The organism is Streptomyces sp. SGAir0957, from assembly GCF_043523415.1.
The window spans coordinates 1-56635 of the sequence record NZ_CP027292.1 but is presented as its reverse complement, the minus strand read 5'-3'; the positions used below and the strand labels follow the sequence as shown (position 1 = coordinate 56635).

Sequence of the window (56635 nt, the reverse complement as noted above, 5' to 3'; positions counted from 1 at the left end):
GACCGTCAAGAGCACCAGATCCGCCTGGTACAACAGCGGAGCCGGGGTCAGGACGGGATGCAGACGGCCGGAGTCCAGGGCCAGACGGCCAGCGTCGATGTAGACGTCGTGCTCCTGCGTGCCCTCCAGCGGGTACCCGTGTTCGTCGCGCGGCGGCTCGGACATGGCGTGCAGGACTTCGGCCAGGGTCGGCCAGGTTCGGGTCATGGCCGCTGCCTGCCCTGGATCGGTCAGGCCCGGGAGCAGCTTGCGGTGCCCGGCCTCGTCCAGCCACCACAGATGGCTTGCAAACGCGTGAGCGAATTCCTCTGCTCCGGCTCGCTCCGCCTTGGCTAGGTGGTACAGCCCGACCCCTGCGCCCACCGTGGACTGGAGATACCCGGCGCGTACCGTGCCGCCGGCGGGGTCGCACTCGGCCAGCACGCTCGGCGCCGACGAGGCCAGTGTGAGGGCCAGCGCCGATGTGGTCACTCCGCAGGACTTGGCAGAAACCAGGGCAGTGATCGTCATGGTCAGCTCCGGGGCTCGCGCACGAGAGCGATCCGGCCCTGCGAGGCGCGGGTTGCCAGCAGCGGGCCGTCGGATTCCGCTACGGCCAGGTTCACCACCACGCTGCCGGAGGCGTCCGGGCGGGACACAGAGACGACCGTGCCGTCCACAGACGTCGGCGGGGCCTCGGCCTTGCTGCCAGAGGTGTCCTGCTCGCCCTGTGCGGGGGTGGTCACGGCCAGAACCTTGTCGCCCGGTGCCAGCGAACCCGCCGGTGCCTGGCCCCGCTTGACCTGCACGCCGACCTGCTGCTGGTCGTCTCCCAGACCGGTGCCTGCGGCGACCTGCGCGGCAGTCAGCAGCCCACCCTTTCTCAGATCGACCGCGGCCCGCTTCCCGACCATCGCTCCCTTTTGCCCGGCTGGAACTGGCGAGAGCGCAGCATCCGCAGACACCTCGGCAACGGTCAAGTCAGACGCTGTCAGCGCCTGCCCCGCCGGAACGTCGTGCGCCACAGCCAGGACCTTGCTGCGATCGCTGGTGGAACTGACTGCGAAAGCCGCCCCCAGCCCACACACGACAGCCAGCGCCGCGCACAACGCGACGGCGGACCAGCGCCGCTCCCGCTTCACCGGTGTGGACGTCGTGATCGGCACGTCAGGCCGAGGCGGCGCCGGGCGCGGCACCTGCGGGGCAACAGGGGATTCCATGAAAGTCGTACCTCGTATTTCAGGGGCGCTAGTTGAGGACCTGGACCTCGGCGACGTTGATGTCCACGGCGGCATCGCGAACCTCGTTGAGCTCACCGGTCTGCCCGTTGGTCGCCTCCCATCCGATCGACCACGTAGAGGTGGCCGACACATGGAAGCGCCCGGACTTCGTCGTCGACGAGGGGGAGTTGTACCGGTAGCCGCAGTCCGGTGACGGCTGTTTGCCGTACTCCGGCTTGTACGGCGTACCTGCAGTAGTGCAGGTCACGGAGTTACCGTCCCCCATGGTCCACACGATCTTCTGCACCTTCGCCGTTGCGGTGACGGTGATCCCGCCAGCCGAGGCCGACGCCACGTTCGGGCCGAAGGTCTCCGCGTTCTTCGCAGTCCACAGATAGACCGGCATGCCGACCACTCCCTTGCCACCAGGCTTGGGCGTGATGCCGATCTCAGGACCCAGGAGTGTCATCTTGTCTACGGCCTGCTGCGCCAGCTGCGCCGGGTCCACGTCTGCTTCAGGGGGATCCGCAGCCCATACGTTGCGGACGACCGTGTTCAAGGAGCCGTCGAACTTGCAGGTCTGCTTGTACACGGCGCCGTCGCCGGGCTTGTGGCCTTCCCAGTCCAGACTTTCCGCGTCCGGCTGGGGGTCAGCCTTCTCGTAGGTGCAAGACCAGCGGCTCTTCTTGCCGCTCTTGCCGCCCCCGCCGCTTTTGTTCTGGTCAGCCGTGTCAGTTCCGCTGCTGTCCGCTGAACCAGGCACTTCGACCTCGGCTCGGCACGTGAATCCGCCGCAGGCAGTGCCAGCCTGGCCAGGGTGATCGTCTGCGTAAGCCGCTCCAGCCGCGGAGAGTGTCAGCAGGAGCAAGGCCGCTGTCGCCCCGAGGCTGCGCCGAGGGGTCAGCACCGCGTGTCCTGGGGCTCATCCCTCGTAACACGCCACCCGTCGTGCAGCTGCTCAACCGTTCCCTTGATCACGTATTTCGTGAGCCTGTCGGACGGGAACGCGATGGGCTTGTTGGTTTTTGAGTTCTTCGCGTACCACTTCGAGATGTCGAGGCAGCTCGAAATGATGACGTTGGGAACCTTGCGGTCTACATCGACACTCGTGGCGGTGGGGTTTCCCACTTCAACGTGGCCGGTGTAGATGACGTTTCGGCCGTGCAGGTCCCTAACGTCGGTCTTCGCTTGTTCGAGTGCGGAGTAAGCCGTCGTCTTCTCCAAGTAGTTGGAGGAGCCGCTGCTGTCAGCGTAGAACTGCTCCATACCCTTCCAGTGCGCCTGGTAGGTCGCGATGGCTTCCCTCTTCGCCTTCTCCTTGGCAGACAGAGGGGTGGGCGAGGCGCTTTGCGATGCTGTCGCGGGGGCGGAGGATTCGGTGCTTTTCGGGTCATCCGAGCTACAGGCAGACACGGCGGCGAGGGCGCAGCCCGACACGAGCAGCGCAGTGGCCCGCCTGAAGTTGCGTGCGCCGAGGTGGGTTCGCTGTCGTGATGTCGACGCTGGCACTGCGCCTCCCCGTTTACTGGTCAACTGTGCGAAATCTCGGTCGTGTTGCGTTTGCAGAATTACCCTGTTGCGTCTTCAACCACAAACAGTGGTCACTCCTTTCACATACCGTACGCGGTCTCCCCCTGTTCTCCCAAGCCCGTTTCAGCAGCTCAGGACGTCAATCCAGGGCCCAATTAGGACATTTCAAACGTGTTGGACATGTGCCGTGTATATATCCCGTCCGGTGGGATAGGCCGCCCATTCGCGTACCGAGAATGTCGATTCGTGGCTAAGCGGATGGTCATTCTTTCCGCGTTCGTCAGGCGGGATCGGCTGAAGGCCGGGAGGTCGGGTAGGCGACGGGCGGGAGCGCTGCGTTGATGACGAGGTCGCCCATGGTTCCGTGTCCCTGGGTGAGTTCTTGCCAGCCCTCGAGGATGTGCTGGATGACGGAGCGCGCGACCATCCGGTACTCATCGGCGCAGGCCTCGTTGGTGGCAAGCGTTGGCAGGCCGCGGGTGTGGCAGAAGGCGGCCATGAGTTCTGCTACGGGGGCCGGGAACATGCGGGGCAGAGCGGCGGAGTCCTGGCAGGCAGGTAAGGCGCCGGCGGGCTCGGGGTAGGGCGTGAGCGGCGTGCGCTGGGTCGGAAACGGCATGAGGGAGTCTCCTTCAGGCGGTGGCGGTCTGGGGCTGGAGCCAGGCGTCGGTCGGTTCGGGAGTGCTTCCGAGTACTGGAGTGAAGATGGGGGCGAAGGGCCCCTCGTTTTTGAGGAGTTCGAGGGTGGTGACGCCGGCTCGCAGCGCGGTGGCCGCCAGAGCGGGGTCTGCAGCGGCGAGGCTGCGTAGGTCGGAGATGCGGCGCTGCAGGCGGCGCTCGGAGGCGCCGGTGAGGATGATCAGGAGTCGGGGGAAGACGGGGTATCGGGAGCGCCAGGCCGGCGCGGTGCGGTGTGCGGTGACGCTTCTGCTGCGGACTTGCGGCTGCGGGACGAAGGCTTGGTAGGCGGCGTAGGCGTGCAGCTTGGCGGCGAGGCGCGCGATGGTCATCTGGGTCCGGTCGACCTCCACGAAGAAGGTGAGGAGGGTGCGTTCTTGTGCCTTCTGATCGGTGTGGACGTAGTTGAGGACGGCGTCGGGGACCAGGGTCAGGTCCTCGCCGGGGCGGGCCTCGTCGCGGTAGGGGTGGGCGATTTCCGGGGTCCAGTCGAGGGGGCCGCATTCGTGGTCCAGGCGGCGGGCCCAGTCGACGAAGGCGAGCCCGGTTTCGACGGTGGCGAGGGTGTGACCCTGCAGGGGGCCGAGAGCGGCTTCGGTGCTCATGCGATAAGGACGCTGCGGCAGAAGGCCGTCGGACTCGACGGCGGTGGCGCCTCTGTCGGTGAGCCACCACAGCAGCTCGGTCTTTCCCGCCTGGCGGCGTCCGACAGCTTCGGTGAACCCTGCTTCCCGCAGGGCGTGCAGCTGGCGGCGCAGGTACTCGTTGCACGTGTGGTGGGGAGTGATCAGGTGGTGGAGCTGGCGGGTGGAGACGAGGCGGTGCTGGTAGAGGACCTGGGTGGCATCCTGGGCAATGCGGCCCAGGCCTGCGGGTCGTTCGGACACATGCGGCACGGGTGCCTCCTGCGTTGATGGGGTGGTTGTCAGGCGATGCGCGTGGTGGGATCGCCGTCCTTGCCGCGTCGGCCGGTGTGGTGCTCACGGATGGTCTGGTCGAGGTTCTCCAGGTCGGCGAGGATTTCGGCGACGGGACGGCGGCTGAGGTTGGTGTCGATGGCCTCATCAAGGTCGGGGATGCCGTCCGGGTTGTTGTAGTGGGCAAAGACTTCCTCGACAGGCAGGCCGCGTACGCGGAAAGGCTTGGTGGGGCGGCCGTTGAGCTTGATCGACATGATCTGGTGGAACTGAGGCAGGTCGGTGATGGTCTCGGGGGTGACGTGTCCGTTCCAGCGGCGGGCGACGAAGGCGGCTTCGTCGTAGTCGGCTGCGCAGGTCGACAGGAGGGACTGGTTTTGCAGCAGTGCCTGACGGGTGATGGCGGACAGGCGCAGTGCCATCTGGGTCATGCCGATGAAGCGGACCTCGTACTTGCGCAGCTGCTCGGCGATGGCGGCGAGGAAGCCCTTGGAGGAGGAGTCCAGGGCGGTGAGTTCGTCGCCCCAGGCCCAGAAGGTCTTCCGTTCGTCGCGGGCGGTGTCCTGGCGGGAGAGGCCGGCGCGGTGCAGGTCGTGGATGAGCAGGCAGGAGACCAGGGCGTCGCTTTCGCTGCCGGAGGGGCAGACGAAGACGACGCGGTTGCTGTCCATGGCGGTGCGGATGTTGTAGACGGAGCGGGCGCTGCCGAAGAACGCCTGCAGGGCTTCGCTGGTGTCGAGGCGGTCGATGGCGTAGGTGACGGTGGGGACCGAGTCGGAGGCGAGCTTGGGGAAGGTTTTAGTCCAGTAGGCACGCACTCGTTCCGGCAGCCGGGGCAGGAGGCTTTCGCGCCAGTCGTCATCTGTCAGCCATGTGCGGATCTGGAAGAGCGTGCACTGGGCTTCGGGGTGTCCGGCTGCGACGGCCTGTTGGTTGAGGAGGGCGAGGGTCTGGGTGGTGCGGGCCAGGATGGTTCGGGCGCGCGGTGCTTTGTCGCCCCAGTCCTGGGCGGAGGCGATGCCTTCGGTCACACTGCGGACGATGTCTTTGACCTCGCTGGACTTGCGTCCCTCCATCGAGAGCAGGTTGCAGGAGGCGACTAGTTGGTCCGGCTCGGCGTGGGCGAGGTTGATCTCCCAGAGTCGCTCGGTGATATGGGGGTGGGCGAGGTAGGGCTTGGCGCGGGCCCATCCCTCGCCGTGCGGATCCAGGAACCAGCAGCCGTAGCCACTGTGGGCCAGCGCGATGCACTGGACGAGGGCGGCCTCGGTCTTGCCGTGGCCGGACTTTCCGAGCTGCAGGCCGAAGAGCAGGTCCTTGACACGGGCGGCGCCGATCCGTTCGTGGCCGTCGGGGTAGGTGACGGCGCCCAGCGGCACCAGGTCGCGCTGGCCCGTGTAGACGGGAAGGTCGGCGGGGGCGGGCGGGACCACACCGCCGGACTGGACGATGGAGGCTGCTGTGCACCGCATGGTGGGGGGCTTGAGGAAGCCTGCCAGTTCTGTGGCAGTCAGCCACTGCCGTCGGTAGGGGCGGAACTGGCCGGTGCGGAAGCGGTGTTCGAAGCGGGCGACGGCCCGGCGTCCTCGCGGGCGGTAAGGCTTGAGAAAGTTCTGCTCGCTGGTGGGCGCGAAGGCCGCCAAGAGCTGGTGCATCCGTTCGCGGGCCCGCTGCGGGTGGCCGGCCTGGGTGCGCAGGAGCAGCTGTACCTGGAAGACGGGGCCAGCCGTCGGGGTGAACTTGCCGACTCCGTCCTTGAGGTCAGTCATGCGGGGCAACCGCTCGCTGTGTCCGGTCCGGCTCTTGCCTCCGCTCCAGGCGGACTGCAGTGCGGCCATGGTCCCCGAGCCGCCGCCCACGCTCTGGGTGAGGCGGAATCCGAATGCGGTGGGTCCGCGCCGGCGGGAGGCGCGGACCAGACGAAGTCGCCTGCGGGTGAGCTTCTTTTCGGAGACCGGGATCATGTCGATGACGGCCTCGGCGCGCTCTCCGGCTGCTGTCTGCACGCCGGACAGGGCAGTGGCCAGCTGCTGCAGCGGGTCGGGGTTGAGGCCTAGGGATGCCAGCGGTCGTTGGTCGGGCAGGGCGAGGGTGAGCTCCACTCGCTCTACATAGCGGCCCTCGGTAGCGAGGGGCTGAGGCAGAGGCGGCTTGGCCAGGTCGACAGTGGCGGTCATCAGCCCTCCCCGGTGAGACGGTGGGCGGGAAAGCGGACAGGTTCGATGCGGGAGTGGCTATTGTCCACGGGCCGCACCTCCACCTGGGCGAAGCCGGGCATGGCGACGACGGCGGCGCCTTCGCCGGGGCCTTCCAGGTAGCAGCGCATGCGGCCGCCGTCGGCTACGTAGCTCAGGCGTGCTGCGCGGGCCTGGGTGGGGATGGTGTGGGCGGCGTAGGTGATGCGTCCCAAGTGGTGTCCCCAGCGGCGGAGTTCGGCCTCGCTGGGGTTGAAGGTCGAGCTGGGGACGACTTCCACCCGCACCCGGCCTCGCAGTGCCTCCCGTGTTGCCCTGCCGCGGCGCAGGGAGACCAGAAGCCATGTGCCGAGGGCGAGAGCACTTGCTGCGGCGAGGTAGGGAGCGGCGGAGAGGACCGTGTGCGTCATGGCTAGCAGGAGGTCCTCGGACGCTGTCATCGGGCGCTCCGGAGGGCGGTGGCGTGGTGCTTGTTCATCTTCGGGTTCTCCTGGATATCCGGCGGTGAGTTCCTTCACCTGGTCCAAGTCATGGCGGAGCCCCGATTCAGACATCACCTCTCCAGGCTTTACCACTTCGTTACCGAAGGGCGGAGGTGCCCGGGGGGAGTACGCCAGAGCGTATGCTTGGGAGTATGACGACTCGTAAGCGCCTGACAGTGAGCTTGCCTGCTGAGGTCTTGGAGGCGGTGAGCGCCGAGGCTGATGGGAATCTGTCGGCATACACAGCGAAAGCCCTGATGGCGCAGGCCGTGCGGGACTCCGCCGAGCGACTCGCCGTCTGGCAGGAGTCTCGCCGGGAGACCTTCGAGGAGCTTGATGAGCTGCAGCTCGCCGCCCTGGACGAGTTCAACGGCGGCGCCGCCGCGTGAGTGAGAGCCTCCCCCCGTTGCGCCGGGGCCAGGTCTGGGAGATCCCCGGTCGGCGCGCCGGCCACACCCTGCTCGTCGTCGAGGCGGATCCCGCGCTGTCGGCGTTCCCGCGCACGGCGGTGACGGTGCTGGTGGACACGACCGGCACAGCTCCGGACACCTTGCTGTCCAGCCGCATCTCCGCGCCTGTTGCGGGGGATGTCATCGGTACGCAGATCATGACGCTCACCGCCTCCGCGATCCAGGCGGGGAAGTATCGCGGGATCGTCCCGTCCGAGGAGATGAGCTCTGTTTCCCGCACGCTGCGTATCGCCCTCGACCTGACCGACTGAGAAGCGCTGCACGCCGACGCCCACCTGCTGTACGCGACAGGGCAAATGGTGACCTCACGGGCATATCAGCAGAAGTACGACGCGCAGAATGGGGCCTGTGACCGCCGATCTCCGGCGTCCTGAGGTGATCCTTCCTTGCGTGGGGTGGGAGGCGGCCAGGGGGCCTTACACGCGTTTTTGGCTTCTCCCATGGGCCTCGTGGTAGCCAGAAGCGCTGATCCGGCCTCCTGCTCCGCGATGGGGTACGGGATCAGGCGATGCGGCTGACGGCGAGGATCCGGCCGTGGGTTTTGAGGGCGGCCACTTCGATGACGCGTCCTGGGCGTGGGGCGTGGACGACCAGGCCGTGCCCGAGCGCCATGGCGACGTGCTCGGGGCGGGCAGCGGTGCCTTCGGTGAAGACAAGGTCGCCGGGTTGCAAGGCATCTGCGCGGGGTGGAATCGGGGTGCCGTCGTGGATCTGGGTGTAGGTGGTGCGGGAGATGGTGCGTCCGGCGACGCCGTAGGCGCGTTGCATCAATGAGGAGCAGTCGCAGCGCTGTTGGGGCTGGTTGCCTCGGGGGCTGGTGCAGCTGCCGCCCCATTGGTAGGGGCCGCCGAGTTGCTGTAGGGCCCACTGGATGGCGGTCCGGGCGGCTGGCTTGGTGGTGGCGGGGATCGTGTAGTTCTTGGGCAGGGTGCCTGCCTTGATGGCTGCGTACTGCGTGCCGTCGGAAGGGTCGCCGCCCGCGCAGCCCAGGGAGACGGGGGTCGCACCCAGGGTGCTCTGGCCGGTGTCGGCTGCCGCGCCGAGCGAGGGTGCGATGGCCTTCTGCAGGGCTGTGGCGAGGGGTTCATGCGGGGCGTAAGCGCTGGGCCTGCCGCTCTTCTGGACTTTCTGTGCGGCGACGGTGAGCGGCATCTGCTGCCAGTTCTTCACGGACTTGAGGGCGCTGTAGAACTTCTTTGCCGCATAGATGGGGGTCATGAGCTGGCTGCGGGTGCCCCAGCCCTGTGAGGGCCGTTGCTGGAAGAGGCCGACGCTGTCGCGGTCCCCGTAGCTGATGTTGCGCAGTCCGGATTCCTGGAGAGCGGTGGCGAGCGCGATGATCTGGCCGCGTGCGGGGACGTGCAGCTGGACACCGACGGCCACGATCGCTTTGGCGTTGCCGAGCTGCTCCTTCGGTTCGCTCAGGCCGCTGACGTGGATGTCGTTGCTGCCCTCGAGGAGCCGGTTGACCTGGCTGGTCAGTTGTGTGGTGTCCACGTCGCTGGCGTCGGTGCACTGCTGAGCGTTCTGGGCTGCGGCACTTTGGGCTTGGAACTGGAAGTCGGCGACGCCTGCGACGTGCGCGGCGACGGCGCAGACCAGCAGCAGGGCCAGGACCAGGGCGACGCCGAGGGCGGCGATGCCGCCCTTCAGGCCGCGCCGCGGTATGGGTTCGTTGGTGCTCACCGGCTGCCTCCGCCGGGACGGCGCTGGGTGCGGTCGAGGCGCTGGCGCAGCTGCTGCTGTCGTGGTGATGCTGCGGGCTGGGTGGGCATGGGGTGGCGGGGCTGATGGCGCGGGCGCACCGGTGCGGTGGCCGGGCTCGGGACGCGGGGGGCGGGGCTACGCGTTCCCGGGACGTTGGCCGGGGCAGGCGAGGGCCGCGGTCCACCAGGGCGGGGGCGGGGCCGGGGGGCTGCACCGGGTCCGGGAGTGCCGCCGGGGTTGGGCGTGCTGCCGGGGCCGGGGGTGCCGCCGGGGCGCGGGCCGGGGGGTGTGCCGGGCCTCTGGTTGCCTCCACCGGCAGGCGGACGCAGGCCGGCGCGTGCGGCCGGAGGGGAAGGCCGGGCGGTGCCCGTGCGGGACTTGGGGCCGGAGAGCCGGTTGGCGAGGGAGACTACACCCATGCCCTGGGGCAGTGCGTAGGCGGCGGCGGTGGCGACGTTCCCGGAGGCCAGGGCGGTGCCGACCATCGCGGTGCGGACCAGGGCCCGCATGGTCTTGCGGGCGATCTGCGGGTCCTTGGCGGCGGGTGTGCTGGCGGGCGGGGTGAAGATCGAGCCGTGGGTGCCGCCGATTCTGGCGCCGTACATCTTGGAGCGGAAGCTGTCCCCGATCTGCCGGGTCCGGTTGTTGATCTTCTTGCGTTTCGTGACGGCGGCGATGCACAGCACGTCGATGGCGAGGAAACGGATGGTGAGTTCCTGGCCCCAGTCGGTAAAGGTCGGGTCCAGGACGACGTCGAGGATGACGATGAACACCGACAGCGCGGTGATGGACCACATCATCTGGGCGAGAGAGTGCAGAATGGATCCGCCCCAGTCCCACAGGTAGCCGCGGCCTGCGCCGGGCACGGTGCCAGCCAGCAGGGCTGGTTCACCGCGGATGGCGTCCCAGGCGATGCGGCACTGCGCGGTCAGGAAGGATCCGGCGAGGGCGGAAACCAGGACGGTCACGATGAGGGTGGCGATGAGGAGGAAGATCGCGCCCCCGACCTTGTCCAGGGACGCCTTCTTCGCGGAGGCGACGTCGCCGTGGACGCAGTCCTTCTCGAAAGCCTCCATGGGAGGGCCACCGAACCGGTTGGCACCGTATTTGACGGCTTGGTCGGTTCCCCAGTCAGCGACCCAGCGGGTCGGAGCGACGGAGAGCGGGAGCGCGATGTCGCGGAGCTTGTTGGCGCGGTCGGCGTAGTCCTGGACGCGGCGGTCGAAGGCGAGCTGGCGCAGACGGGTGTCCCCGTACTTCTCGGCGCACTCGCCTTTGAAGACTCGCCCGTACTGCAGCAGCATGGCGGGCTTGACGATGAACGCGTCGGTCAGGGCGTCGGTCATCGGGCGGGAGAGCTGCTGCTCGTCGGCGGCCCGGCCATCGCTTTGCCAGGTGGTGGCGGGATCGGCGTCGAGGATGGCGCCCGAGACCTGCAGGGCCAGGCCGCGCGCGATGGCGACGGCGCCCTCGTCGGTGCCGAGCAAGGTCTGCGGCGGTGAGGCCAGCACGGTGGCGGTCAGCCCGGCCAGGACGATGGTGACGGCGGCATCTCCGAAGCCGCGGGCGCGGTCGCCGAAGAAGATGCGGGTCACGCAGATCAGAGCGCAGGCGGAGAGGAACACGCCGGGCAGGCCCATCTCCATGATGACCTTGGCGTGGATGCTGTCGGCGATGGTCAGAGCGGGGGCGAGGAGGATCTTGGCCAGGCCGAAAGAGAGAGCCCAGCCGATCAGCCAGCAGCAGAACGCGATGAGCCATTTGACGATCATGAAGGTGAGTTCGGTGACCAGGTTCATGACGCCCAGGTCCCAGTCGGTCAGCCCACCGGTGTCGCTGTGAACGCTGTAGACGCTGATGGGCAGGTTGTTGGCATCGGTGACGTTGAAGACCGAGAGGATGCCGCCCTCGTTGGGCAGCAGTTTGCGGGTCTGCTCGGCGATCTCGTCCAGGGCTTCCTGCTGTGCGGCCGCGCCGAACTTCTGGGACTGCTCCCGCACGAGCTCTTGGACCTGCTCGATCTCCTCCTTGGTGGGCTGCTCCGCTCCGAACTGCGGCATCTCTCCCGGGCCGGGAGCGGCGCCGGTGTCGCTGTCTTCGCTCTGGCTGGTGCTGGGGGTGGGAGTGGGGTCAGCGGCCGCCGGCAAGGATCCCAGCGCGGTCAGCACAGTTGCGGCGATCGCGGCCAGGAGCAGCCCGGTACGCAACCGGGCGCGCCCGAGCAGCAGCATTCGGGGGCGGTTCATGCGGCGCCCCGGAAGGCGGCGTTGGGCGTGGAGTGGATGTTGGCGGCAGGCTTGGCGTCGGCAGGGATGAGGATCTTCATCAGGCCGATGCGGCCGGCCAAGTCCCGGTAGAGGCACTCCCCCAGGCGGGCCTGCTTCTCCGCCCCGGTGAGGTTGACCGGGGACAGGTGGCTGGTGACTCGGTCCAGCAGGTCGCTGTCGGCGGGGTCCAGGCCGATGAAGTCCAGGGCGCGGGCGGCGAGTTTGCGGTCGGTCTGGCGAAAGACGAGCTTGTGCGGGATCAGGCCGCGGATGATCAGGCCCTTCTCGCTGCTGGACGGGCCGATGTCGTCGGCGTCGTGGGAGCCCAGGTAGGCCGCTGCTTTGTGCTTGCGGCCGTCACGCAGCAGCTCCAGGACCAGGTCGAGGCCTTCGTCGCTGCTGGTCAGCCACCAGCACTCGTCGATGACGACGACACCGAACTCGTCCTTGTTCGCCATCACCATGTCGCGGGCCAGTGCGGCGATCAGGTACATCACGGCGCGCCCGAGGACCTTCTCGAACTCCAAGCGCTCGATGCGGTGCGCGCTGTCCAGCTCGGCCTTCTTGGGCAGGGCCAGGGAGTTGACGGCGAAGACCACCGCGTCGGCGTCGGCGTCGACGACGGGCAAGTTCTCGTCGAAGACGACGGCCGCGAGGTCCTTGCGGGAGACCGCGCGCAGTTTGCGTGCCAGGCCGTGAGCTGCAGGGTCGTTCTCGCCGCGCGCGGTGAGTTCGTGCATGAGGGCACGCATGCTGGGACGGGGATGCTGCAGGACGGTCTCGACTGCTTCGGACAGCGCCACGCCCTCGAGCTCCATCGGCTTGGTGCCCAGCAGCAGGGTGAGGAAGGACTCGGTGAAGCGTGCGGCGATCTTCGGGCCGCGCGGAGCGAACAGGCGCAGCGGGTCGAGGGAGACCTCGGAGCGCTGCCCGATGCGGATCACCTGGGTGGTGCCCGGGCATGCCTTGGCGAAGCGGACCCATTCCTCCTCGTTGGTGCGGTCGACGATGACGGCGCGCCCACGTGAGTGCGGCTCGCCCGGTCGGGCGCCGCGGGAGAGCACGTTGTAGACGGCGCTCTTCATAGCGACGGACTTGCCCGCGCCGAGTTCGCCCAGGAAGGCCATGCAGGCGCTGGTGTTGGCGTCCCGCGGGCCGCGGGCCGGGTCGAGGAGGACGGGGCGGGCGCCGCCGGAGGCCATCTGTAGTCCGTACAGGCCGCCGCGGTCATCTCCCAGGGCGCTGCCGCACCAGGGCATGGCCATCGCGAAGTCGCGGGCGAGCAGGTACTGGGCGTACTCCAGCGTCACCCGCGGTGTGCGGAAGCCGGGCTGCATGGCCTGCCATAGCTCGCTTTGGGCGCCCAGGGGCCGAGAGAAGGTGTACTCGCCGCTGCCGAAGTCGCTGACGAGGGCTGCTGCCCGGTCCTGTGCGACGTCAGGGGTGTCGCCCCAGACCGCGAGGGTGATCATGGCGCGGACCTCGACTTCGCGGGCGGAGGCGGTGAGCCGGTCGCGGTACTCCTCGGCGTCCTCGGTGTTCTTCGCGATCGACGCGGGCGGGCCGGCCAGGTCGCCGTCGTACTCGGCGACTTGGTTACGCAGGTGCACGATCCGCTTGCGGGTCTTGGCCTCGGCCTTGCGGCCGGGCTCGATGCGCAGCCGGGCGCACCAGTCGACCGGATAGGCGAGGTCGTCGAGCTGCTGCAGGTATGCGGCGCCGGGCAGGGCGAACGCCTCGGGCATCTCCGACAGGGCCAGCAGTGCCTGGTAGGAGTCGCCGCTTTCGCTGGCCACTTGCAGGTAGCGGCGCTTGAAGGGATTGTCGGCGGTGGTGCGGCGGGTGTAGTCGGTGCCGCCTTCGGCCACCACGAACTCCCCCAGTGAGGCGGCGGTGCGGCCGCGGCCGCGCAGCGCCGGCTCGCTGCCGTCGGGCAGCAGCGGTTCGGCAAGGCCGCGGCGGGCACTGTGGCCGTAGATCCACAGGATCTCGGCCTCCGTGGCGGGCCGCATGGCGATGCCGGCCGGCCATTGGGCCTGCATTCGCCTGGCCTGCTCCACTCGCGCGGCGATCTCCGTCTCGGTGATCGGGGCGGGCATCAGCCCGAGCTGCAATGAGAGTTCCGCGCGGGCCGCTCGCCACGCCTCGGCGAGGCCTGCGCTTCGGGAGGGTGCCGGCAGGGGGATGGCGAGCCAGTCGGTACGGCCGGTCAGTTCCATTTCGCCGAGCTGGTCCAGGACGGTGTGACCGAGCTGCTCGTAGCGTGGCGAGCGGGCCAGGTCGACGTCGGCGATCATCGCGGAGACCACCGTGACCGGGTCGACCTGGGGGCACAGCGACAGCAGCATCGGCTCGCCGGTGAGCGCCTTGAACAGTGATTCCAGGGCGGCCAGGCGGCGGCGCTTGGCGGCGGCCGGGGCGTGGGAGAAGTTGGCCGCTTCCACCCGCCACAGTGCCCAGGTCATGCCGTGGGTGGTGAAGAGGAGGTTCTTGGCGATGTGCCGGATGGGAAGGCGCATGGAACTGTCCTTGGTTCAGGGGCGGTGAGGGGTGCGGGCGAGGAGGGCCTGGACGCCGGAGGTGACAGGCGTGTGCGTGGGCGGCGTCGCTGGTGCGGACGTGTGACGGGTGACCGAAGGGCTGGCGGAGGGATGGTCCGTCCTCTCCGGTCCTGCGGGTCCGGGTGTTGGCGCCTCGTGGAGGGTGCATGCGGTGCGGGTGGTGAGAGCGCGGTGCGAGCGGGGCCGCCAGGTGCGGCCGCGCAGGCGCCCGTGGCGGGACGAGGCGAGCAGACGCAGGGTGCTGGCGATGGCGGCCGCCGGGTTACGACCGTCGATGTGCAGACTGCGCAGGCACAGCGCGGCGGCGAACGGAACGATCAGCATGACGACGAGGTCGACCGGCCCGTGCCCGCCCCACAGCGGCCGGGTCAGAGCGAGTGCGGCCGTGGCCGCGACCAGAACCCCGAGCTGGGTCATCGTGTAGGGGCCGAACGGCAGGCGCAGGCCACGCCCGTTGACGCCGCGGATGACACCGTGGACCAGCGGGCTGCGGCGGGCCTTGGTGTAGCAACGGCCGACCGGCTCGCCCTCGGCGACGTGGGGGACGGCGTCCATCAGTGGTCGCCACCGAAGATTTCGGTGGCTCCGCCGCCGTCGTACTGGTTGACGGTCTCGCCGGTGATGTCACTGAGACTGGACAGGTTGGCGGACAGGCCCCACACGATCCCGGCGAAGATCACGGCCAGGATCGTGGGGCCGGGTGCCTTGGTCCTGAAGCCGACGACCAGGACGAAGATGCCGCACAGCAGCGGGATGAACACCTTGAAGACGAGCTCTTTGAAGTCGCTGCCGACGCCGGCGAGGATGCTGACCCAACTGGCGGCAAGGGTGATTTCCTGCATGAGGAACTCCTGATTCGGTTCAGGGGGTGGGGACTGCGGGGGATGTGGGCGTGGGGCGGGCGGGGGCGCCGTCCAGAGCGGCGATCTCCCAGCGGCCCGCACGGGTCTTGAGGGTCAGTGCGTAGGTGAGTGGCGTACGGAGCTGGTCGGCTCCGGTGGCCCGCACGTCGACGAGCACACGCTGGCGGGTGCCGTCAGCGGGCACCTCGGTGGCCGCCTGGCCGGTCTCACCTTCCACTGCGAGGGAGTCAACGGACAGGGCCGTATAGGGCGCGGGGCGGATCGCGGTGATGTGTGTGCCGGGTGCCAGGTAGCGGTCCAGGTCGCCCCGGCCTGCCAGGTACGCGCCGAGGAACTCGGTGATCGCCTTGGTCCGCGGGTCGGTCGACAGGGCCGGCTCCTTCGGCCCGTACACCAAGGGCGGTGTCTTGATGTGCGGTGGGGCCGATACTTCGGCGGGCATCGCCAGCGCCGTGTAGCCGGTGGTCTGACCGCCTGCCGGGCCGACCGCCACCGGCACCTGGAAGTAGTGCAGGGTGTCCGCGTCGGGCTGCGTGCCCTCGTGCGTGGGCTCGGCGTCCGCGCGGTCCCTGGCCTTCTGGGCGGCCTGAGCTGACGTGTTGTCCTGGGGCGTCGTGACGCGGGCGGCGACGGTAACGGACCACACGTCGACGTCCGTCTGACGGAGCCGGACCACGGTCAGGCCCTCGCCCCGGCGGCGATCTGCCTTGCCTTCCAGGCGCGTCTGGGAGGCGGCCGGATAGAAGGCGGCCAGGTCCTGCTCGTCGCCCTCCCCGGCCCTCAGGTAGGCGCCGACGAACAAAGACGCGAACCCAGCTGCTCCCTGCCCGCCGGTGGCTGGCTGCTGAGCGGGGGCTTGGGGCGCCTGACCGTTGCCCGCCGCAGGCACGGAGACGAAGGCCAGCATGCCCAGCAGCGGGCCGAGCACGATCAACGCCCACAGCCCCCACCGGATCACCGCGGCCGTATTGGCCCGGCCTCCAGTCGACCACCCGGCCACCTCACCGGGACCGGCCGCGTCCTCGCGCACCGCGTCGATGACGTCCTCGTCGTGGCGTCGGCCACCGCGCACCGGGCCGCGGCCGTCACGAACCTCGCTTCGCTCTTGCTTGCGCAGGCGGATCATGCGGCTTCCCCCATGCGCAGCGAGTGGCCGCACAGCTCCGCCAACCGCTGACGCATGCGCGCTTCGGGCCGGCTACGCAGGGCCTCAAGGGAGTCGAGTACGGGGGCAAGGTCGTTGTCGTGCAGCAGGGCGCGCAGCCGCTCATGGACCTGCGGGTCGAAGGGGGTGCAGACGAGCGCCGCTCCCAACCGGATGAGTTCCGCGTGCGCGTGGCTGACGCGTTCTTCATCCACGTCGACGACTGCGGTGACGGCAACAGGGGTGGGCATGAACAGTCCTCTCTTGAAGGGGGGTCAGGCGGCCAGACGCATGCGGGAGCATGTGGACCGCAGCCGGGAGACCGCGCGAGCTCGGCGGCGCTGCCACGCGGCAGGGCTGGTCGACTCGAGGGCGGCGGCCGCGCTGTCGCTGAGCGGCTCGGTGCGGTAGTGCCAGGCGATCGCCCGAGCATCGGCGGGCAGCAGCGTGCCGGCCTCCAGCGCGTCCAGGACGAGGCCAAGCAGCTCCAGACGGGAGGCGTCGGGGGCTTCGGTGCGGGGCTGCAATCCGGCACGTGCCGCGGCACTTTCCACGCCCCGGGCACGCGCGTGCTCGGCCGGTTCGGGCGAGGAGGAAGCGAGCATGTCGGCGTCCTCGAGGTCGCAGCCCCACGCCTCCCGGTCCGCGGCGAGCTCCCGGCCAACGTGACGCAGCGTGTCCAACGTGAGGTTCGCGGCGGGGCGGCCAGGACGCGTGTGGATCCGACCCGAGCACGCCACCTCGTACACGGCGGCCACCGTGATCGCGCTGACTGAATCGAAGGACCGGCCACCCCAGTCACGGACTTGCCCCCGGGCGATCCGGGCCGCGGCAGGGATCATCGCCTGCACCACCACGCGGGCGGCCAAGCCGGCCGACTGGCCGCTGGTGGCCGCCCGCCGCAGCAGCATCCGCAGCATCGCATCGGCCACCGGGGCAACCTCGCGGACCCGGCTGCGCAGCACCGACAGCAGACCGGCCAACCCCACCTGCCGGACACCGGCCACACCGGCCACCTCGGTCACGACACCGGCCAGCCCCGCCTCGGACAGCCAGGCGGCCACCACGCTGTGCATCCCGTCCTCGGCACACAGCAGCGCCCATTCCTCGTCCAGGCGCTGGAACGCCCCACTCGCAGCGGGGGCAACAGTCGATGCGTTCACGGCACGTCTTCCTCTCGGATCTCGTGCCCTGAACTCTCCTCACACCGGCTTGCCCGGCGGCTTGCCCAATCCCCTATTGGCGCAGGTCACCGGCTTGCCCCTTCAGGGGGCAAGCCCTCTACACCTACTCGGGCAAGCCCTCCGCCTGCCGGGCAAGCCCTCAAGAAGTGCGCTGGGCAAGCCCGCCCAAAACCGTGCGGAAGCGTTCCTGTGGCCGGGCCGACCAACCCTCCAGCCCACCCCTTGTGCGCAGCTGCGCACAAGCACCTCCCCTGCCCAGCACAGCTGCGGTCGGCCACTGGCCGGTGGCCGGTCACATCGGATCGGCCACCGGCCACCCACATCCAGAACGGCCACCGGCCACACCCCGCGAAGCGGCCACCGGCCACCGGCCACCCATCCAGAGACGGGCAGCAATCACACCCACACAGCACAGTGGCCGGTGCCCCATCGGGACACCGGCCACCGGCCACTCACGAGCAGGATCTCAGTTGCCGACCGACCGCAGATGCGCACGCGCCTGCGTACGCCGCTGCTCCGTCACGTACTCCACGGCCTTGGCCAGTCGACGTCGGCCGGTGCGCTCAGGCACCCCCAGACGGCGCGCCACCTCGGCCCCCGACAGCTTCTCCCCCGCCTTCTCCGCCTCGACCAGCCACCCGGCGATCGTCACAATCTGTTGCTGTTGCGGATCCAGTACCGCCTCTCCAGGAGCCTCCTCCGGCACCCGGGCAGTCGCCTCTCCGGTATCGAGAACCGACGCGCTGAAGCCCGCGGACTGCTCTGCAGACGAGCTGCTCAACCCCGGCTCAGGATCCGGCACAGCATCCGCGCCCGCCTCCCCTGCACGCGGCTGCGGCACCGAGCCCCCATTCTCAACGTCCGGAGCGCCAGCCGAAGACACCTCCCCGGAGCCGTCGGCCATCCTCGCCGACGCCGAAGCCGCCGCCGTCGTCTGCTCGCCCGCTCCTTGTCCCACAGAGGTCCGGGCATCGCCTTGCGTGTGAACGTCAGACGTGTGGGCAAGCCCCCGTCCCACCTGGGCAAGCTCTTCTCCGAGCCGGGCAAGCCCAGGCTGGGGCGCACGACGATGCGAGACAGCCGACTCAGTCAGCACGGCATCCCGCGGCCACGGCTGCTCCTCACCGTTGCCCTCCCCTACCGCTTCTCCGGTGCCGGCTAGGACCGCGGTCTCTTCCTCCGCTGCGAGTGTTACCAGCTGCTGCCCACGCCGCCCCTGCTCCGGGACAGAAGAGGGAGCTTGAGCGTTCGGGTCGTAGTCCCCCTGGTACGCCACCTCGCGCGGCGCCGCGAACCACTGGCTCGGCACATCGGCGATGGCCTCCTCCACCACCGGCGCCTCCGCCGCGACCGGCGACGGTTCCAGCTCCGGCTGCGCCGCGACCGGCGCGGGCGGCAGCAGCTGCGGCTCGATCCCGGCGGCGGCGAGCCCGGCCGGGGCGGTCTCGGCCAGCGGCACCCCGTACCGCGCGAGGCGCAACGGCATCAGCGACTCCACCGGGGCCTTGCGCCGCCACGCCCGGCCGAAGCGGGAGCGCAGCCGCGCCTGGTAGACGAGGCGCTCCTGCTCCAGCTTGATCACGGCGTCGTAGGAGCGCAGCTCCCACAGCTTCATCCGGCGCCACAGCAGGAACGTGGGCAGCGGGGAGAGCAGCCAGCGCGTGATGCGCACGCCCTCCATGTGCTTGTCGGCGGTGATGTCCGCGATCCGCCCGATCGCGTGCCGCGCCGCCTCGACCGCGACGACGAACAGGATGGGGATGACGGCGTGCATGCCGGTGCCGAGCGGGTCCGGCCAGGCGGCGGCGCCGTTGAACGCGATCGTCGCGGCGGTCAGCAGCCAGGCCGTCTGCCGCAGGAGCGGGAACGGGATCCGGATCCAGGTCAGCAGGAGGTCGAGGGCGAGCAGCACACAGATGCCCGCGTCGATGCCGATCGGGAAGACGTAGGCGAAGTTCCCGAACCCCTTCTCCAGGGCCAGCTCGCGGACGGCCGCGTAGGAACCGGCGAAACCGATCCCCGCGATGACGACCGCACCAGCCACCACCGCTCCCACAAGCCACCGGAGCGGCCGACTCAACCTCGGCACCTCACCCTCGCCCTGGGCCACGTCAGCCACATCTCCTCACCTCACCTGAACAACTGATCGCCCCACCCTGTCATGTACGGCGATCACAGCGCCTCTCTCTGACATCCGTAGCTCCGGACCGAGCAAGAACCGTGACCATCCGCAACGGCGAGCGGGGGTTGGATGCAGGGTTGTCCCTTCCGTTGGCGCAACCGTGGTTTCCATAGTTGGCCCTTCGGTTGGACTATTGGTTGTTCAGTCCGATTCCCAAGTTGACGCATCTGCGCAGGTCAGGCCCAGCGGGCAAGCCCTCGGCCAACGCCGACACCTCTATTTGGGGTCCAAATAGAGGTCATGAGTTCTGTTGTCCGCTGGCCACGTGGCTGGTGGTCATACGCCGGCCCTATCTCCTCGTTCCTACGTCGCCCGCTCGAGGGTCTCCTCGCCGGGGCGCTCAGCTCCGGCTCCCGTGCAGGTGGATAGCGGGCAGCGTGATCTCAGATCGCCGAGTCGAGCTGGGCCGGTGGGCTGGGGCTCGGCGGGCGCTGTCGCTGCAACGGGAGCGAGACTTCGGCATCACTCCCCTACCATCGCCACAGTCCCTCAGCCTGCTCGTCGGATAACTCGGCAGTCCTCAGGGGCTGGGGCGGCTCGGTAGTCGGAGGCCGGACCCGCCCGACGGTCCGTTCTTCACGGAAGACGGCTTCGTTGTCGTGCGGGGCTGACACGGTATTCCGTCGGAATACCGTGTCAGTACTTCCTCCGGGTGGAGTTGAGCCGGGGGAACCCTAGTGCATCTGCGACCGCGGCGATGTCGGGCAGTGACTTGTTGGCGGGCGCAAGAAACCGAAGGGGCCGCTGACGGACGATCACATCTTTGAAGCGGATGCTTCGGCGGATGATCGGAAGTAGCTTCGGTCCCCATTCCTCGTGGCCGCGGATGGTGCGGATCACGTCGTCCGTAACCGCGCCCTTGCCTCGGTCTACGGACCCGTCGTCCTTCAACGGGATGTTCGTAGCGAGGATGTGATCGACCTCTGCTTTGAAGCCGAAGCGTCGAAACTTGCGGTTCCCTCGCTCCAGAGTCTCTTCGAGGTCCTGTAGACCGATGACGTACTTGAACTCGTCCGAGACGCAGCCGACGATCTCAGGACCGACCATCGCGATGGAGAGGAGCAAGATCCCGAGGGTGGGGCCACAGTCGAAAAGAAGGACGTCTAGCCGGCCTTCCGGCAGTTGCTCGTCCAGCACGTTCTGTAGCCAGAGCACTCCCCCGGCGTCCAGCCCGAGGGTGACTTCGGCGTTGGACATCTCAGGAGTACCCAAAACCAACTCAAGGTTTGGGATGGTCTTGAAGCACTCGTCGTCCTCTCCTGCCTGGATGCGGTAGCGCGCCGGAACGATTGCTTCGGTCAGGACAGCATCGCCAGTGAGGACGTCAAAGATCGTGGCCTGGCCCTCGGGAGGGTCTTGGTAGCCAAGGATGTGCGATGCAGTGCGCTGTGGATCCATGTCGGCTACGCCGACCTTCCAACCTCGGTTGGCGAGTTCGACTCCGAGGTTGATGACGTCCTGGGTCTTGCCGGCTCCTCCGGCGATGACGCTGAAGGCCAGCATCCGCGTGGTCTGTGCGGCGGATGGTGCTGCCATGTGGGCTCCTGTAGGAGAGGCTCTGGTCTATTCCGACGGAATACTGGGGCGCCTGGGTGCCGACAGCTACTTAGGCGCAGCCTCAGTGAGCCGGGTCCGCTCCCAGTCGGAAGGCTCATAGCTCGCCGCCTGGGTCAGGTAGCTCAGGTACTCCCGGTCAAGGTCATCCCACTGCAGTGAGGTGGCTCGGAGTTCTGAGACTGCCAGGGCCAGCGCAAAGGCTACGTGCGCGCTCAGCTTTGAGTCGGCCCACTTGGCAACGAGGGCGAAGTACTCCTCAGGGGACGCTGCTTGCGGACCAACTGGTGGCTGGACTCCGGTCAGCCACGCGTGCGCTGTCCGTCGGGCTTCCTGGTCCGGAGACATCACTAGCGCAGGAGCGACCAGGCGGAGCGTCTCGCGGGGGTTGCTCGGCACCCCGGCCTGGACAAGCGACTTGCACGCTGCGCGTCGACGAAGGCTGGCCTCCTGTCCGGGGTCAGACTGCGTTTCCGGCTCGCTCGAGCTGCTAGCGGCAGCTCGTAGCTCAGCAGGTTCATCCTTTGGACGCTTCTGTGAAGGTACGGGCGCCGTGGCCTTCCCGATCTTTTTGGGCTCCTCTGCCAAGGACTCGCCTTCGGGCTTGCTGGTCCCCTCCGCATTGCTGCTTGCCCCCTGCGGACTGCCTGGAGCACCGTCCGACGGCTGGAGAGCTCGAGCGCAAGCGACGGCCGCCTTGAGTCCATGCGCCTGCATGATGTTCCATGCTTCACGCCGAAGCTCCGTGGAATCCAGACGGTCGAGCAGCACCTCCGCCTCGCTAACGGGCAGGCCATCCATGACTGCCTTCTGTACCTCGTGAGGGAGCTTCAGGAGCTTCACGCGGCGAGAGATGTGTGGCTGCCTGCAGCCCGTCTGCTGTGCAACTTCAGATTGTGTGAGCCCGTCGGAAAGGGCTTCCTGGTATCCAGTTGCTTCTTCAATGGCGTTGAGCGGCACGCGCTGCATGTTCTCCGGCAGCCCCAGAAGCCGGGCCCGCGGGATCTTGGAGTTTGTGACCTTTGCTGTCGCCTCGGCGATCCCTGCGCGCTCAAGGGCAGCGCGCCGGTTGTGACCAATCAGGAGGACATAGTCCTCCACGGGTGCACTGCCGAGCGCTTCCTCTAGGCGCTGCGCCCGTTCGGTCTCGCCTCGTGTTGCTAGCCGCTCGCGCCAGTACTCAAGGAACGGGCCGACTTCAGCGACCGACAGATCCTGCAGGAGGCCGCCCTCTGCCTTCATGGACTCCGCCATGCTCTCAATGTCTTCATCGCGGTAGACGATGCGAGGGTTGAACGGGTTGGGGTGTAGTTGCTCAAGTGGGATGCTGATGACTTCCGTTGCGTCCGGGTCATCCCAGATCGCCCTTTTCTTGCGCTTCCCAAAAGTCATGGTGGGTCCGGACGCACCGGCCATCGAACGCTCCTGTGGCATGAGGCTGTTAGATGCACGACCATAGCGACATCGCACCTGGGCTCTGCGTCCTGGTCTGTATTCCGTCGGAATATCTCCCCGTGTTGGCTCCCCTCCCGCAAGCACCTGTCGTATTCCGACGGAATACAGACCAAGCCCCATGAACGCAAAGAGGCCCGGTTGCCGTGACTTGTCACGGCAACCGGGCCGGAGGTGGACGAACGCAGCTCAGCCGGGGGATGGGGGATTACCGGAGCGCTGACAGCAGGGCGGCGGCCAGGACGAGCAGGGACGCAGCGGTGATGTCGCCAGCCAGGCGCAAACCGAGATACTTGCGCTTGGCGATCTGGGAGAGACGGATGACGTGGCCTGCCTGATCGGTCGGCTGCTGCAGGTCGTCGAGCAGGCTCTCGGGGTTGCACTGCGCCCAGTAGAGGAAGCTGCCGCGGTGGGCGTTGCCCAGGTGGGGGCGGACAACCAGTAGCACCGTCAGCATCGCGGCAACCAGTCCGATGGTGCCTAGGCCGACCAGGACGCCCGAGGCCGGGGGGAGGTCACGGCCGGGGATGGCGGCGACGAGGGCTGCCAGGGGCAAACTGAAGGCGGTGAGGAGCACACCGGCTTTGCCGTCCGTGCGAGCGATCTCCGCGAGAACCGTGGTGGTCGCTGCCTCCAGGCGGTTGTCGATGCTCATCGAGGAGTCCCGCCGTGCGCGACGCTGGTGAGCGACCATACCCAGGGCTCGCGCGACGCAGCGGACGTGGCCGCCGCGCGATGCAGACGGGCGGCAGTCTCGCGGTACTTCGGCTGCAGGCGCCTGCTGGTGGCGGCGCGGCGCAGCAGGGTGGCGAGGTGCGCGGCCTGGGCGGGCTCGATGATCTGCTCACTGCTCCCGGCGTGCTCCAGGAGGTCGGTGAGCGGGCGGTGTTCCTCGGCGTTCAAGGCCCAGGGCAGGTGGGTGGCGAGGTCGCGTAACGCTTGGGTGCTGTAGGTGTCGACGCCGAAGAAGTCGCTGCCGTGGCTGGTGGTCAGGACGACGTGGTCGCTCATGCTGTGATGTCTCCCGTGCGCTCCTGGGCGGTTGAGGTGTCGGCGCGGGAGGAAAGGAGTTCGAGCAGGTGGGCCGGTCCGTTCACGACGGTGCTGCCCTGCCCGGTTTCCAGCGTGTACTGCTGCTCCCAGTCGACCGCTCGTTTAATGCCGACGCTGTAGTGGTCGGGCTGGAAGCGCAGGTATTGGCCGGGAGCCAGGTAGAAGGTGGCGGTGCCGTCCTCGTGACCGTGCCAGAGTTCGGGCTTGCTGAGTGGGTTTTGGTCTTGGCGCCCGCCCAGCGCCCAGTGGAAGACGGCCGATGATGCGGCATGTGAGCTGGCTGAGCGGGCGATGTGCTTGGGCATGGCGGTGTCGGCCGAGCAGGGGGTCGTGCCGCGACGGTCGTGGCGTCGCTGTGCCCGGGCGGCCTTGAGGAGAGCGTCCGTGATGACGGCGGTGGCCAGGCCGATGGCGGCGCCACTGGCGAGGCGGCTGGCGGGGCTGTGGTCGTCGCTGGTACGGCGGTGAGTCCAGTGGCCGACTCCTGCGCCGGCGGCGAGTCCACCGAGAGCGGCCGTGCTGTCGAGCAGGTGGAGGCTGAGGGTGCGGAGGGTGCTGGGAGAGGAGCGCATGAGGTTCCTTTGCAGTGGAGTGTTCCGGCCCAGGGTTGCCCTGGGCCGGTCGGGGGGGTCAGTCGGTAGTACTGGCCTCGTGGCTCGCCCGGTAGCGCTTGGTCTGCCTCAAGATTTGGTTGCGCTTGACGTCGAGGACGCTGGCGATGTCCTGCTGCGCGCCGTGGTAGCGGCTTTGGAGGCGGTCGATCTCCTGCCAGAACTCGGTCTCGATGCGCTCGCGTTCTTGCTCGCGGCGCTGGCTGGCCTGGGCGACCTGGGCGCGCAGTTCAGCGCGGGCCTGGTCGTCGGGGCGTGGGGGCATGGGGCTGGCTCCATAGGGGAGTTGGGGGACACTGTTTCTGCCCCCTGTTCCTTTCTGGAGCGGGTCGGAGGCCCGGGGCGGTCGGCGAACCTTGGCCGGGATGGCGGCCGCCCCGGGGCGAGTTCACCAGACGCGGCCGTTGTGGGTAGAGGTCTTCAGGTCCAGGTGACCGGTGCCGCGCACTCGGATGTTGCCGTTGTGGGTGCGGGCGGCGAGGCGGCCGGAGGATGCCGGGGTGGCGTTGATCGTCACGTCACCGTTGTGCGTACGGGCGGAACCGCGACGGCCGTTGTAGGCGCCAATGGTGATGGAGCCGTTGTGCGTGCTGGCCTCCAGCTCGGTGTCGACGCTGTCGACCAGGACGGAGCCGTTGTGGGTCTCCGCCTCGAGCACCTTGACGCCGCCCGCCTGGAGCGAGCCGTTGCGGGCGTCGAAGCGGATGGTCTCCAGGTCGCCACGAACGGTCGTCTCCGCGTTCTTCGTGTTGACGGTCAGCGAGGAACCCGCGGGCAGGATGATGTCGCAGGTGATCGTGCCGGTCGCGCCGCCAACCTTGGCGCCCTGCTGCGCCACGACCTGGCCGTCTGCCACGACGCGCTGGCCGCCGACCCAGACGTCGCCGTCCCTGATGGTCACGCCGGTCATGGTGCCGGTATTCACGACGCCGCCGCCGAAGCTGAAGCTGGAGCCGCCGAACTGCACGACGCTGCTGCCGCTGTTCCCGCCAGTGATGTCGTCGGGGACGGCGACGGTGAGCTTGTTGCCGTGCTCAGTGAACTTCGTGCTGTTCACCGCGTCGGCGACGGGGCCTTCGGTGGCGACGGTGTGTACGCGGACTCGGCCGTAGACGGCCGTGGGGTCGACGGTGACGTTGACCGCGCCGTTGGAGACCGACAGGTCCAGCTCGATGGCGTCGGTGGTGTTCATGACGTGGATCTGTTCGCTGGTCAAGGCTTCTCCTTGAAGGGGTGGCAAGGGCGGGGACCGGGTAACCCCCGCCTCAATAATGCATCCCTAGAGGATGCATTTCTAGAGATTGGCATCTTCCGAGGATGCTTTTTTGTTGGTGCAGGTCAGCGGCCATGGTGTCCGCCGTGGCGTCGGCGCGTCTTCTTCAAGCGCGGCATCAACTGCTCCATGCGCCGCGCAGCCGGTTGGGGCGGTGCGGGTAGCGGGGCCGCCGACGAGGGCGGCTGGTCCGGCCCCCTGTCCCGTCCGTGCAGGTGCACGGACGGGACAGGGACCCGTCAGTTCAGATGCCGGCATCGGGGAAGCGGAGGGCCCTGCGCGCGGATGTGGCCTGGGATCTGGTGCGGGAGGGCGTATTCCGGCGCGGGATCCGGCATCGGCCCGTCAGTAACCCGCCAGTCTCCGGCTTACCGTGTCTGGTCGTGCGACGCGCGCGGCGGCTACTCATTGCTCGATCTTGTTGCGCTGTCGGGCGAGGCCGCTCGCGGTGATGTGTGTGGAGGTCTGCTGTATGTGGATCTGGCCGTGGAGGTGGGTCTCGACATGGGGCGGGGCTTCGCTCATGGCTTTGCCGAGGCGCTTGGCGAGGACGGCCAGGGAGCCGATGAAGGCGACGGCTCCGCCCACGATGACGCCGACCATGACAACTCCCTCGGTGGTGATGCTGTCGAAGATCAGGCTTGCGCCGTAACCGATGCCGACGGCTCCGGCTCCGGTTGCGGGTGCGGCGATGGCGGTGCCGAGGGCCCATTTCGGGGCGTGCCCCCAGATCGAGGGGTCGTGCTGCGGCACGGGCTGGGCTCCGGTGGGCGTGGTGGGGGAGTTGTCGCGGTAGGAGGTCGGTCGGTGCTGGGCGAGCAGCTCGGCGATGTCGGGGCGGACGCCGGGGCGGGCCTGGGTGACCTGCTCGGCGAAGCGTGCGGTGACTTCGGTGTCGGTGAGGTGGTCCATGGGCGGGCTCCGTCGCGGGTGAGCGGGCATGTGGGAGGGCCGCCCCGTGTGCCGGGGCGGCCCTCGAACAGCGCTGAGTTACGGGGTTGGTCAGCGGCCGGAGACGGTGTTCACGGTCTGTGAGGCGGTCTCGGCGCCGGTGCCGAGCAGGCCCTGGACCATGTCCATCAGGTCGGCGCCCCACGGGGTCGCGGCGAAGGCGATCCAGAACAGGGACACGGCGATGAACTCCTTCTTCTTGAAGCCGGAGTCCTTCCACATCCAAATGCCGAGTCCGCCGGCGATGATCAGGAAGATGGCGGTGGTGGTGATGGTCATGACGGGTTCTCCAAGGGGTGTGGTGGCGGGTCAGGCGTTTGCGGGCTCGTGCTCGTCGAGCGGTTCGAGGGTGTGCCAGTCGCGGCCGAGCTGCGTCAACTTGCCGCGGCGGGCGAGGGACTTGGTGGCGCCGGCGACGTTGGTCGGCTTCAGCTCGGTTTTGTGGGCGATCTGGCTGTTGCGGCGGGCGCCGCTTTCGACGGCGTGCCAGACGAGTTGGGAGCGGGACGGGGGGACGAGGTTGTCGAGCTCGTCGTCCTCGTCCTGTTCGTCCTCGTCGGTGGCCGGGCTCACTGGTGCGGTGGGCGTGGTCGGGGCGGTCGCGGTGTCCACGGTGGTGCGGTTCTTCCTGCGGGCCTCTTTCTCTTTCTCGATGAGGTCGCGCAGGTACTCCTCCTCATCTCCTGCATTCATGTGGCGGTAGTCCTCGCGGGCGAGGTAGGCGACACCGGCGGGGCTGGCGTCGGCGGCCGCGTCGGCCTCGGCCTGGGTGAGGCTGGGCCGGTCGTAGGCGCGTGAGAGGCGGGCGGGGTTGGTGTGGAACATTGCGCGGGACTGCGTGTACTGCGCGGATCCGTCGGCGGCGTAGAAGGTGCCGGCCGTGTCCGAGCCGTCGGGGAACCGCTCCGGGATGGGTTCCAGTCGGAACTCGGGGGTGCGCGAGCCGAGGCTCATGATGTCGACGTCGGAGCGCGCGGTGCGGAACAGGGCGATGTTGCCGGACTGGAGCATGTCGCGGATCGCGTTGGCGTTGCTGTCCTGGCCGATCGAGTCGAGGTTGGGGATCTGGACCCAGATGCGGGCGGACATGCCGGCGGCGCGGGAGAGGCGGCCGGTGGAGGACACGCCGCGCAGCAGCGGCTTCACGTGGGCGGCCTGCGGGTTCTTCAGGACCATCTCGTTGAACTCGTCGTAGGTGATGGCGACGGGGCTGAACGGCTCTCCGGGGACGAAGAAGCTGCGGCCGTTCTCGATGAAGCCCTCGGAGTCGAGCCATTGCAGCTTCTGCTGCTCGCTGAAGCGGTAGTCGCTGACGTTGTTGGAGTTCTGTGCCATGAGCATGGCGCCGTACGAGGACTTCACGAGCCAGTCGAGGTCGCCGAACCAGGGCGCGTATCCGGCGCCTCCCTTGCCGTCGGCGAGCCAGGAGACGAATCCGTTGATGCGCTGGGCGAGCTGCAGGTCTTCCTCGAGGCTGGTCTTTCCGGCGCCGGTGATGCCGGAGCCGAAGCTGTGCACCGCTGAGGCGGAGGGCGCACCGGACAGCCCGCGGCGGGTGGGGTCGAACTTGAGCAGGCGCCACTTGGTGGGCTCGCCGAACACGTCCCGGCCGACGATCACGTAGCCGTACTCGTCCATGACCAGGGCGTCGAGGTCGAGTTCGACTCCTTCCTGGAGTGGGTTGCGGGTCATTTCGTTGACCTCGATGCGGCGGGCGTCGAGCATCCGCAGGTGCAGCCGGGAGACGGCGTCTTCACCGGGCAGGTCGAGGGCCTGGGCGATGGCGCGGGGCTGGACGTCGGCGACGGAGGAGCCACGGCGCGGCATCAGCAGCTTGAACTTGCGGCCGTTGTCGGTGTGCTCCACGTCGTAGAGCTCGGCTCCGGCCCAGGGGCTGAACTCCTTCCAGACGGCAGGGAGGTTGTCCATGTCCAGCTCGGCTTCGGTCAGGGCGCGCAGCCGCACCGTGAGTTTGGCGCGGTTGGCCGGAAGGTCGTCGGGCCGGTAGAGGTTCACATTGCGCGGAGGGACTTCGAAGGCGATGGAGACCGCGTCCTGGCCGACAGCGAGCGCGCTCTTGGCGGTTGTGGACAGGACGATCGCGGTGAGGGTGTCGCCGTCGATGCGGACGTCGCGCAGGGTGGAGAAGGGGAGTTCGCCGCGCTCGGCGGCGATCCACTCGTCCCAGCGGGCCAGGTACCAGTCGATGTCGTGCAGCTGCGCGCTGCTCGCGGCGGCGGGATCGGGGCGGTCCCATACCCAGGTGCCCCAGCTGGCGCTGAGGGAGGCGACGGCGGTGTGGGCCCACCAGGGCATGGTGGCGAGGCCGGTTGCGGGGATGGCGGCGAGGGGGCCCGCGCGCAGGGCCATCTCGGTCGGGCTGTACACGCGCCACCAGCCGGTCTCCCAGTTGGGCAGGACCTTGTCCCAGACGGCCCGCAGCAGGGTGCAGCGGGCGCGGCGGGCATCTGCGGTTGCGCTGCGGACGAGGCGGGGCCGCTGGTCGTGCTCGTACCAGCCGTGGCCGATGGCGGCCGTGGGGACGAGGAGGTTGTCGCGGCCGACGACCGGGGCGAACTCGTGGTCGCTCTCCAGGCGGCGGCGCATACGGCGGATGGTGCGGCGGTAGCCGCGGCGGCTAGAGCGGCACATCCACTCCCAGGGCTCGCCCTGACCGGGCAGAAGGCGCCAGGGGCCGGGCCGAAGGCCGAGGGCAGCCCACCCGAGCGCGGCCGCCGACGCGCCAGCGGTGGTGTACAGCAGCGGGTCGCCGGACAGCAGGCCGGATGCGGCGCCGAGTCCGGTTCCGAGGTAGAGGCCGGGGTTGTTGATCTGCGCCACCTTGGCCTGCAGGAAGGTGAGCTCTTCGGTGTTCTCGCTCTCGGGGGTGTCTTTCCTCGGTACGGTCGTGGCCGTCATCCGGTGCGCTCCAGTGTCCGGGTGTGAGGAAGGGCGGGGCCATCGCGCGGCCCCGCCCTTTCGCGGTTGCTGTGGTGCAGTAGTTGCCTAGTTGCGCTCGATGAAGGCCGGCTGGGCCATCTGCACGTTGTGCGTGCGGTTGGCGTCGGCCATCCGTCCGTGCAGGGCGCGGGTGTCGTTCTCCATGCCCTGCGCGGAGGCGGACAGTTCGTCCGCGGTCGACAGGATCGAGGCGACCGCGCCGCCGCAGGCGTAGGAGAGGCGGGCGACCTCCATGTAGGCCTGGGTGGTCGGCTGGTCGACGTCGAGCACGCCCATCGCGTCGGAGAGGTAGCGGGCCGAGTCGGCACGTTCCTCATGGCGGGCGCGTAGCTTGCCTACCTGGGCGGAGATCCTGCGGGCGCGTACGCCGTAGGCGCCGCACTTGGCCAGGATGCCCACGTAGGTGATGGCGGTCTTCGCGTTGTCCTTGAAGCTCACGAGGCGGCGCTCCTGGTCTCGAAGTTTTCGTGGTGCGCGGCCAAGTCGTCGGTGTCGACCCGGTCGGAGATGTACGAGTCGCGGGTGGCGACGGACTCCATGTCCTTGGCGATGGAGGCGTAGACGCCCTGTCCCGCCAGCAGGAGCCCCTTGGCCTTCCACACGCCTTCGCTCTGCGCCATCGTCAGGCCGCGCAGCTCCTTCAGCTGCGCGGAGAGCGTGGCGTACTTCTCCTTGCAGCTGACCATCCATGCGACGATCCGCTCGCCGAATCCGGCGTCGCGGATTTGCACGACGAGATCGTCTGCTTTGGAGGCCTCGCGCTCGCAGACGCCCTGGACCTTCGTGTAGACGGCGAGGTCGTCGTCGCACATGAGGTTGAGCTCGTCGCTCTCCTCTGCGACGGACGTGTAGGTCACTTCTGCCGCCGCGCGTCCCGTCCCGTCGGGGGGTGAGGTCGTCGCACCAGCGGCTGCGGGCGTCGCACCGGGCGCAGCGGCCGTCGCACCGGCCGTCGCACCGCCCGTGACGGGGGGCGTAGCGGGAGCGGGTCCGCCCGTGACGGGCTTGCCCGCCGTCACGGGAGCCGTCGCAGCATCGGGCGGCCCGGCTGGGGTCGGCTTGGCCGCCCCCGCATTGCTTCGCGGCGCCGGGATGGCGCCTGCAGTGCCGTCTGCAGGCTTTCCAGGGGCTGATGGATCACTTCCTGCGTCCTTTGTCGTGGGGGAGCCCTCGGGGCCCGTGGAGGGCTTGGCGGGGGCTCCGACGGTCGGCGGGTAGGCCGGGGGCGGCGGGATGCTCGCGGGCGGCCTCGCCACCACCACGTGGTGGGGGTCGGGGGCGACCAGGGGTGCCGGGTCCGGCCGGCCTGCCTGTACCTCGCGCTCGCGGTACCCCTCGACCGCGCGTCGCCCGGCGTCGTCCGAGGAGGCTGCCTTGCGGCGGCGGATGAGGTCGCTGATGCGGCCGACGGGGGAGCGGTAGCCGCTCTTGAACGTGGCGGGCAGATCGACGTCTGCCGGCGCCACGTTGTGCCTTTCGGCGATCTTCTGCACGGCCCTCTCGTGCCGTGCCTTCTCGCGCAGAGCGGCACGCTCGGCGGGGCCCACATTGAGCTTCGCCTGCTCGCTCTGAGCGCCCGCGGCCCACGCCAAGGCGACCGCGACCATCAGAAGTTCCATGGCTTTCCCTTCACGGGTGGTGACCGCCGGGAGTGAACGCAGGGCCTCGTGCGCGTACGTGCGCGCGTAGGGCCGTGTCAAGTTCACTCACCGGCGGGGTGAATTCACGGGTGAACGATCACCGCGAGTAGCGGTCGGTGATCTGCTGCAAGGCGCTGCGGACCTCGTGCCAGGCCCGGTTCGCCACAGCCGGGTCGAGCCTTTGCAGCTCGCTGCGCAGCCGGTCCAGGCGCCTGGTCGCGCCCTCCTTCGGCGACCGCGCATCGGCCCTCTTGATCTCGCCGTTCCAGTACTTGGATCCGCCCACGGAAAGGGCTCCAACCTCTCGTCGTCGACAGCGATTGCGGGGTCTCCCGTGCGCGCCGGGTCTGCTCTGCGGGGTCGGCTCGCGGGTCTGCAGCCAGAGGCTGCTCGCCGGTCTGCTCACCTGTTCACTCGCCGGGTCTGCGCGGGGTGATTCGACTGCTTTTGTTCCGGCAGTCGCAGCAGAGCCCAGCCCCGCAGAACGCGGCGGCGGGCTGGACTCCACTGGTGGTGCCGGACGCCTCAGAGGGCCGCCTGGTCGCCCTGCTCGGCCTCGGCTTCGGCCTCGGTCTGCAGGAGCCTCCAGATGGGACGCGTCTTGTCCTCGGCGCCCTTGAACCCGGCCTGCCGGAACACCATCCCGGCCTGCCGGTACGACGGCGGCGGGTGCTCCAGGCTGCGCAGGGCCCGCAGCACGACCTTGATCTGCTCGTCGGTCAGCTGCTCGCCGGGCACAGGGGTCTCGACGCCCGTTTTTACGGCGATCTCAGCGACCTTGACGTAGAGCCGCTGTGTGTGACGTACGAGATCGGCATCTGCGTCCGTCGCGTCGCCCCCGTCGTTGACCTGCGTGACGCTGCCGGTCTCGTCGTGTTTCGGGCCCGTGACGGTCTCGACAAGAGGCGTGGCGGGCGTGACGGACTCCTCCGCTCCGTCACGCTCGTTCCCGCTGGCGGGCAAGGCGGGTGTGACGGACTCGGCGAGCGCGGGCGCGGTGCCCGTGACGGCGTCCGGGGGCGTCACGGTGGGCGCGCCAACCATCATGGCGAGCGCTGCGTCGGCGCCCTGCGTCATACGCTGACGCTGCACCGTCACGAGGCCCGTGCCGAGCGTCACGTCGCCCGCGCCGACCTTTTCCAGGAGCCCCCACGCCTTGAGTTCGGCCTTCTTGCGCCGCTCCTCGTCGGGGTGGTTCTGGGAGACGTGCCACTGGTACTGCAGCTTCTGAATCGTCGCGGCGTTGCGTCGCTCGGCCTCCTTGTCCTCGCCCGTCGCGTAGACGACGATCCGGCGGGCGAGGAGGCCCAGACCCTCGGCGGACATGCACATCGCCATCGGGGTGACGGCGTAGACGACGGAGTCGGTGGTGTTCTTGGCGACGACCGCTCCGACGGTCGCGGCCACCGCGGGCAGGACCCACAGGCCGACGCGCACCGCGGTGGGTGCGGCCTGGCCCAGCAGGATCAGACCGACGTAGACGAGGGACAGGACGAAGGTCACGCCTTCACCGGCGGCGACGACACCGAAGGCCGTTCCCGTTTCGGGGAAGTTCGCCATCATGTTGGTCGCGGTGCCCCAGGCACCGATGCCGCCGATACCGACCATCGGCACGGCAGCGCCAATGAGGACTTTCATCTGTCCCTTGGTGAGCGTCCGGCGGGACCTCTCGGGGGCCGGGGGCTGTGCTTCCAGGGGGGTTGTCATCAGTGAGTACCTCTCGTGCTGTGCGGGGTGGAGGAGGCTGAGACCGGACCAGCACTCAGGGGGAAGTGCCGTCTCAGCGGGAAAGGGCACCTCCCCTCCGGGGGAGAGTGAGCGGCCTGAGTTGGGGGTTTGGTGTGTGGAGGTCAGTGACGTGATGACCGATCTCCCAGGCCGCGGCCGCCGTAAGGGAGGCGACCGCGAGCAGCAGGCGGGTGTGAGGGTGGGCGGCGCCGATGCTGGACGCGGCCCGGGCTGCACGGTGCTGTGCTGCCCGGGCCGCGTGTATGAGCTGGTGCGTCACCGACCGGTGTTCAGGCACGCAGCGCACGTCCAGGCGGTGACGGTGCCGGGCTGTCCGGGGACGGCCGCGAAAACACCACCGCACGTGTCGCACTGCATACCGCCACTGGCCTCGGCCGGTGCAGGCAGTGGGGCGATGCCCGGGTTCGGGCACGCGGCGGGGTCGCAGTTGAAGCGAAGGCACAGTGGGCACTGCTCGTTGGAGATGACGCGCCCTGTCTGCAGAAGGGGCCGCCGGAGCCCGCGCTTGATGGGGAGTCGGGTCTTGGGGCGCACCATGTGCTGCCTTCGGATGCGCAGCTCAGCATCTGTTCCGCTGCTCGCAGGGCGTGCCATGATCGTCGTGGTCAAGGGATCCTCCGTAGGTCCGTTGACGGACAGCCCCGGAGCTCTGACCCTCCGGGGCTGTCGCTTTGTGGCCGGCCGGACGGTCGGCCACGGCCCGCCTTCCGCCGTTATTGGCGGAAGAGGGACCGTGGCGGACGGTCAGGCTGCCTTCGCCTTGCGGGCCGCGCGGCGTCGGAGGTTGAGGCGGTCCTGCTCACCGGTTCCGCCCCACACGCCGTGCTCCTGGCCGGACTCCAGCGCCCACAGCAGGCACTGCTGACTGACCGGGCAACGCTGTCGACAGACCGCCTTGGCCTCATCGGCCTGCAGCAGCGCCTCGATGCCGGTGCCGACCGGGAAGAACAGGTCCGGGTCCTCCTCGCGGCAGGCCGCGCGGTCACGCCACCCCATCACCGCACCTCCGCCAGGGCTTCGCGCTCCAGGCAGTCGCTCTTCGTCCAAGCGCTGCCCACCGCGAACGGCTCGGCGTTGACCTGCAGGATGTTCTTCACGAGCAGCGCCCACTGCGCGCACCGGCGCCTGAGCAGTGCCTTGGCCATCCCGTGGTCCCGGACGACCGCGACGACCTCGAAAACGCCGTCGACATTGCGGTAGATGGCGCCGACACCGCGCGGACCGATCTGTGCGTCGATCACGCGCTCCAGGCCTGCAAGGATCGCCCGGTCGTCGACGCTGGACAGCGGCTTCGGTCGGCTGGGCAGCGGGGCCGGGCGGGGGATGGGGTGTGCCATGCTGGCAAGCACAGACATTGAGACCTCCGTGGTGGTCTTGGTGATGTGAGAGGTCGGTCCAGGGCCGTAATCCCCGGGCCGACCTCGTCTCGGTTCTTCGCCTGCACGGCGAATTTGAGCGGGTGTCTCCACCGGCGCTCTCCACCGCTCATCGAGCAGCCCGAGGGCTGTGCGATGAGCGCCTGGGCAGCGCGGGGCTACGTGTACGGCTTACGGCCGTGATCGCCCGTTCCCGGTGTTGAACCAGGAGGGCTGCGATATTTGCCCTTATCACCTGTGATGAGCCTCAGCGACGTTCAGTTCTTGCGTCGTTGGGCAAAGTGCGTGCGTGTGCTTTCGACACAGGCAGGGCCTTCGGCTTGTCGCAGTTGCCTGTGCTCGTCGCCGACCTCCGCGAGAGGCCCCGACGAGCATGCCCTCGAATAGCCAGAGGACTGACCGGTCCCCGTAGTGGCCGCCAGAAAAGCGGCACTTGGGGTGGTTGTCATGGGATTCGAAGTAGTCCGGTATGGAGTTCTCAACGCCGCGAGTCCTCCTTCGCCCGCGCTAGCCCGCAGTTTCACGGAGCGCGGTGGGTCCTTCACGAAGGGCACCTAGTGTGGCCACACGAGACGAAGAATCCGTTTAGACCTAGGTCTGTTCGCCTCGATTGGAATGAGATCACGCCGCACCCCCTGCCGTCAATAACCCTAGGTCTATTTGCGCCCCCTATGGACAGGGGCTGCCGATGCGGGCTAAAACCTAGGTCTCACCTAGTGTTTGGGGGTGATGTCGATCAATCAGAGGAGACCGGCCGGATGAGCGAGCCACGCGTGCCGAAGTGGAGGCAGATCGCCGACGATGTACGCGGCAGGATTCAGAGGGGAGAGTTCGCGCCCGAGACGACATTGCCGCAGATCAAGCCCTACGCAGCGGAGCTGGGTGTACATCACGAGACGGTTCGTGCCGCCTACAAGGCCTTGGAGCGCGAGGGGCTGATCAGGTCGATCCGTCGCAAGGGATCGGTCGTTCTCAGCTCTCCCCCTCGACGCCGTCTGACACGCGGCGTGCTGGTCACTCGTGATCCCGAGCGGGGGTACGTCTTTCCCGCTGCGGCGCGCCCAGACGAGCCATGGGAGGCGCATGGCCGCCCTTTCAGGAAAGTACTGCCCGCCCCAGTCGAGGTGACGGATCACTTCGACCTTGAGGCCGGTGCTTCCGTTCTGCGTCGACGTCGGGTGACCAGTCCGGTCGGCGAGCCTCCATTCCAACTCGTCGACACCTGGATCAGTCCGGCCGCGGTGGAGGACGCCCCGCGCGTCGCCGATGCCTCGCCCGGCCCTGGTGGCTACCTGGATCGACTCGAGGAAGCCGGTCACGGCCCAATCGAGTGGGATGAGACCGCTCGCATCCGTCCCCCTGAGCCCGACGAAGCGAAGCTGCTGGAGATCTCGCCGTCGATCTTCGTGCTGGAGTCCGTAATCGTCGGCACTTCAGCCCGCACCAAGAAGCCGATCGAAGTGACGGTTCGCGTAATCCCAGGAGACCGCGTCGAGCTGTCGGGGACACTGACGCGCGACGAGTCTGCGATCTGGCCAGTCTCCCCCGTACAACCACCTAAGTCGTGACACGAATCAGGAACGCAGACGCGGTCGCCAGTTCGGCTTGGATCTTCAGACCGGTACACCTAAGGTGCAACCTATGGTCTGTGCTCTGACGAACTGGATGAGGAGGAGGAGAGCAGCCGCATGACAGACATGTTTAATGCCGTTGACCGGCTGCTCGCTGGCGAGAAGGATCTGCCGTCCCCAGCCGTCCGAGCACGCCTCCGCAAGGCGTCCGGGTTGACGCAAGTGCAGGTCGGCGAGGCGCTCGGCGTTCGCTGGCTGGCCGTGCACACCTGGGAAAGCGGCAAATCCGAGCCCCGAGGCGACCGGCGCAAGGCCTACCTGAAGCTTCTGCGCGGCTGGTCCGAGCGCTATCCAGAAGCGCTCACCAGCACCGAACAGCAAGGAGAGTGACAGTGGCTGACACTAGCCCTCGCGCGCCATAGAGAAAGGCCGCCCCTGCGGGAACAGGAGCGGCCTTCCACCTTGCAATTACGACTCTTCGCGAACCTGAAACGCACCTTCGAGTCGTGAGCAGCGAGGTGACCTCGTCTGCCGGGTGATGCCCGTGAGCCCTTGGGAAGGGGCCCGCGTGGTCACCTACCCACAGGATACGGATGCTGCGCGGAAACTCCAGCGCACGTCCGCATGCAGGCCTGTTATGTGCGCTATCTGACGTGGTTGCATTTGCTGGTCGCGACTCCCCGATCAGGGGAGATCACTCCGTGTGCCACCCGCGTAACCCGCGCCGCCGCTCTGCGTCGGCCGCGCTGGTGCCCGGCCCTGAGGGCCGATCTGAAAAAAGTTGGGCCCTCCGTGTCCAAAATCGGGCTCTGCTCGTACTTGGACTAGGTATGAGGACGCTTGATCACCCGTCGCGGCCACGTCCGGGACGCCTCCCCGCCGCCGAAGGAAGAGAATCTTCCGTTCCCGCGGTCACGTTTTGGACCTCGCGCTTCCTTTGGGGGGGGGTGAGGGCCAGTGATCATTTGTCGCGTGCCGTGCCCGCCTCCCTGGCTTGTGATTGCCCTGCACGCTCGTATGCGGGCGCCGTGGACAGATCGGCCGGGAAGTGGCCCCTGCCGACCGTTCACGCTCGGTGCTGTGAGCTCGGTTCTTCCGGAGACTTGAGGCGCTCAGTTGGTGGGCGCGGCCACCTTCTGTTCCACGAAGGACCACTGGTTGCCGGGTGCGGAGAAGGGTGTGCCGGGGGGGATGGTCATCCAGAGGGACTCGTCGTCGGCGACGAGGAGCAGGCCCTGGGCGTGCAGGGAGTGCAGCGATTCGCGGACGTTGTCCGTGGAGGAGCCCATCGATGCGGCGAGTTCGGCTGCGAGGTCGGTGTCGCGGACGATTACGTCCAGGTGACCGGCGGCTGCCAGGGGAACCTGCGGGCCGTAGAAGGTGCGGTACTCCAGCATGAGGCGCATCGCGGTGGCTTCTTGGGAGTCCGGTCCGAAGGCGGCGTTGATCTTGTCCATCGCCTCCTCGTTGGTGCCGTTCGGCCGGTGCCAGTCTTCGTAGTAGGCGCCGGGAGGGTTCAGGTCGTAGAGACTGCGTCCGCGTGCAGTGCGGCTGGCGGCGGTTGTCGAGCGGGTTCCCTTCTGTTTTCTGCTGGTCCGGCGGGCGTTCTTCTGTGCGCGGCGGGCTGCGGGGTTCTTTTTGGATCCCATGCTCTGGGCAACGATGGTGTGGTCGGCGGGTTCTTCGCCGCGTCGGGTGCGCGGGTGGGCCGATGAGTACGGCTGCGCGGCTGGAGAGGGCTGCCTACGTGGTTGCGGGGCCTCGCTTCGGCCAGAAGAGGACGCCGTTGGGGCCGGTGCCCTCGTGTGGTCAGGCGGGAGACGGTGGTCCGGGTGATCCGCTGCGGCTCGGTCGCGCGATGCGGCTGCGGCTGCGCAACGCGGTCCATGCGCTGCTGGCGGATCCGTCGGTCTCCGGGCAGAAGGACGTCGCGAAGCTGGGGGCGGTGGTGTTGTTCGCGAAGTCGCGGGCGCCGCAGGGCCACAGCGATGACAGCGTGGCGTCGATCTGGGCTGCTGAGTTGGGCCGGTGGATGGGAGTGGGAGAGTCCACGGTCCACCGTGAGGTGCTAGCGCCGTTGCGTGCGTCCGACGGCCTGCACACGCAGGAAGTCCGGAGCGGTGGGCTGGGGCGGCCGACTGGGCTGAAGTGCCTGGTGATGCCGTTGTGGCGGGCCCGTGCCCAGAGCGGCACGAGGCATCCGATGGCGTTGGACAAGGCGGAGCTCGCGGTGCTGTTGCATCTGTGCGAGGCGCTGTTCGGGCACGGCTGGGCGCCGAAGGACAAGGAGCCGACGCCGCCTGGACTACTGGCCGGCCGCACCGGCCGGGGCGCGGCGACCGACCGGCTCGCGCTGCTGCTGTTGGTGCTGAATACCTCGGCTTCGGGGTGGCTGCAGCTGTGCCGCGGCCCGTTGAAGAGGAGTGAGCGGCGCGAGGGGCGGGCGGCGGTGACGTTGTCCCGGTGGCTGGGGTGCTCGCCGTCGGGCGCCCGCAAGGTGCTGGCCCGCTTGGAGGAGGCCGGTGTCGTGGCGTCGGTGGGCAGGGCGAGCGTGACGGGGATGGATGGGAAGGGGCGGGTCCAGGTCGTGCCGGTGGCGCGTGCGTACGGCCGCCGTGTTCCGGCTCCTGTGCAGGCTGTTCAGGGGGGCGACACGGTGTTTTCGGCGCGTCCTGTTGGTGCAGGCGGCGAACAGGGTCCGGCTGGGACTGCGGGTGCCCTTGGGGCGTCTGGGGTCGGCGGTACCGCGGAGACTGAAAAGCCCGAGAATCCGGCGCGTCCTGCTGGTGCAGAGCTCCACGCAGTCCACGCTGGTGTGGTTACTCCCGTCGTTCCTGTGCAGCTTGATTGTGGTTTTTCCGGCGAAGCTGTCGAGAGCTCAGGCCAGATGCGGTCTGACACGCGCAGGCGCGAGAATCACGCCCCCGTTGACGCCAGCGAGCTGCCTGTGGTGCCGGACGGCCCGCTGCGCGGGGAAAAGCCCAAGCAGTCCCCGGTCGTTGAGGTGGTGGGGCTGGGAACCGCTACGAGCCAGACCGGCTCGCGCACCAGTGGCAGGCTGACGGCCGGTGGGTGGGCGAAGGCCCCGCAGCAGCGGCAGGCCCTGCCCGGTGATCTTGATCTGCAGGTGGTACTGGGTCCGGCTTCCTGGCTGTGGACGCGGCTGTCGGGCTGGCAGCAGCAGCAGGTCGAGGCCGCCGCGCGAGCGGAGTTGGACCGGCTGAAGGGCCTGCTGGCGCAGGCTGACGGTGCGCCGAGGCTGCTCGCCGACCGGCTGACTGACCGCCTGCGCGAGACCGGTGGCGAGGCCCTGATCCGGCAGCCGTTCCCGTGGCTAACCCAGCGCGGCCTGGTACAGCGCCAGGCCTGCACCGACCCACGCTGCGATGACGGCATGCGGCTGGACACCCGCAGCGACTGCGAGACCTGCGGCAACGTCATCGACCTACGCCGCGCCCGCCGCCTATCGGTCGCCGCGCAGATCGACCGGCAGCTGCCCCACCTCACACCCGGCGAGCGCCGCGGCATCCTCGAGGAGCGGCTGCGCGAACAGACCGTCACCCACGCGCAGGCCCTGGAGCGCAGGCGTGACCAGCTCGCGGCAGAGCGGCAGCAGGCCGCGGACGCGCACGCCGCCCGCCTCGCCCGCCAGGACCAGGAGGACGCGGCGGCCCAAGCCGCCCAAGCCCACCGGCAGGCGCAGCCCTGCCAGGCCTGCGGGGCACCTGAGTCGGCCGGGCACTGCACCACCTGCGTGAGCCGGGAGAGCACCGCGCGTCTACTGCGCGACGCCGTCGACCTGGCCGTCGCCGCGCGCACCAACGCCACCGACCCCGGCGAGCTGGCCGGGCTGATCACCCAGTGCATCGCCGACACTCGAGCCCTGCTCGTCCGTGCTGCCTCCCGCACCGCAGGAGGCGAGGACGACCCTGCCGCGTTTGCGCAGGCTGAGGAGCAGGTAGCGCGCCGGGTTCGTGCTGAGCGCAGGCGTACCGCCGTGGCGCGGCTGAGCCGGACGTCAGCGGCAGTTGAGGCCGGAGATACCGCCTACGCAGCGCACCGCGCTCGGTTCCCGCTCGCACCCAAGGCTGATGCCGAGCAGGCCGCCCAGACAGCCGAACAGCGCGTTGCCGAGCAGCTGCTCACCGCGCGCCTGGACCAGCTCGCGACCATCAACCACGAGACGGAGCTAGCTCATGCCTGACCGCAACCTCGAGTTCGGAAAGTTCGGCGCTCAAGGCGTCAAGGGGTATGAAGCCGCCGCCCGCCAGCTCGATGGGCTTGTCGACTTCATCGCCACCCCGGTGACCCAGCGCCGCGGCATGCTTGCCCGCCTGCACTACCTGACCCGCAGCGAGCGGGCGACGGCGGCCGCGCGTGCGGCGGGGCTCACGGTCACCGACCGCACGCTGCGGCGCTGGGCCGAGGGGAAAGCCACACCGTCGGCGAAGAGCCTGGCCCAGCTGGACGCCGCCTACCGGCGGGTGCGCCGGCGGAACGTAGCCCGCCACCTGCTGCAGCGCCTGAACCGCGGCGGTCGTGGCACGCGGGTGGAATTCCATCCCCTGAACCAGTCGCAGGTCTCCCGCCCTCAGCAGCGTGACGTCTCCTTCCGCACCCTCAACGTGCGGCACTGGGACCGGATGGTCGAGGCCTGGGCCGCCGACGATGACGAGGCCATGGACACGGCCTGGTTCGACGACATCACCGCCGACCTCGGATCCGAGTACGGCGCCTACGAGTACGTCATGAACATCGGTTTCGCAGCCTGACGCAGTGGCTCTGTCGATGACGAGGAGCAGCGCTTCTCGTCATCGGCGGTTCGGGAGGCGCTGCCCGCGTCCCGCCGTTGTGGAGTGCCGGCGGGTGCCTCCCGTTCTCGTCGACATCGAGATCCAGGCGGGGGTGAGTGCCTCCCGAAGGTGTCGACAACTGCTGTTGACGTCGACAAAGCCAGACGCAGCGTAGCCAGGTCGACGCTGCAAGCAAGCCGCGAGCCGAAGCGCTCCTGATCTCACCGCAGAAGGTGTGCTGGTGTCAGGTGGACAGGGGCACAGTTACGGAAACGGGGCGCTGGCTGAGAGCAAACAGGACACTCGTCAACAAGACTCTCCATTCGGCCGAGCCTGATACGGCATCAGCCCGCGAAAGCCCGCCACAGCGTGCCCAGCGCAGACGACGGCGGTGCGCGTGTGTCGTCTGTACCACCTCCCACGCCAGCCCCCCTTCCCATTGCTGCGTCCTCAGCCGTTGACGGCCAGCACAGGAGCAGTCACAGTGCGGGGCACCCCGAGGGGCCGGAGCGGAGGCGGAGGTACCCGCAGGGCTCACCCGTGAAGTGGTGCACGCAAGCAGCTGAGCAATCGGCGGAGGTCTTTAAGAAGGCGCCACCGCTGTGACCTGCAGAGATACAAAAGTTTTGTGCAGTATGGCGTGCACAATGCCGGGCGCGTCGATCATCGGAGCTTGTGCAGCTGCACGCACAAGTGCCCCTCGGCAAGGGCAACGCGCCGTGGCGTGCACAACTCCGCGAATTAGATACCTCGTTAGATATATTGAGCGGCATCTGAAGATCGGCGAAGGAGCAGGTCAGTGCCCCAAGTGAGACGGAATGCCGTCGACCCGGCCGTGCGCAGGACGGTGCGGCTGTCTCCTGTTCCCGACCCGTCCCATAAGGTTGTGCAGGATCAGTCGCCTGCACTGCTGAAGGCGCTGGAGAAGATCGGGCGGAACGGCGGCACGTTCCACTCGAAACCTCCGGCGAAGCCGTATGCGTTTCCCGGAGGGACGCATCTGGCGATCTCCGACGAGGTGCATCAGAACCTGTGGCGCTTCGAGCTGACGCCGATGGCCCGGCACCTGCTGGACCACTTCACCGCCGCGCACGACGAGGACGGAATTGTCACCGCCTCACAGCAGGAGCTCGGCAGGTACTTCGGCTGCCACCACTCGAAGATCAGCCGGGCCATCAAGCTGCTGGACCAGCACAACTTCGCCTGGAAGGCCCGGCAGAAGCGCTACCAGCTCAACCCGCTCTACGCTTACAGGTGGGGAAGTGAAAAGCACCGGGCACTGTCGATCAGGCTGAAGAAGGTTCTTGCCGAGCGCCAGATCACGCCTCCGCTCAAGGACTCCGAGATGAGGAACCGATGACCTCCACCGGCGTACCTCTCGTCCACAATCCCGCGATCTGGGAGGACCTCCCGAACGCGAAGCTGACGGGCACGGCCCGCGACGTCCTGGACGTGCTGCAGGCGCGCCAGGCCCCTGGCGGGTTGGTGCAGATCACGCAGGCAGACCTAGCAAAGCGTCTGGGAATCAGCCAGGCGGCCGTTTCCCGGGCCATCGGCCAGCTGCGGGACATCGGGATCCTGGAAGGCCGTTCCAAGCGCGGCACGCTACTTATCCATCCGCTGCTGGCCGGCTATGAGTCGGCGGCGCACATGCTGAACCATCTGAACGACCCGGAGACGTACATCTGGCCTCTGCTGTACGAATCGGGGGTTCGGCCGCCGCGGCGCATGGATCCGAGGGCGGGCACAATGTTCGACCCCGATCCCGACGGGGGCGAGGACGTGCCGCTGCCGGCGGCGTCACCGAAACTGCGACTGGCAGGCTAGAGCCCCAAGCCCCCCAAGGGAGCCCTGTCTTTACCAGGTGGCGAGCGCTGAGCCTCGATGCCAGCGCCGCCGATCCCGTGTGGAGAGCTGGCAGATGCGGGCCTGTTCTACGTGCCCGTCCACCTGGCGACCCCTAGGCTTCGGGAATGGGAGAAAAGTTCGTACCAGGCGCCTGGCGGTGAGCGGGCCGGCGAGGTCGCAGGAGTCGGTCGAGGACCGATACCGGGCCTACATCAACCACGTGGGAAACTGCGAGGAATGTAACCGGGTCTTCCCTGATCGCTGCTGCGTAGGCCAGCGACTTCACCGTGCCTACCGAGCTGCCCGCACCGTTTCCTGAGCGATGCGTCGGTGAGCCCGGCCCCGCCGCCACGGGGTGGAGACGGCGAGGCCGGACTTCACGCATTCTTCACCAACGATGCGGCAAGGATCAAGAAGGTCCACAGCGGCCCCAAGCCCGCAGGAAGCTTCGACAGGGGCAGCTGACCGGCCCTCGATTCCCGGCCTGTCAGGTGAAAGAGCCCGCGGGCGGCCTGAATTACGGACGGCCGGGTAGTGCGTCAGCGCCACAGAATGGAAAGTCAGTTCGGTATCGTGCCGGGGCGAGCTGCTGAGGCTGCTGTGTAAGGCATCGCGTGATGTTCCCTGCGGTGACGATGTGTTCCTGGATCAGTGAGGTGTGTGCATGCGTGAGGCAGTACAGCGTCGGCGCGTTGAGACCGTGGGCCGCCAGCGAGCGGCAGCTCCCCGGCCGCAGTGGCAGAACCTGTTCCAGGCCCCCGACTACCCCGACGGATACGCTTTCGAAGAAGAAGAGCCGGTGCTGGAAACCGCTGTTCCTCCCCGACGCCAGCGTGCTGGCCGACCGGGCAACCCGACAGAGTGACCAGCCCGGCACACCGCGGGGTCGAAGGACTGAGCCATGACCGACCGGCCTGAGATCGTCTGCATCTGTGGCTCCACCCGCTTCGTAGAAGAGATGCGCGCGGCGAACCGCGCCCTGACTCTTGCAGGCGTCATCGTCGTCGCCCCGAGCGAAGTGGACGGGCCGGTCACCGAGGAGCAGAAGACCGCGCTGGCCGCTCTGCATCTGCACAAGATCGACCTGGCTGAGCGGGTCCTGATCGTCAACCCCGGCGGATACATCGGCGAGTCCACGAGCAGGGAGATCGCGTACGCCCACGCCACCGGCAAGCCGATCTCGTTCACCGATCCCCTCTGACCCAGTAGCGGCTTCGTGGCCAGGACCGAAGGACGACGCACCCCGGGGCAAAGATGACACCCAGCGGTGCGAGAGGCATTTCTGTCCGACGCAGGACAGCGACACACGGTGCAGCGCTCGCCGCACGCCTGCGTTGAGCCACTTCGGCAGGGTGTCAGTACCCGCGGCTAGGGTGCCGAGGATGAAGGTGGGAACGCAGCAGACTCGACTGGTCGTCGTGCGCGGAAACAGCGCTTCGGGCAAGTCCTCGGTAGCCGCCACGATCCGAGACCGGTTCGGCCGCGGCCTGGCCCTGGTCGCCCAGGACAACCTTCGCCGCATTGTGCTGCGGGAGCGCGACCTGCCCGGCGGCAAGAACATCGGCCTGATCGACACCGTCGCCCGCTACGCCCTGGACGCCGGCTACCACACCGTGGTCGAAGGAATCATGTACGCGGACCGCTATGGCGACATGCTGCGCGGCCTGGTGGCCGACCATCGCGGTGTCTCTCGCTGCTACTACCTCGACATCCCATACGCACAGACGCTGGAACGGCACGCCTCAAAGCAGGACCTGGGGTATCTCGCCCATGTCACGGAGGCGGACCTGACGAAGTGGTACCGGGAGCGGGATGTGCTGCCCGGCGGCCTCGAGACGGTTATCGGCGCGGACAGCGCCCTCGAGGAAACCGTCGAGCAGATCATGCGAGAGACCGGCCTGGACGGGCTCTCACCCCTGGCCAACTGACAGCAGCGGGGGACAATGCCAGAGAAGGAGGGGCCTCTGGCACTGCCCCGCAGATACCTTCGTCACTCGCCGACGAGGTCCGGCTCGGAATTCTCCAGAACCTGGGCGACCTTCTTGGCCAGTGCTGCGATGCGCGGCGGCAGGTAGCTGTCGAGTGCGTCGACGTCGTCGCACAGCCGGGCATGCAGCCCGTGCAGGCAGGCCGCGGTCCACACCCGCTCGACGTCAGTGTCCTCGTCCCGGTGTGCATCAGAGCTGTCGGCGTGCGCGATGCGCAAGAAGGAGGCCAGGCCTCCGTCGAGGTCTTCAGGCACGTCCTCCCGAGCAGGGCAGCCACTTGGGCTCGGTGCTTCTCGGTCGGGCCAGGTGTGCGGTCGTGCTGATAGGAGGCCTGCAGGTACCGGTCGAGCTGGCGAGGGCTGGTTCCGGTGCGCTGGCAGTACGCGGCGATAAGCAGGGAGAGGGCGTTCATCGCGTCCGCGGCGTCGGTGGCCCGGTAGAGAGTCATGCGCTTCCAGTCGCGTGCGCGGCTCGGTTCGGTGTAGCGCAGGACGTCCGCGCAGTTCATGACGGCTTCGGCGGTCATGGACTGGATCGCCCGGCGCAGCGGTTCGGGGAGCTCCTGTGGGGCCGCCGTTGCTGCGGGGGTGGTGGTGCTCATCGCTGTGCGCTCTCGAAGGGCCGCGGTGTACTTGGCGCCGTTGATGGCGTCCTCGCGGGCACGTCGGGCAGAGGTGGACTGCTTTTTGGGCATCGTGTCCCTTTCCTGGGGCCAGATCCACGCCTCTCCGCCCCGGTGAACAGCCGAGCCCGGTCCAGAAGTTGAAGCGCGGGCCCCGGAGGACCTTGACCACCAGGTGCCCCGCGATAGGCGTGGTACAGGGCAGCAGTGAGCGGCAGTACGCGTCTAGCCGTCTGGGACGATAGCGCTGCGGGGCAGCGTCACGTGGCCGGACACCATCCGTATCGCCTGCACGGGTGAGGCTGAGGCCAGCGCCGGCTGCCGTACGGAGCGCCGCTCGGTCCCAGGCAGCTCGCCCATCTATGCGGCAACGCAGGCGAGGAGGCAGCGACCGACTGCGGGTCTGCATTTGCGCGGATTTGCCGCGGAGCGCGGGGAACGCCAGAAGCGTTAATGGCCGGCGCCCAATCCCGCCGGGGCGGGGTGGCCAGGGCGCCGGCCTCCAAAGACCACACACCTGAAGGAGTTTCTGCCTCAGGGGCGCGATGTCTTCGAGTGTAGTGGCGGGGAGCGAGCCGGGCGCACATCCTTGCCGCTTGTGATGTAAGTCGCGTAGTCTTCTTTCGATAGCGGCAGGCGCCGGCCGCATCGACGACTCTTCCTACCTCCTTTGCTGTGCGGCGCCGACATGACCAGGGGTGAGTGATGATCCGCGCGGGACGGCGTGACAAGGTCCAGAACAGCGCCGACCTGGCGCAGGCCATGAGCATGGCGCTAGGGACATTCCGTAACCGCAAGCCGTTCACTGCGGACGGCTTCCCGTCGCCAATCAGTCCGGCCGGCGCGAAGACTCTGCTGTGGGACCGCGAACAGACAGCCGCCTTCCTGGCCGGAAGGACGGTCCCGGCGCTGCCGCAGACTGATGATGACGAGGACCTGCTGGAGCGGATCGAGGCCGCAGAGCTGCTCGGGGTGACCCCGAGTACCTGGAACAGTTACAAGCGTGATCCCCGGCTGGCGCCGCACCTGGTGAAGGTCAAAGGGGTTGAGCACTGCCCCCGCCGTGTCCTGCGGGCATTTCGCGAGGAGCCGGCTGGTCCCGGCGGGCACCGGCCCAAGGGCAGTGGCGACATGGTGCCCCGCGACCAGCTCGAGGACCGCGTCGGTGAACTCCTGGACGCCGACCCGGCGGTGACCCTCGCGTTCCTGCAGGAGGAGCTGGGCATCGCCTACTCCACCGCCGCCCGCGTTCTGCCTCGCCTGCGTGGGGCGCGCATCGCCGACCTGATCGAGGCAGAGAGTGGGCTGTCCCCAGAGCAAGCAGCGGACGCTCTGGGCTACCCGCCCGTGGCGCAGCGGGCGGCCGTGGCACGGGCGCACGCCGAGCTGCATGCCCGCAGCCTGCGGGCGTACGTCCAAAGCGTGGCCGACGCGCTCGCCGACGAGGGCCTGGCCGAGCGGCACGAGGTAGCGGTGGTGCAGCCTGCCGACGACGTCGTGGCCGCGGCACTGGTCCTGAACGCCAGCGCGCCGGTGCCGGCGCTGGTGTGGGACGAACGGTGGGGCTGGCGCACAGCGGTCAGCCGGCGTCACCCGCTCGGCCGTGACACGGGCCGGCCGCCGGAGCAGGACGGCATCCGGTACCTGAGCCGCGACCGGCAGCCGGCGGCGCCGGACGTGCTCGACGCGATCTACGACGGGCGGCGCGGGACGTCTCGTCCTCCCGCATAGTCAGCGCAGTTGGACGCCATCGGCGTGGCGCGGGGAAGCTTGGGGAAGGAGCCGTTAGCTTCTGCGAAGCGGTAGCGGTCTACCGTTTCCCGGCGGGTTCTCGGCCCAGTAGGACTCAAGGCGGGGGAGAAGTGGCACGGCCTCGACCGCACCTGCGACTTTGATGCAATCACTGTGAGCAGCACCTCTTTCCTTACGTTCCGCGGGCCGACGGAGCGCGTCGGAAGGTGTTGTGCATGTCCGATAGCCCTTTCTCCCGCCGCGTGTGCGCCTATCAGCGCTACACCGGGACTGGACGCCAGGCGGCCACCGAGGCCGTCGCTCTCCTCACTCCCGGCGCGCCGCTCATCCCTGCGGCGAAGCGCGCGCAGCGACTACTGGAAACCGAGCTGTTGCACTGGGTGCTGGAGACCCACCGGGCGTTCACCCAGTACCCCCTCGGCCTCGTCTCGGTAGTGCCCTCACCCGACGGCATCCGCCTGCGACTGGAGAGCAGGAAGCGCGCCGAGGATCTCCTCACCGGGCTGCTGCCCTGCTGGGAACCGGACCGCCAGGTGCACGGTGTGAGCGGATTGCGTATTCGCCGGCGTACCGAGGCGGGACTGGAACTGCACCGCTTGGGCGCCGAGACCAGCATCTGGCTCACGGGCTGCTCCGCCGGGGCCTTCGCCAACGCCGAACGCACACTCCGACAGAGACTGAACGAGCTGGGCTGGGAAGCGACCTGGACCAGCAAGGACTGGACGGCCGCCGAGCAGCGCTGGGAAGCCGACCTGCAGCCCCTCATCCTGATGCCGTCCATCCGCAAGGCGTCCTGGCTGGCCAGCGGGTTGCTGCGCCGCGTGGGCCTGCTGCACACCGTGACCGTGCCGCAAGTTGTGACGGGCTATCGCGGCTGGTCCGGCGACACCTGGGTGCTCAAGCTCGACTTCCTCAGGAGCGACGGGTTTCTCCTTCAGGAGTTCGTCGACGCCCTGACCGACCCCACGGACGGTCTGCCGCTGGAGCCCGACCGCCACCGCGTGCTCGTCCCCGACAAGCACGTAGGGCGGATGTTCCTGAAGGGCGGTGGTGGAACCGCGGCTCTTGAAGTGCGCTACGACCAGTTCGACTACCCCAGCCTGCGGGCCGAGACGGAGGTGTTCGCCGCGATCGAGCAGCGCGTCACCAGGGTCCGAACCGAACACGAATCGGCAGCACGGGCCTGAGCAGCCGCTCGTCACCACCTGCCGGCGCCGGTGCAGATGACAGCCAGCGGTTCTGGAGCGTGCCCGCTGGAAATCCTGGGGTGCTGATGCCCCGACGGAGCTAGCGTGTGCAGACGATGTACGTGTGACCACCTGGAGCGACGATGGCCCTGCCGGCGCGACTGACTGCTGTCTTCGACAGGCATCCTGACGATCTCACCGAGGCGGATCTGCGGCGGGCCGTCGAAGAGCAAGTGCCCGAGGGCGCCGACCTCGACTGGAAGAAGGACTTCTACGAGGGCGGGGACGCAGCCAAGAAGGAACTGGCCAAGGACGTCAGCGCGATGGCCAACACCGTTGGTGGCGTCGTGGTCATCGGCGTCGACGACGGCAAGAAAGACCACGCCCACGCCTTGGCGCCAATCGAGCTGCCGTCAACACGTGGGGAAGAGTGGATGCGCTCAGTCCTGGCGACGTGGCTCCAGCCGATCGTGCCCCATGTGGGTATCCGGTTTGTGCAGTCAGCCGAACAACCGGGCAGGGTCTACGTCGTGATCACAGTGCAGGCCAGTCCGCTAGCCCCGCACGCGGTCGCTCAGCCGGGCAACGACTTCCACTTCCGCGTACACGTGCGCCACGGGACCACGACCCGCACGCTGAGCGAATCCGAAATTGCACAGCGCTACAGGGACCGCTTCCAAACCGCCGCCGACGACGTCAGCCACGTCGGTGATATCGAGACCGAGGGCATCAAGCGCCTGGGCACCTTTGTGAGCGGGCTGGACGCGCAGAGAACGGAGTGGTACTCGACCTGGGTCTCCCTGACCGCCGTGCCGAGCGTCCGCGGCAATCTTCCGTTGACCAACCGAGCAGAGCGGGACGCTGCGTTTCAGCGCTTCTACGCTCTGGCGTGCGGCGGTATCACTACAGTCATGTGCCCTGACCTGCCCGTGCTCACTGGCCGACGGCAGGTTCGATTCGAAGGCGATCCGACCGGCCAACTCCACCAGGACGGATCCTTCTTCGCGGCGGTCGCGGTCGGCACAAGTCCAGATCGGCACGCACCCACGGAGCCCCTCCTGCTGCATCAGCGAGATCTCGAACTGAGCCTGGTCGCCCTCGTCCAGGCCGCCGCCGCATGGGCCACAGAGACCGGTGCGATAGGCGATCTCATGCTTTCCGCCGCTCTGCACCACTCTCAGGGGAACAACGTACCGCTGCGACTGTCGGTAATCGATGAAGGTTTCAACCGTGGCCCGGTCAGCCCGGTTCCGACAGTTCCGGCACGCTTGACGGCTGACCTGGCAGCCCTGGCGACGGACAAGACCGAAGCAGTAATCACAGCTTACGGACTGGTCAGCGATCTGCTCGCCGATATGGGAGCCAGCGAGCCGCACGTCCTGACAGCAGAAGGCGATATCCGACTGGCGCGGCTCACCTCCGAATACCGCGCTGAGCTGACCGGATGGAACACCGACAACTGACCAACTGGAAAGAGCCTGCTCCTTCGACAGCTCGCACGTACAGGGTCGGCCGGGCCTCACCGTTTCAGGGGGAAGGGCGTGGCCTTGAGGAGGTCGCGGTGCGTCTATGACGTGCGGCGGCTGAGGTTCAGCCGCCGCCTGAGCACGGGCGCAGCTGGGCGGGGGATGGTTGGGGCCGGATCTACTCCTTCGTGCTGTCGGCGCTCTTTGAGCTGCTTCTGAGTCCTGAGGCGGTGTTTTCCTCGGGCAGAAGGTAGGGCGAGCGGGACAGAAACGCACGGTGCCTGGAGAGCGCCTCGTGTTCGGCTTGCGTGCGGGAGGGCGGGATGAATCCGCGAACTGGCCAGGGCTGCTCGCGCAGGAAGCGCAGTGCTCGTGCCGCGCGCTGTCCTGCTGGAGTGGGTGGGTTTGCGGCGATCTCCCGAAGGCCCTGCGCTGTCGCGGAGGTGAAGGACCGGTTCAGGCGCCGGATCTGGAGGGGGTCCAGAACGGCGAGAGACGGTTTTGCTGTGAAGGGCGGCCCTAAGACGACGCCCACGTGAGCGAAGTTCGATACGAGGAACAAAGGGAGGTTCTCACCGGCGAGCCCGACGGAGACCGTCGTCTCCCAGTCCTGGGCGAGGAGCCACTGTTCCTTGGCCGCGGCGAAGGCCTCGTTGTCGTCCGGGGTAGACGTCTGAGTCCGCAGCCAGGGGAGCAGCTCCCAGTAGGACTCCTCGGCATGCAGAGACGCTTCGTGCAGTTTGGGCAGAAAGTCATCCATTGCCTCACACGGCAACGCCGCGGTCAGCGGCGGCCGGTCCTGGTGCCCCATCCGCCAGGTCATCATTCCGTACTGCTGGCCGACCTCCATGTCGTCCACGACCACGACCATACGTTGCGGACGCGATGCAGGACTGCCCGTGCGCAGCCGCTTGCCCTTGCCCATCGTCACCTGCCTTCAACAGACGCCAGCCCATCCCCTGGGCGGGATGAGACCCGCTGCTGTTCTCAACGATGCTGGGAGCATCAAGAGACTCGACAGCCGCACAGACGAGTGGCATTCGCGGATCTCCGAATTGACGTACCCGCCCGCACGCTGCGCGCGCCGCATCAGACTCACGAAAACCAGGCGCATCAGGCGGTGTCCGGATTCATACTGGTGATCACACCATATTGGTGCTGCACCGCCGCCTTCGGGCGTCGACGCTGGTGGAGCAGGGGCAACGTCGCCCTTGGGAGGGAGTGCCATGCTGGTCACGGAAGTAGAGATCAAGTCGTTCCGCAACATCACGGATGCGCAGACCATGGCGGTCGATCCCGAGGTGACAGCTCTGATCGGCAAGAACGAGTCGGGCAAGACGACAATCCTGAAGGCCCTGCACCGGCTGAACCCGGCGAACAGCGTAGACCCAGACTTCCACCTCACCACCGACTACCCGCGCCGGCACCTCGCCCCGGACCGCAAGCGCAAGAACCTGACGACAATCGCCCCGGTGAGCGCCACGTTCTCGCTGGAAGATCACGACTTCGACGACCTGCAAGGGCAGTTCGGCATTCGGCCCCCTGAGGGCACCGTGATCAAAGCGCAGCGCCGGTACGACAACAGCTTCAAGGTGCAGTTGTGCTGCTCGCTCGACGACGTGCTGCGGCATGTCCTGGACGATCTGGACGTGGACCATCAGGAAGACCGCCAGGTCCTGCAAGGGCACGCCACCCTGGCGGACACGATCGCAGCGGCGAAAGCACGGTCCAAGACCGTGAGCGAAGAGAAGAAGACGGCCCGTGCCAAGGCACTGACCAAGGCCGGCGCAGAACTGGGCAAGTACCGGATCTACGTCGAAGACACCCTCGACGACGCCGACCGGGACGCGCTGGCGGAGCTGCTCCCGAAGTTCTTCTACTTCTCCACCTACGAGCTCCTGCCTGGCGAGTGCGACCTGCACACGCTCACGGAGCGCGCGAGAGCGAAGTACTGGCAGAAGGGCGACGAGACCATGATCTCGCTCCTGCGCCTGGCAGGCGAAGGCCCGGAAGACTTCCTCGACGAGGACTACGACAGCCGCAAGGCCGAACTCCAAGCCGCCAGCCTCTCGCTGAGCGACCAGGTCTTTCGGTACTGGAAGCAGAACAACGCGCTCACCGTCGACTTCGACACGGACCTGATCCGCATCCCGGTCCCCGAAGGACAGCCGGAGGTCCACCACCGCATGCTGAAGATCCAGCTGCGGGACGACCGGCACGGCGGGGTGGTGACCAACTTCTCGACCCGGTCCACCGGCTTCCAGTGGTTCTTCTCCTTCCTCGCCGCGTTCAGCGCCTACGCCGACCAGGACGAGCGCGTGGTCGTCCTCCTCGACGAACCCGGCACCAGCCTCCACGGCGAAGCCCAAGGCGACTTCCTGCGCTACGTCTTCGACGAGCTCGGCCCCCACCAGCAGGTCCTGTACACCACTCACTCCCAGCACATGATCGACCCCACCCGGTACGAGTCCATGCGCGCTGTCCACGACCAGGCCACGCGCGAAAACCCGGCCCTGGGCGTAGTCATCACCCCGGTGAGCCTGTCCGCGGATCCAAAGACGATCCTGCCGATCGAGGCCGCGCTCGGGTACTCCGTCTCCCAGCACCTGTTCCTGGGCTCCGGCCCGCTCCTGGCTGTGGAAGGCAGCAGCGACTTCGTCTTCCTGATGCGGATGTCGGACTACCTCATCAGCAAGGGACGCAGCGGTCTGGACCCCCGGCTGTCCATCATCCCGGTCGGGGGCATCGGTAACATGCCCGCCTTCATCGCCGTGATGGGCCGGCGCCTCGACGCACGCGCCCTGCTCGACGGCGCCGAGACGGCCAAGGTCTCCTCCAAGGTCTACAGCGCCGCGGAAACCGTAGGGATCAGCAAGGACCACATCACGGTCATCGGGCAGATGGAAGGCATGCCGGAGACCGCTGATATCGAAGACCTCTTCACCGTCAAGGACTACCTGTGGCTTTACAACAAGGCCACCAGCAGCAGTCTCTCCGAGACGGATCTGGTCACCACAGACCGCCCGACAGCGATCCTCATGCGCCTCCGTTCAACCCGCCAGAAGCAGGGACAGCCCCCCACGTTCGATCATGTCGGACCCGCGCACGAACTCACGCGCCACCGCCAGGCATTCTTCGACCAGGTCGATGACGTGACGCTGGACCACTTCGAGGACGCATTCAAGCGGGTGTCCGGGCAGAGCTGACGGCAACACTGCGGGGCTGGTGGGCGTCACATCAGCCCCGCCGCTCTGCGTCTGCGGCGGGGCGAGCGCATCGGTGACCGCGGAAGACGGATGGGCGCAGCAGTGGGGTGGGTGAGGGCGCGCGGCGGCCGCGCCGCCGGACGGTGGCGGGCGCCGCTCCGCGCCGCCCGCCACCTGGCCGCGTGTCCGCCCAGCGCTCCGCGCCGGTCGGCACGGACGCTCCGCGCCCTCACGCGCTGCGGGCACCGGCGGAAAGGCCTACAACGCTCCGCGTTCCAGGCCCGCGCTCCGCGCCGCCGGTCCCCTTGCCTCTCTTCCACGCACACGCGAAAGAGAGGGCCCCGGAGGCCCGGTCGCCGCGCGCCCTCACCCACCCACAAACCCCGTCTGAGCTGCGGAAATTAGTGCTTCGACATACCGCGAAACACCCCATGAAGTGAATTGATTGGGATATCCTTGTCTTGTTCGGGTTCGTGGCCGACCCCGACACCAAAGACCAATCCACACCTCCGTGAAGGGGACACCTGTGTCCAAAATCTGCACCCACCGCCCCGACTACCACTTCGAGGGCGAGACCTGCCGCTACGCCCGCGAACTGAAGCCCGGAGACCAGATCAACGTCCTGGCCGGTGCCTTCGTCGTCGTCCTGGAGGCCCACCCTGCCAGCGATGCCGAAGGCTGGATCTCGGTCCTGCTCGACGGGTCCATCGACGGGCCCACCCCCCTCGCCCACGACTCGATCCTCCCGGTCCGCCCGGTCGACGGCCTGCGCCCGGACGAGATTCCCGTGCCCGACGTGGACGTCGAGGTACGCGCCACGGTCGAGGTGACCGAGGAAGTCGTCTACCAGGCGACCCTCACCCTCACCGTCCCGGCTTCCGCCACCGTCGACGACGCAGCTCTGCTGGCCCACCTGGACGCGTGCTGGTCGGATTACAACGACGTGATCGAAAGCGAAGTGGGAACCGTTGCCGACCAGAGGCTGTCGGATGCCTGGGTCGCGGAGCACCAGGAGACGACGGCATGAGCGAGAAGAAGCAGGCCGACGAAGGCCGCGCAGTCCAGCTCATCGACCAGATGCAGGCCAGCCTGTCCCAGCTACGCGAACTCGCCCAGGCGTGCGACGACTTCGTTGCCACCTGGGTCGGCTCGGGCCTGGCGTACGAACTGGTGCCGCACTACGAGTGCACCCTCAGCTGTCAGGAAGCTGAAACCCTGGCCCGGCTGACCGGAGCCTACGGCTACACGAGCACGGCCGAGGCGGTACTCAGCGAGCACGCCCAGTACGACACGTGCGGCGACGCCCACCACCAGTGCCCGCACTGCACCACCGACGAAAGTACCGAAACGGCTCCCTCGTCCTGAGCCAGCAGCCCGCCGACAGAGCGGCGGCTCCTCACCACCACCCCGGGGCCGGGGGAGTGGCCTCCCCCGGCCCCGGGCCAAAGACCATCACCTGAACCGAAGGCACCACCATGTCTGGCACCATCACGCCTGCTCACACCCCAACCTCCGCCCTCACGCTCCAGGACGGAGAACAGACGCCGCCTCGCTACGAGTTGGGCGACGTCGACGAACGCGGCCGCTACTCCGTCACCGTCAACGGCACGCTGACCGGTCACGTCGCACGCTGGCACGGCATCTGGCACGCCACCACCGCCACCGGCCTGACCCTGCCCCACCGGCACCCCGACCGGCACACCGCCGCCCAGCAGCTGGCCGACCTCAGCACCACCAGCCAGCCCAGCCCGGACGCCACGCCGACCACCTCCGCACGCACCAGCCCGTACGCGCACCTGCTCGACCCCGGCCTGGCCGCCACGACACGCACCATCGTCAACGCCGCCACCGCCCTGGCACGCCTCAACGAACTGGCCTGGCAGCCGGTGGCCGGGTACCCCGGCGCCGACAACCGCTGGCTCCTGCGCTGCCTGGTGTGCAGCGACGCCCGCGCCAGCCAGGACCTCCTGCCATGGACCGGCGCCCGCTTCTGGTCGCACCTGCGCGGCCGCAACGGCGACAACACCCCCCGCCCGCTGTGCCGCCACGACGGATGCCTGCCCATCAAGGAACACCCCGACCGCCTCGCCCACATCACACCGGCGCCCACCCCGGCCTGCCCCTGCGCCGAACAGCACCCCACGACCCCACAGACCGCCAAGCCACTCCTGGCCGCGTGCGCGACCGCCCGGCGCCGCCATGACGAGGACAGCCTCCACGCCCTCCTTACACGCCTCCTGGGCCCCTGCCCGGCTTCCAGGGCCCGTGCCACCGCCCTCGCCACCTGACCAACACGCCCTCAAGAAGTAGGGACCGGGCCGGGGCGGGTCACCGCCCGCCCCGCCCCGCACAAAGGAGCGACGCCCCATGCCGCACCACTCCATCACCTGGACCATCGACGTAGAAGACGCCGACAACCACATCAACGCCGCACGCCGCGCCCTCGCCGTGCACCGACACCACAAGCCCACCTCCTGGGCCACAGGCGTCACCGTCACCGACGACCGCGAAGAACACCTCCCCGTCGGCCTCGACCCGGCCCACCTCCGCACGCCCAACAGCCACCTCCAGGAGGAACTGCGGTGAGCGCCCGCTACGAAGTCACCCACGCCGAAGCCACCCCGCTGCGCATGATCACCTCCGGCGCAGCGAACGAACTCGGCGAAGACATGCCGACCGGCACGCACGCACTGATCATCGGGGACCCGGCAGCAGCTGCCTCGGCCATCACCGGAACCCCCGGTCAACTCCGGGCATTCGCCACACAGATCGCAGCCGAGACCGGCGCGCAGCACGCAGACCCCGCCCTACGGCTGCACGCCTACAACGAACTGGCCGCGCAGGCAGCCGACTTCATCGCCACATACGACACTCGCGTCGACGCCTACCGCCTGCCCGCAGATGAGGACCAGGACCCGCGCTCTGCCGACCTCGACCCGGAGCAGTACGAGGCGTACTTCGACATGCGTGCCACCTGGGGCGAATACGCCCTGGACCTCGTCCGCTCCCTGGCCTCCCACGCACCACCCGAGGCGCCGGCCGCCTGATAGCCACCTTGAACTACCCGCCCACGACCTGGCCCGCGTGCCACCGCAGCGCGCTTCGGCCCACTGGTCTCCTCGTAACCAGCGGGCCGACGCACGCCCAGCACCAGTGAACGCCGGGGCGCAGCACCGGGCGCACCGCCGTCGCCCGCCAGCAGACCGTACAGCGCGCAGCAAAGCCCTTTCCCGTGCCGGTGGGGGCGCAGCGCGGGCCGGGCCGGACGGCAGGCGCAGCGCTCCGCGCTGCACCGGCCTGGCCGCGTGCCGTCCGGCCGCTCCGCGCCCGGACGGACCGAGCGCTCCGCGCTCTCACGCGCTGCGGAGGACGGCAGACACTCGCGGGCCGCTCCGCGCCCCGCTCCTTCGCTCCGCGCTGCCGCCCTCCTTGCCCTCGACGCGTCGCGTCGAGGAGCCCCGACACGCCCCACGCTGCGCCCCCACCGGCCCGTGACACAGCCTCTGAAATGGGAAAACACGCCCGGAAAGATCCTGAAATCTTCGCGATCGGGATCTATATGGGATATGCTTTTCTCGTTGGTTGGTCCTGTGGCCAGGACCCCAACACCAAAGACCAACACCCCAACTTCCAAGGAGAACCATGCCCAGCACCCGCACCACCACCGGTTTCGCCCTGCTCGTCCGCACTGACGGCCAGTTCCGCCTCCTCGACTGGCCCGCAGACAACCACCAGAAAGTCCTGTACGCCGCCTGCGACTGCGACACCTACGACGCCGTCCAGATCACCGAACGCCTCACCATGTGGATCGACGACGAAGGCGTCTACACCCAAGCCCCCAACTTCGGCGCCACCCGCCTCTACGCCCTCCACCGCCAGCCCCACCAGCTCTACCACGGGCACGCCCTGTTCACCGGCGGCGCCGACGCCCACGGCAACACTCTCGGCCTCAGCGCCGACGAAGCCGCCCACCTCGTAGAGCAGTACCTCACCGGCGGACGCATCCCCACCCAAATGCCCCGCAGCAACTGAACACCCACCGACCGGGGTGGCGCTGTGGCCGCGCCACCCCGGCTCTCAAAGACCACCCCCAACAACCCGGAGGCGCACCCATGAAACGCGAACTCACCTACACCTTCGTCTGCGGCTGGCGCGACTACATGACCCAGCTCACCGACGACCGATTCATCGCAGTCGCGGAAG

General features: G+C 68.4%; 56 protein-coding genes (1 of these 56 cut by a window edge). 20 read left to right on the top strand and 36 right to left on the bottom strand.

The features are described 5' to 3' along the window. From C1N81_RS04400 to C1N81_RS04365, 8 genes are all read right to left on the bottom strand, one after another. Window positions 1-510 carry the 5' portion of a hypothetical protein gene (locus tag C1N81_RS04400; protein WP_394426980.1) on the bottom strand. Its footprint begins 396 nt before the window's first position, so 510 of the gene's 906 nt are visible here — the first part of the coding sequence; it begins with the start codon at window positions 508-510; its stop codon lies off the left edge, out of view. Window positions 511-512: 2 nt separating this feature from the next. Then, on the bottom strand, window positions 513-1199 hold the full coding sequence (locus C1N81_RS04395; protein ID WP_394426978.1) for an SAF domain-containing protein: 687 nt from the start codon (window positions 1197-1199) through the stop codon (window positions 513-515). 28 nt (window positions 1200-1227) lie between these two features. Next, window positions 1228-2106: an ATP/GTP-binding protein gene (locus tag C1N81_RS04390; protein ID WP_394426976.1), complete on the bottom strand. Its 879-nt coding sequence runs from the start codon at window positions 2104-2106 to the stop codon at window positions 1228-1230. Next, window positions 2100-2708 (bottom strand): hypothetical protein, encoded by a 609-nt coding sequence (locus tag C1N81_RS04385; RefSeq protein WP_394426973.1) that lies wholly within the window; start codon window positions 2706-2708, stop codon window positions 2100-2102. Before C1N81_RS04385 ends, C1N81_RS04390 begins: the two co-directional genes overlap by 7 nt. 301 nt (window positions 2709-3009) lie before the next feature. Beyond that, complete coding sequence (locus C1N81_RS04380; RefSeq protein ID WP_394426970.1) at window positions 3010-3348, bottom strand: hypothetical protein; 339 nt, start codon at window positions 3346-3348, stop codon at window positions 3010-3012. 13 nt (window positions 3349-3361) lie between these two features. Beyond that, window positions 3362-4303 carry a replication-relaxation family protein gene (locus C1N81_RS04375; protein WP_394426968.1) on the bottom strand — a complete coding sequence of 314 codons (942 nt, stop codon included), beginning with the start codon at window positions 4301-4303 and terminating at the stop codon, window positions 3362-3364. Window positions 4304-4332: 29 nt separating this feature from the next. Beyond that, entirely contained in the window at window positions 4333-6501 is a 2169-nt protein-coding gene (locus tag C1N81_RS04370) for a type IV secretory system conjugative DNA transfer family protein (RefSeq protein ID WP_394426966.1), read from the bottom strand. After that, complete coding sequence (locus C1N81_RS04365; RefSeq protein WP_394426963.1) at window positions 6501-6959, bottom strand: hypothetical protein; 459 nt, start codon at window positions 6957-6959, stop codon at window positions 6501-6503. The genes C1N81_RS04370 and C1N81_RS04365 overlap by 1 nt, the downstream gene beginning before the upstream one ends. Before the next feature lie 194 nt (window positions 6960-7153). Here C1N81_RS04365 and C1N81_RS04360 point away from each other — a divergent pair, with 194 nt between their 5' ends. Both C1N81_RS04360 and C1N81_RS04355 read left to right on the top strand, forming a co-directional pair. Then, the gene (locus C1N81_RS04360; RefSeq protein ID WP_394426961.1) at window positions 7154-7390 is read left to right on the top strand and encodes a type II toxin-antitoxin system CcdA family antitoxin; all 237 of its coding nucleotides are present in this window, start codon (window positions 7154-7156) and stop codon (window positions 7388-7390) included. Beyond that, the gene (locus C1N81_RS04355; protein ID WP_394426959.1) at window positions 7387-7722 is read left to right on the top strand and encodes a hypothetical protein; all 336 of its coding nucleotides are present in this window, start codon (window positions 7387-7389) and stop codon (window positions 7720-7722) included. The genes C1N81_RS04360 and C1N81_RS04355 overlap by 4 nt, the downstream gene beginning before the upstream one ends. A 250-nt stretch (window positions 7723-7972) precedes the next feature. On the opposite strand, the gene C1N81_RS04350 is transcribed toward C1N81_RS04355, so the two are convergent. The 25 genes from C1N81_RS04350 to C1N81_RS04230 all read right to left on the bottom strand — a co-directional run bounded on the left by C1N81_RS04350 (window position 7973) and on the right by C1N81_RS04230 (window position 33960). Then, complete coding sequence (locus C1N81_RS04350; protein WP_394426957.1) at window positions 7973-9157, bottom strand: C40 family peptidase; 1185 nt, start codon at window positions 9155-9157, stop codon at window positions 7973-7975. Next, the gene (locus tag C1N81_RS04345; RefSeq protein ID WP_394426955.1) at window positions 9154-11424 is read right to left on the bottom strand and encodes a hypothetical protein; all 2271 of its coding nucleotides are present in this window, start codon (window positions 11422-11424) and stop codon (window positions 9154-9156) included. Before C1N81_RS04345 ends, C1N81_RS04350 begins: the two co-directional genes overlap by 4 nt. After that, on the bottom strand, window positions 11421-13964 hold the full coding sequence (locus C1N81_RS04340; RefSeq protein ID WP_394426952.1) for an ATP-binding protein: 2544 nt from the start codon (window positions 13962-13964) through the stop codon (window positions 11421-11423). Before C1N81_RS04340 ends, C1N81_RS04345 begins: the two co-directional genes overlap by 4 nt. Window positions 13965-13979: 15 nt before the next feature. Next, window positions 13980-14561 (bottom strand): hypothetical protein, encoded by a 582-nt coding sequence (locus tag C1N81_RS04335; RefSeq protein ID WP_394426950.1) that lies wholly within the window; start codon window positions 14559-14561, stop codon window positions 13980-13982. Then, complete coding sequence (locus C1N81_RS04330; protein WP_394426948.1) at window positions 14561-14848, bottom strand: hypothetical protein; 288 nt, start codon at window positions 14846-14848, stop codon at window positions 14561-14563. Before C1N81_RS04330 ends, C1N81_RS04335 begins: the two co-directional genes overlap by 1 nt. A gap of 19 nt (window positions 14849-14867) precedes the next feature. Further along, a complete protein-coding gene (locus C1N81_RS04325; protein WP_394426946.1) occupies window positions 14868-15995 on the bottom strand; it encodes a conjugal transfer protein in 1128 nt (375 codons plus the stop codon). Next, on the bottom strand, window positions 15992-16264 hold the full coding sequence (locus C1N81_RS04320; protein ID WP_394426945.1) for a hypothetical protein: 273 nt from the start codon (window positions 16262-16264) through the stop codon (window positions 15992-15994). Before C1N81_RS04320 ends, C1N81_RS04325 begins: the two co-directional genes overlap by 4 nt. 24 nt (window positions 16265-16288) lie before the next feature. Beyond that, a complete protein-coding gene (locus tag C1N81_RS04315) occupies window positions 16289-17176 on the bottom strand; it encodes a hypothetical protein (RefSeq protein WP_394426943.1) in 888 nt (295 codons plus the stop codon). Between the two features lie 487 nt (window positions 17177-17663). Continuing rightward, window positions 17664-19286, bottom strand: a complete 1623-nt coding sequence (locus C1N81_RS04310; protein WP_394427443.1) for a DUF2637 domain-containing protein — start codon at window positions 19284-19286, stop codon at window positions 17664-17666. Window positions 19287-20015: 729 nt separating this feature from the next. After that, on the bottom strand, window positions 20016-20915 hold the full coding sequence (locus C1N81_RS04305) for a ParA family protein (protein ID WP_394426940.1): 900 nt from the start codon (window positions 20913-20915) through the stop codon (window positions 20016-20018). A 66-nt stretch (window positions 20916-20981) separates the two neighbouring features. Then, the gene (locus tag C1N81_RS04300; RefSeq protein ID WP_394426938.1) at window positions 20982-22349 is read right to left on the bottom strand and encodes a ParB/RepB/Spo0J family partition protein; all 1368 of its coding nucleotides are present in this window, start codon (window positions 22347-22349) and stop codon (window positions 20982-20984) included. A 244-nt stretch (window positions 22350-22593) separates the two neighbouring features. After that, the gene (locus C1N81_RS04295; protein ID WP_394426936.1) at window positions 22594-23040 is read right to left on the bottom strand and encodes a Pycsar system effector family protein; all 447 of its coding nucleotides are present in this window, start codon (window positions 23038-23040) and stop codon (window positions 22594-22596) included. After that, entirely contained in the window at window positions 23037-23396 is a 360-nt protein-coding gene (locus tag C1N81_RS04290; RefSeq protein WP_394426934.1) for a DUF7739 domain-containing protein, read from the bottom strand. The genes C1N81_RS04295 and C1N81_RS04290 overlap by 4 nt, the downstream gene beginning before the upstream one ends. After that, entirely contained in the window at window positions 23393-24010 is a 618-nt protein-coding gene (locus C1N81_RS04285; protein ID WP_394426932.1) for a hypothetical protein, read from the bottom strand. The genes C1N81_RS04290 and C1N81_RS04285 overlap by 4 nt, the downstream gene beginning before the upstream one ends. 58 nt (window positions 24011-24068) lie before the next feature. Continuing rightward, window positions 24069-24314 (bottom strand): hypothetical protein, encoded by a 246-nt coding sequence (locus C1N81_RS04280; RefSeq protein ID WP_394426930.1) that lies wholly within the window; start codon window positions 24312-24314, stop codon window positions 24069-24071. A gap of 123 nt (window positions 24315-24437) precedes the next feature. Continuing rightward, window positions 24438-25265, bottom strand: coding sequence for a DUF4097 family beta strand repeat-containing protein (locus tag C1N81_RS04275; RefSeq protein WP_394426929.1), 828 nt, complete (start codon window positions 25263-25265; stop codon window positions 24438-24440). A gap of 462 nt (window positions 25266-25727) precedes the next feature. After that, window positions 25728-26234, bottom strand: a complete 507-nt coding sequence (locus C1N81_RS04270) for a hypothetical protein (RefSeq protein ID WP_394426927.1) — start codon at window positions 26232-26234, stop codon at window positions 25728-25730. A gap of 90 nt (window positions 26235-26324) precedes the next feature. Further along, window positions 26325-26552, bottom strand: coding sequence for a hypothetical protein (locus tag C1N81_RS04265; protein ID WP_394426925.1), 228 nt, complete (start codon window positions 26550-26552; stop codon window positions 26325-26327). A gap of 30 nt (window positions 26553-26582) precedes the next feature. Continuing rightward, entirely contained in the window at window positions 26583-29192 is a 2610-nt protein-coding gene (locus tag C1N81_RS04260; protein WP_394426923.1) for a hypothetical protein, read from the bottom strand. Window positions 29193-29279: 87 nt separating this feature from the next. Next, a complete protein-coding gene (locus tag C1N81_RS04255; protein ID WP_394426922.1) occupies window positions 29280-29672 on the bottom strand; it encodes a hypothetical protein in 393 nt (130 codons plus the stop codon). Next, window positions 29669-30853, bottom strand: coding sequence for a hypothetical protein (locus C1N81_RS04250; protein ID WP_394426920.1), 1185 nt, complete (start codon window positions 30851-30853; stop codon window positions 29669-29671). Before C1N81_RS04250 ends, C1N81_RS04255 begins: the two co-directional genes overlap by 4 nt. Before the next feature lie 118 nt (window positions 30854-30971). Next, a complete protein-coding gene (locus C1N81_RS04245; RefSeq protein ID WP_394426918.1) occupies window positions 30972-31160 on the bottom strand; it encodes a hypothetical protein in 189 nt (62 codons plus the stop codon). A 239-nt stretch (window positions 31161-31399) separates the two neighbouring features. Then, window positions 31400-32512, bottom strand: coding sequence for a hypothetical protein (locus tag C1N81_RS04240; protein WP_394426916.1), 1113 nt, complete (start codon window positions 32510-32512; stop codon window positions 31400-31402). Between the two features lie 855 nt (window positions 32513-33367). Then, complete coding sequence (locus C1N81_RS04235) at window positions 33368-33619, bottom strand: WhiB family transcriptional regulator (protein WP_394426914.1); 252 nt, start codon at window positions 33617-33619, stop codon at window positions 33368-33370. Continuing rightward, complete coding sequence (locus tag C1N81_RS04230; protein ID WP_394426912.1) at window positions 33619-33960, bottom strand: hypothetical protein; 342 nt, start codon at window positions 33958-33960, stop codon at window positions 33619-33621. Before C1N81_RS04230 ends, C1N81_RS04235 begins: the two co-directional genes overlap by 1 nt. A 797-nt stretch (window positions 33961-34757) precedes the next feature. On the opposite strand from C1N81_RS04230, the gene C1N81_RS04225 reads away from it, so the two are divergent. Together C1N81_RS04225 and C1N81_RS04220 are read left to right on the top strand one after the other, a co-directional pair. Further along, a complete protein-coding gene (locus tag C1N81_RS04225; protein WP_394426910.1) occupies window positions 34758-35567 on the top strand; it encodes a GntR family transcriptional regulator in 810 nt (269 codons plus the stop codon). A gap of 120 nt (window positions 35568-35687) precedes the next feature. After that, window positions 35688-35960, top strand: a complete 273-nt coding sequence (locus C1N81_RS04220) for a helix-turn-helix domain-containing protein (RefSeq protein WP_394426908.1) — start codon at window positions 35688-35690, stop codon at window positions 35958-35960. 722 nt (window positions 35961-36682) lie between these two features. Here the strand turns inward: C1N81_RS04220 and C1N81_RS04215 are convergent. Then, a complete protein-coding gene (locus tag C1N81_RS04215) occupies window positions 36683-37219 on the bottom strand; it encodes a hypothetical protein (RefSeq protein ID WP_394426906.1) in 537 nt (178 codons plus the stop codon). Between the two features lie 209 nt (window positions 37220-37428). Between C1N81_RS04215 and C1N81_RS04210 the strand changes: the two genes are divergently transcribed. From C1N81_RS04210 to C1N81_RS04185, 6 genes are all read left to right on the top strand, one after another. Continuing rightward, window positions 37429-39774 (top strand): hypothetical protein, encoded by a 2346-nt coding sequence (locus C1N81_RS04210; RefSeq protein WP_394426904.1) that lies wholly within the window; start codon window positions 37429-37431, stop codon window positions 39772-39774. After that, a complete protein-coding gene (locus C1N81_RS04205) occupies window positions 39767-40342 on the top strand; it encodes a transcriptional regulator (RefSeq protein ID WP_394426903.1) in 576 nt (191 codons plus the stop codon). The genes C1N81_RS04210 and C1N81_RS04205 overlap by 8 nt, the downstream gene beginning before the upstream one ends. A gap of 820 nt (window positions 40343-41162) precedes the next feature. Then, window positions 41163-41723, top strand: coding sequence for a hypothetical protein (locus tag C1N81_RS04200; RefSeq protein ID WP_394426901.1), 561 nt, complete (start codon window positions 41163-41165; stop codon window positions 41721-41723). Continuing rightward, entirely contained in the window at window positions 41720-42190 is a 471-nt protein-coding gene (locus C1N81_RS04195; RefSeq protein WP_394426899.1) for a helix-turn-helix transcriptional regulator, read from the top strand. Before C1N81_RS04200 ends, C1N81_RS04195 begins: the two co-directional genes overlap by 4 nt. A gap of 922 nt (window positions 42191-43112) precedes the next feature. Then, window positions 43113-43412 (top strand): hypothetical protein, encoded by a 300-nt coding sequence (locus tag C1N81_RS04190; RefSeq protein WP_394426897.1) that lies wholly within the window; start codon window positions 43113-43115, stop codon window positions 43410-43412. A gap of 181 nt (window positions 43413-43593) precedes the next feature. Then, on the top strand, window positions 43594-44139 hold the full coding sequence (locus C1N81_RS04185; RefSeq protein WP_394426895.1) for an AAA family ATPase: 546 nt from the start codon (window positions 43594-43596) through the stop codon (window positions 44137-44139). A 62-nt stretch (window positions 44140-44201) separates the two neighbouring features. On the opposite strand, the gene C1N81_RS04180 is transcribed toward C1N81_RS04185, so the two are convergent. Beyond that, window positions 44202-44453: a hypothetical protein gene (locus tag C1N81_RS04180; protein WP_394426893.1), complete on the bottom strand. Its 252-nt coding sequence runs from the start codon at window positions 44451-44453 to the stop codon at window positions 44202-44204. Window positions 44454-45526: 1073 nt separating this feature from the next. On the opposite strand from C1N81_RS04180, the gene C1N81_RS04175 reads away from it, so the two are divergent. From C1N81_RS04175 to C1N81_RS04165, 3 genes are all read left to right on the top strand, one after another. Next, window positions 45527-46552, top strand: coding sequence for a hypothetical protein (locus C1N81_RS04175; protein WP_394426890.1), 1026 nt, complete (start codon window positions 45527-45529; stop codon window positions 46550-46552). 236 nt (window positions 46553-46788) lie between these two features. Further along, window positions 46789-47760, top strand: coding sequence for a hypothetical protein (locus tag C1N81_RS04170; protein WP_394426888.1), 972 nt, complete (start codon window positions 46789-46791; stop codon window positions 47758-47760). Window positions 47761-47903: 143 nt separating this feature from the next. Continuing rightward, complete coding sequence (locus tag C1N81_RS04165; protein WP_394426886.1) at window positions 47904-49223, top strand: AlbA family DNA-binding domain-containing protein; 1320 nt, start codon at window positions 47904-47906, stop codon at window positions 49221-49223. 181 nt (window positions 49224-49404) lie between these two features. Here the strand turns inward: C1N81_RS04165 and C1N81_RS04160 are convergent, their stop codons facing one another. After that, window positions 49405-50085 (bottom strand): hypothetical protein, encoded by a 681-nt coding sequence (locus C1N81_RS04160; protein ID WP_394426884.1) that lies wholly within the window; start codon window positions 50083-50085, stop codon window positions 49405-49407. Between the two features lie 367 nt (window positions 50086-50452). Between C1N81_RS04160 and C1N81_RS04155 the strand changes: the two genes are divergently transcribed. The 7 genes from C1N81_RS04155 (at window position 50453) to C1N81_RS04125 (ending at window position 56464) form a co-directional block, all read left to right on the top strand. Continuing rightward, window positions 50453-52432 (top strand): AAA family ATPase, encoded by a 1980-nt coding sequence (locus C1N81_RS04155; RefSeq protein ID WP_394426882.1) that lies wholly within the window; start codon window positions 50453-50455, stop codon window positions 52430-52432. A gap of 526 nt (window positions 52433-52958) precedes the next feature. Next, window positions 52959-53459: a hypothetical protein gene (locus C1N81_RS04150; protein WP_394426880.1), complete on the top strand. Its 501-nt coding sequence runs from the start codon at window positions 52959-52961 to the stop codon at window positions 53457-53459. Beyond that, window positions 53456-53797: a hypothetical protein gene (locus C1N81_RS04145; RefSeq protein ID WP_394426878.1), complete on the top strand. Its 342-nt coding sequence runs from the start codon at window positions 53456-53458 to the stop codon at window positions 53795-53797. Before C1N81_RS04150 ends, C1N81_RS04145 begins: the two co-directional genes overlap by 4 nt. Window positions 53798-53907: 110 nt before the next feature. Next, window positions 53908-54720: a hypothetical protein gene (locus tag C1N81_RS04140; protein ID WP_394426876.1), complete on the top strand. Its 813-nt coding sequence runs from the start codon at window positions 53908-53910 to the stop codon at window positions 54718-54720. Between the two features lie 79 nt (window positions 54721-54799). Continuing rightward, window positions 54800-55018, top strand: a complete 219-nt coding sequence (locus tag C1N81_RS04135) for a hypothetical protein (RefSeq protein ID WP_394426874.1) — start codon at window positions 54800-54802, stop codon at window positions 55016-55018. Further along, window positions 55015-55479 (top strand): hypothetical protein, encoded by a 465-nt coding sequence (locus tag C1N81_RS04130; protein WP_394426872.1) that lies wholly within the window; start codon window positions 55015-55017, stop codon window positions 55477-55479. The genes C1N81_RS04135 and C1N81_RS04130 overlap by 4 nt, the downstream gene beginning before the upstream one ends. Before the next feature lie 595 nt (window positions 55480-56074). Continuing rightward, the gene (locus C1N81_RS04125) at window positions 56075-56464 is read left to right on the top strand and encodes a DUF3846 domain-containing protein (protein WP_394426871.1); all 390 of its coding nucleotides are present in this window, start codon (window positions 56075-56077) and stop codon (window positions 56462-56464) included. Window positions 56465-56635: the final 171 nt, after the last annotated feature.

Coding starts and splice junctions, on each gene's coding strand:
- C1N81_RS04395 (WP_394426978.1), bottom strand. CDS start 1,199: ATGGAATCCCCTGTTGCCCCGCAGGTGCCGCGCCCGGCGCCGCCTCGG.
- C1N81_RS04285 (WP_394426932.1), bottom strand. CDS start 24,010: ATGCGCTCCTCTCCCAGCACCCTCCGCACCCTCAGCCTCCACCTGCTC.
- C1N81_RS04195 (WP_394426899.1), top strand. CDS start 41,720: ATGACCTCCACCGGCGTACCTCTCGTCCACAATCCCGCGATCTGGGAG.
- C1N81_RS04280 (WP_394426930.1), bottom strand. CDS start 24,314: ATGCCCCCACGCCCCGACGACCAGGCCCGCGCTGAACTGCGCGCCCAG.
- C1N81_RS04165 (WP_394426886.1), top strand. CDS start 47,904: ATGGCCCTGCCGGCGCGACTGACTGCTGTCTTCGACAGGCATCCTGAC.
- C1N81_RS04260 (WP_394426923.1), bottom strand. CDS start 29,192: ATGACGGCCACGACCGTACCGAGGAAAGACACCCCCGAGAGCGAGAAC.
- C1N81_RS04300 (WP_394426938.1), bottom strand. CDS start 22,349: ATGGCCGGTGCGTCCGGACCCACCATGACTTTTGGGAAGCGCAAGAAA.
- C1N81_RS04210 (WP_394426904.1), top strand. CDS start 37,429: ATGCGGCTGCGGCTGCGCAACGCGGTCCATGCGCTGCTGGCGGATCCG.
- C1N81_RS04305 (WP_394426940.1), bottom strand. CDS start 20,915: ATGGCAGCACCATCCGCCGCACAGACCACGCGGATGCTGGCCTTCAGC.
- C1N81_RS04240 (WP_394426916.1), bottom strand. CDS start 32,512: ATGAAAGTCCTCATTGGCGCTGCCGTGCCGATGGTCGGTATCGGCGGC.
- C1N81_RS04360 (WP_394426961.1), top strand. CDS start 7,154: ATGACGACTCGTAAGCGCCTGACAGTGAGCTTGCCTGCTGAGGTCTTG.
- C1N81_RS04250 (WP_394426920.1), bottom strand. CDS start 30,853: ATGGAACTTCTGATGGTCGCGGTCGCCTTGGCGTGGGCCGCGGGCGCT.
- C1N81_RS04205 (WP_394426903.1), top strand. CDS start 39,767: ATGCCTGACCGCAACCTCGAGTTCGGAAAGTTCGGCGCTCAAGGCGTC.
- C1N81_RS04270 (WP_394426927.1), bottom strand. CDS start 26,234: ATGGACCACCTCACCGACACCGAAGTCACCGCACGCTTCGCCGAGCAG.
- C1N81_RS04125 (WP_394426871.1), top strand. CDS start 56,075: ATGCCCAGCACCCGCACCACCACCGGTTTCGCCCTGCTCGTCCGCACT.
- C1N81_RS04185 (WP_394426895.1), top strand. CDS start 43,594: ATGAAGGTGGGAACGCAGCAGACTCGACTGGTCGTCGTGCGCGGAAAC.
- C1N81_RS04235 (WP_394426914.1), bottom strand. CDS start 33,619: ATGGGGTGGCGTGACCGCGCGGCCTGCCGCGAGGAGGACCCGGACCTG.
- C1N81_RS04265 (WP_394426925.1), bottom strand. CDS start 26,552: ATGACCATCACCACCACCGCCATCTTCCTGATCATCGCCGGCGGACTC.
- C1N81_RS04295 (WP_394426936.1), bottom strand. CDS start 23,040: ATGAGCATCGACAACCGCCTGGAGGCAGCGACCACCACGGTTCTCGCG.
- C1N81_RS04370 (WP_394426966.1), bottom strand. CDS start 6,501: ATGACCGCCACTGTCGACCTGGCCAAGCCGCCTCTGCCTCAGCCCCTC.
- C1N81_RS04380 (WP_394426970.1), bottom strand. CDS start 3,348: ATGCCGTTTCCGACCCAGCGCACGCCGCTCACGCCCTACCCCGAGCCC.
- C1N81_RS04190 (WP_394426897.1), top strand. CDS start 43,113: ATGACCGACCGGCCTGAGATCGTCTGCATCTGTGGCTCCACCCGCTTC.
- C1N81_RS04225 (WP_394426910.1), top strand. CDS start 34,758: ATGAGCGAGCCACGCGTGCCGAAGTGGAGGCAGATCGCCGACGATGTA.
- C1N81_RS04155 (WP_394426882.1), top strand. CDS start 50,453: ATGCTGGTCACGGAAGTAGAGATCAAGTCGTTCCGCAACATCACGGAT.
- C1N81_RS04220 (WP_394426908.1), top strand. CDS start 35,688: ATGACAGACATGTTTAATGCCGTTGACCGGCTGCTCGCTGGCGAGAAG.
- C1N81_RS04145 (WP_394426878.1), top strand. CDS start 53,456: ATGAGCGAGAAGAAGCAGGCCGACGAAGGCCGCGCAGTCCAGCTCATC.
- C1N81_RS04365 (WP_394426963.1), bottom strand. CDS start 6,959: ATGACAGCGTCCGAGGACCTCCTGCTAGCCATGACGCACACGGTCCTC.
- C1N81_RS04170 (WP_394426888.1), top strand. CDS start 46,789: ATGTCCGATAGCCCTTTCTCCCGCCGCGTGTGCGCCTATCAGCGCTAC.
- C1N81_RS04325 (WP_394426946.1), bottom strand. CDS start 15,995: ATGATCCGCCTGCGCAAGCAAGAGCGAAGCGAGGTTCGTGACGGCCGC.
- C1N81_RS04290 (WP_394426934.1), bottom strand. CDS start 23,396: ATGAGCGACCACGTCGTCCTGACCACCAGCCACGGCAGCGACTTCTTC.
- C1N81_RS04330 (WP_394426948.1), bottom strand. CDS start 14,848: ATGCAGGAAATCACCCTTGCCGCCAGTTGGGTCAGCATCCTCGCCGGC.
- C1N81_RS04215 (WP_394426906.1), bottom strand. CDS start 37,219: ATGGGATCCAAAAAGAACCCCGCAGCCCGCCGCGCACAGAAGAACGCC.
- C1N81_RS04340 (WP_394426952.1), bottom strand. CDS start 13,964: ATGCGCCTTCCCATCCGGCACATCGCCAAGAACCTCCTCTTCACCACC.
- C1N81_RS04140 (WP_394426876.1), top strand. CDS start 53,908: ATGTCTGGCACCATCACGCCTGCTCACACCCCAACCTCCGCCCTCACG.
- C1N81_RS04320 (WP_394426945.1), bottom strand. CDS start 16,264: ATGCCCACCCCTGTTGCCGTCACCGCAGTCGTCGACGTGGATGAAGAA.
- C1N81_RS04135 (WP_394426874.1), top strand. CDS start 54,800: ATGCCGCACCACTCCATCACCTGGACCATCGACGTAGAAGACGCCGAC.
- C1N81_RS04335 (WP_394426950.1), bottom strand. CDS start 14,561: ATGGACGCCGTCCCCCACGTCGCCGAGGGCGAGCCGGTCGGCCGTTGC.
- C1N81_RS04345 (WP_394426955.1), bottom strand. CDS start 11,424: ATGAACCGCCCCCGAATGCTGCTGCTCGGGCGCGCCCGGTTGCGTACC.
- C1N81_RS04230 (WP_394426912.1), bottom strand. CDS start 33,960: ATGGCACACCCCATCCCCCGCCCGGCCCCGCTGCCCAGCCGACCGAAG.
- C1N81_RS04175 (WP_394426890.1), top strand. CDS start 45,527: ATGATCCGCGCGGGACGGCGTGACAAGGTCCAGAACAGCGCCGACCTG.